We start from the raw sequence: 48242 nt of genomic DNA on the forward strand, positions 1-48242 counted from the left end.
AACAACCAGCTACACTGGAAACCAGGCATCTAGCACAGCTAGAAAACCACGCCTGAAACCCAACCAGGGTCACAACTAACTGGCGGGCAGCGGGAGCAAAAATTACAATGCTCCAATATGTTGGCGATCACGGCATTCAGAACAGCACTCACCAAAGCCGGCGTCGTCTGGTTTGGGATCTTCGTCTTGGGGCTCGGCTTTGGAGTCCTCGCGACCAATCTGGGTTTCCCGTGGTGGGCGGCGTTCTTGATCTCGGCGACGGTCCTGGCGGGGTCGATGGAGTTCATCCTCATCGGCCTTATTTCTGCTCATTCACCGTTAGTAACGATCGCGGTGACGACGTTCCTGGTGAATTTCCGGCACTTGTTTTACGGACTGACCTACCCGCTTGAATTATTCAAGGGCAAGCTCCGGAAGTGGTACATCATGTTTTGCATGGTCGATGAAGCCTTTGCGCTGAACATCACCGAGCGGGATCCGAAGACCATGTGGTGGGTGCATGTCGGCCTCCATGCGAGCTGGGCGGGCGGCAGCTTGGTCGGTGCTCTTGGCGGAGCCCAACTACTAGGCGACGTGCACGGCCTCGACTTCCTGCTCATCGCGCTGTTTGCCGTCTTGGCGTTGGACTCGTGGCAATTGCGGAAAGACAAGGTGGGGGCGCTGTTGGCTGCTGGGGCGGCAGGAATTGGCATGGTGGCGGGCCACCAAAACATGATGCTGGTGGCGATGCTCCTGTTCGCTGGATCGTTGGTGGTGAGGCACAGCCGTGGATAGTTACTTCTTTATGGCCGTCGGCACGGCGGTGGCGGTGACTTTTATGCTCCGGGCGCTGCCGTTCGCGATTAAGGCAAAGCTGTCAGGATCCCCGTTTTTGGAGAATTTCGGGCGGTGGATGCCACAGGGCGCGATGATCATTTTGTTGCTTTATTGCCTGCATGGGGTTGGTTGGGGCCCGACGCACGTAAATGTGGGATATGGCGTCGGCTTGGCGGTGACAGCGGGGGTGCACCTGTGGCGGCGTAACGCGGTGCTGTCCATCGTGGCGGGCACGATCGCTTGCGTCGCGCTCTCGACCGGCCTTGCCTAGACTGGCAGCCATGATCACCATCACTGCTGATGAGTTATTGCAACGTGTACGCGGCTCGAAGAAGACCTCGATCATCGCGTCTGTGTGGGAGCCTGGCGAGGGCGCGAGCCTGTCCAGGTTCCAGGCCGAGCACATTCCGAATTCCATGTTTTGTGATGCTTCCCTGGCCTTGGCTGATATCCCTTCCAGCCAGGAGGGGCGCAACCCGCTCCCGAATACTGACCAGCTGCAACGCTGGTTCGTCAAGATGGGGCTCAATGCGGAAAGCGCCGTCGTGGTTTATGACCACGGCAAAGGGCTTCTCGCGGCGCGAGCGTGGTGGATCCTCACTTGGGCGGGGATTGACAATGTCCGCATTCTGGACGGCGGCATCGACGCGTGGGAGAGAGCCGGCCAGCCCGTTGTTGGCGGCCCAGGTAATTTCCCGGCAACGTCCACGATCCGGCCGAACATTGGGCAGCTTCCCACCGCGACCCTGGAGGAAGTGAAAAACCACAAGGGCATCCTCATCGACTGCCGTGAGCGCTCCCGCTTCTCCGGCCAAAAGGAATCCCTCGACCTCAAAGCCGGCCACATCCCGGGCGCCATCAACCTGCCCAGCGGCGAACTGCTCAACGAGGATTACACCTTCAAAACCCCACAGGAAATTCGCCAGCTTTTCGACGCCGTCGGCGTCACCTCTGGCGAAAACGTCATCGTGTACTCCGGTTCCGGCCTGCACTCCTCCCAAATGATCGCAGCCATGCACCATGCGGACATGCCAGGTGCGGCGTTGTTTGTTGGCGGTTGGTCGCAGTGGGCGGCAGACCAGAGCAATCCAGTGGTGCGCGTGGACTAAACTAACTCGATGTGTGGTTTATTCTTGCAGCTTTAGTCCTATTCGCCGTCTCAGGCGTGCTGTTGTGGATCACCCGTCCGCAGCGGCAAGCCCCTGAGGCGGTGGAGGAACGCCAGCTTGAGGTAGTTGAAGAACTAGAGCCAGTGCTGGAAGGGGATCCCGAGCCGGAATTCTTGCCCGAGCCAGAACCAGAACCGGAGCCGGCACCAAAACCAGAACCCGAGCCAGAACCAGAACCGGAGCCGGCACCAAAACCAGAACCCGAGCCCGAACCGGAACCCGAACCGAAAGAAACTAAGCATGTAGCCATCAAGCTGCCTGGTGGCGGACGTCGCGAGCGTAAAGCGTGGGCCGCTGATCGAGGCTTCGGCTTCTCCAAATCCGACATGTATCTCACGGACGAGTGGTCACGTGGCGCGGCAGCCTCCGGAGTGTCGCCCCGCGAGGTGGTTTCCGGTGTGGTGAACACCCTGGGCGTGGACTACGAGATGTACCTGGTGGACCTCGACACCATCCCGGTCATGGCGATGCGACGCAGCGCCGCCAGCGACGTGGTGGTAGACGCCCGCAGGGTGGGCGTGCTGCTTGACGACGACTCAGACGACCTTCTCCCCGTCACCCAAACATCCGGATTTGAAATTCTCTCCAACGACTATGGTGCGGCGGAACGCGTCATCGACGAGCGAGTGATCGCCTCCCTCGCCGCCATGCCCGAGGCTGTGACCGCGGTGTGGGCGGAATCGGATTGGGTGCTGGCCCAAACCACCAAATCCTCGCATTCAGAGGATTGGGATCAGATGATCGAACCGTTGGCGTTGCTCGCGGATGCATTCCGGGTACTGCCACCCCGGGCTGTCCGTAACTTGGACATCGTTATGAAGACCCGACCGGTGGGGGAGGCTACGGCCGTCGATAAGCCTGCGGAAGCAGACCTGGTGCGGATGCCCCGCTCGGAAGAGCCCGTTGAGATGCCGACCCGCGCGCGCCACGCCGCCCACGGAGTGGTTGAAGCCCGGCCGGTCGGCGCAGACGAAGTAGGGGCAATCGCTGAGGGACCATCCGAGGTGCCCGACAGCGATGGCACCCGCGTGGTACGCCGCGATAACAACCCAACAATCTTCTAAGGAGACACAGCATGGATAAGAAGCAGCAGCTTGCTGAACTGGTGAAAGAACTCGCCGTCGTGCACGGCAAGGTGACCCTCTCGTCTGGCAAAGAAGCCGACTACTACGTTGACCTGCGCCGCGCGACGCTGCACGCACAGGCCTCCCGCCTGATCGGCGAACTGCTACGCGAACTCACTGCCGACTGGGACTACGCGGCAGTAGGCGGACTAACCTTGGGTGCAGACCCAGTCGCGACCTCCGTGATGCACGCCGATGGCCGTGAGATTCACGCCTTCGTGGTGCGCAAGGAAGCCAAGAAGCACGGCATGCAGCGTCGCATCGAAGGCTTCAACGTAGCAGGTCAGAAAGTGTTGGTGGTAGAGGACACCACCACAACCGGTAACTCGCCGTTGACTGCTGTGAAGGCGCTGCGCGAGGCAGGTGCCGAAGTCGTCGGTGTGGCTACCGTGGTGGATCGCAACACCGGCGCCGGCGATGTCATTGCTGCCGAAGGCCTGGAATACCGCTACCTGCTGGGCTTGGATGACCTTGGACTCTAACAACGCCGACTCTAATAAAGGGCCCACCGAGTGGTTTGAGGCGCGCATCGGCGTGGGACCCTGGGAAGGCGACTGGCCGACCGACCCACGTTATGATCCGGAGCTGCTAGAACAGGGCGATAAGCGCAACGTGGTGGACGCCTACCGCTACTGGACGCGGCAGGCGATCGTGGCGGACATCGATACGCGTCGGCACCCGCTGCACATCGCCATCGAAAACTTCGAGCACGACGCCAACATCGGCACCGTGGTGCGCACCGCGAACGCCTTTGCCGTGGACACTGTCCACATTGTGGGCAAAAAGCGGTGGAACCGGCGCGGGGCGATGGTCACGGACCGCTACCAGTACCTGATGCACCACGACACTGTTGATGACCTGATCAGCTGGGCGCGTCTGCAGGGGCTCACGATCGTGGCGATCGACAACACCCCAGGTTCGGTTCCGCTCGAAACAGCCAACCTTCCGCGGGAATGCTTGTTACTCTTTGGTCAGGAAGGTCCAGGGGTGACGCAAGCTGCGCGGGATGGGGCACTGATGACGTGCTCGATCGCGCAGTTTGGTTCCACGCGGTCAATCAATGCTGGTGTCGCTGCCGGCATTGCGATGCACGCGTGGATCCGGCAGCACGCCGACCTGAACAACGCTTGGTAAGGGGCAGAGTAAGGTGCAAGAAAAGTGGTCGCATCGTGCAGATTTGGCTGAGGCAGCCATCACTGATCGGCATGCGCGGAAACTTTGGGGAATCCCCCGCACGAATCTCGGCGTGGTCAGCTGGCCGCCGAGCACCAAAGACGAGTTTTTCGTCCACTGGCACTACTGGTGGCAAGCCCACTACCTGGACTGCCAGATCGATGCGGCGCTGCGCCGACCCACTATTCAACGCAAACGGCGAATCAAGGAAACCATGCGTGGCATCCGCATCCGCAACATTCGCGGTTGGACCGTCAATCGTTATTACGACGATAAGTCGTGGCTGGCACTAGCCGTCGGTAGGTGGCACACTTCTGCGCGGAACAAGGCACTGCGGGCGCTGGAAAACAACATCGTTGCTGGCATCGATACGTTGACCGGAGTGCTGCCGTGGCGCACCAACGAAACCTTCTACAACGTCCCCACCAATGGCCCAGCGGCGATCATGATGGCCCGCTCCGGCAGATTGACACAAGCGTGCACCCTCACCGACTGGGTCTTCGACAACCTCATTGACGAAAACGGCCTGGTCATGGACGGCATGAGGATGCGCATGCACGGCCCAGAGCTCGTACGGGCGATTCACCCGTATTGCCAAGGCGTCATGATGGGCGCCTGCCTGGAGATTGCCGACCGCATGCTCGCCGACCAGGGCGTCACCGACGTCGCCTCGCTTGACGACGCCGAACGCGCACACGACGCATACGCCTACATTGCTCGTATCCGCGAGCTCGTGGTGGCGGTGGAAAATAACTTGGCCACGCCAGACGGCGTCATCAACTGCCTCACCACCGGCGGTGACGGTGGCCTTTTCAAGGGTATTCTCGTGCGCTATCTCGCAGATGTGGCGCTGCGTCTGCCAGGCGACTCGGCCGCGAGCCGGGAGACCAAGAAGAAAGCCACTCGCCTGGTCCTGCAGTCAGCGACATCGCTGTGGAACCACCGGCTAGAGATCGACGGCCTTCCGGTATTTCCCTCCGACTGGACCAAAGACGCACAAGTCCCCACCACCAGCACGTATAGAGGCTCCATTGGTGGGGCAGTGCTCGGTTCGTTTGTCCCGGAGCGGGATCTATCAGTCCAACTGTCCGGCTGGATGTTGTTGGAAGCCGCGGCGAAGGTCGCTGGAGGGAGTTCATAAAAGTGCGGAAGTTGAGTGCCATACTGCTGGCGGCCTTGGTAGGGATGGGCGTTGCTAGCCCGCACGCTAGTGCCACCCCTGCACAGCAGCGCAATGTCATTATTTTGGGCGATTCTATGGTGGCGGACCCGTGGGCGGGGGATGTCGTTGTTAATCGCCTGCGTGGCGGTGGGCAGTGCCCGCGGTCTGCTGAGAGCTACGCCGAACAAGCAGCGCGGCAGGCTGGATTGGAAGCCCGGAATTTCTCTTGCGCCGGTTCACAGGTCAACATTGGTGGGCCGTTCCTGAAAACGGCATTTGCTGACCAGGTTGACGCAGCCCTTCCCGCAATAGATCCCAACACAACCCACGTGTGGATTACCCAAGGATTTAACGACACGTGGAGTGGCTTTGGCCCGGAAGCCTATCTAGACGGCATGAGTTGGCACATCGCCCGCATTCGGGAGCGCGCTCCTCAGGCGACCATCACGATGATTGGCTATCCGAGCATTACGAGTAACGGGCAGCTGTGCCTCGCCCGCGTCATACCGGGAGCTCCCGGGCCTGTTCCCGCAGTCCAGGTTGCCGACATGGAATCGCAAGCCCAGGAGATGCAACGTGAGCTGGCTCGTCGCACGGGCATCGGTTTTGTTGATGTCCGCAGTCAAACTCCTGGAAACGGCATGTGCTCACCCGACGACGTGCGGTACGTGTCGGCACTTATTGATACCACCGGCCCGGTGGCTCACATGCCGTTCCACATTAACGAGCGTGGGCATCGTGAGATGGCGCATATGGTGGTGGATCAACTGGGGCTGTGACACCCTCCAAATTTGTGTGCCACGGCGAAACGCCGCAAACACAGGCATAATTGAGGGCAGGTAAATTTTCCCCAACTTGGAGGTCCTAGACTATGCCTATTGCAACTCCTGAGGTCTACAACGAGATGCTGGATCGCGCAAAGAAGGGTGGCTACGCCTACCCTGCGATCAACTGCACGTCTTCCGAAACTATCAACGCTGCTCTCAAGGGTTTTGCTGAGGCAGAGTCTGACGGCATTATCCAGTTCTCCACCGGTGGCGCTGAGTTCGGCTCCGGTCTGGCTGTGAAGAACAAGGTTGCCGGCGCTGTTGCACTGGCTGCCTTCGCTCACGAGGCTGCTAAGCACTACGGAATCAACGTTGCGCTGCACACTGACCACTGCCAGAAGGAAGTTCTGGACGAGTACGTTCGCCCACTGATGGCAATCTCTCAGGAACGCGTCGACCGCGGTGAGCTGCCTCTGTTCCAGTCCCACATGTGGGACGGCTCCGCTGTGCCAATCGATGAGAACCTCGAGATCGCACAGGAGCTCCTGGCTAAGGCTAAGGCCGCCAACATCATCCTCGAGGTTGAGATCGGTGTTGTCGGTGGCGAAGAAGACGGCGTTGAGGCCAAGGCTGGCGCTAACCTCTACACCTCTTCTGAGGACTTTGAAAAGACCATCGACGCCCTCGGCACCGGCGAAAACGGCCGCTACATGCTGGCCGCTACCTTCGGTAACGTGCACGGCGTGTATAAGCCAGGCAACGTGAAGCTGCGCCCAGAGGTCCTCCTCGAAGGCCAGCAGGTAGCCCGCAAGAAGCTCGGCCTCGGCGACGACGCCCTCCCATTCGACTTCGTCTTCCACGGCGGTTCCGGCTCCGAGAAGGAAAAGATCGAAGAAGCCCTGCGCTACGGCGTGATCAAGATGAACGTCGACACTGACACCCAGTACGCGTTCACCCGCCCAGTCGCAGCACACATGTTCTCCAACTTCGACGGCGTCCTGAAGATCGACGGCGAAGTCGGCAACAAGAAGGTCTACGACCCACGCTCCTACCTGAAGAAGGCAGAGCAGTCCATGGCTGAGCGCATCATCGAAGCTTGCCAGGACCTGCACTCCGTAGGAACCACCGTTTCCAAGTAACAGGTTCTTCGGTATCCCCTTCCCTCATTGTGTGAGGGAGGGGGATTTTAAATTTAGTAACAGAATTTGGCGTACGAATGGGATTTTTCACGGCGAAATCGTCCCATCCGTACGCTCGATTTCGTCGCCCAGCCACACCTGGCTGCTTGATCGCAGGCCCAGGCTGGTCAGGGATAGGGATTTGCCCCGAGCAACAAATCCCTATCATTTTTCCTAAGCCCCCATTACTAGTTGGGCGTCGCGGAGGTGCCGGTAGAAGGTTGCTCGTTCGACGGGGCGTTTGCGGGATATGCCGTCGACAAGCACGCGCACGTTCTGTCCGCCGACCTGCAGCGCCCGTCCTGTTGCCAGCGTGGCCGGGTCGTATTCTTTTTTAAATAGCCGCGGGCGGGGGTTGATGCGTTTGACGGCGGCGATTCCGGGTGCGCCTGATGTGGGGACGAGGCGGGCCCCGAAGTTGTTAATTTGTTGTTCGCTGTGGAGCAGCACGTGGTCGTCAACGATTATTTCGCCCACGAGTTCAGCGTTGTCCCACTCGGTGATGGTGGCGGATCCTGCGACGGCGATGCCGGCGTCGTCGCGGATGAGGGGAGCGGGTTTCGCTGCTGCTTGGGTGGCGAACTCCCACGCGTCCTTAGGCAGCCCCCAGTTCTGGGCGACAACTGAGGGGCTGGTGGGGACGAATCCGACCTGGATCCACATGTCATCTTGGCGCATGAGTCGGGTGAGGACTGCGGAGAGTGCGGCGTCGGAGCCGATGACGACGAGGCGGACGTCGCGAAGTGGTTGCTGTGGTGCTGGCTGCGGGGCGCCGAGGGGTTTCACATCGGGCTGGCGTTGAATGTCATCCAGGGACGGGGTGGGGTCTTCGGGGAGCGCGCTGCGGGCGATCCCTTCCAAGAACTTCAGGTCGCGCTGGGATGGGACGTCCGGGAGGCGAATATCGGAGGGGAAGTTGCTGTTGCCACAGTCGATGGAGAGCAGTTGCATGGTTCTTTAATCTACCGAAGCGGTTAGACTCGCGGTGTGATAAGGCAACAAGCATTCGGTAGGTTACGCGAAGGCGCGCAGCGCGTGGCGGTGTCGTGGCCTTATATTTTGCAGCTCGGAATCACGGCAGGCCTGGCGTATTGGGTAAGTTTGCGTGTGTTTGGACACCCGCAGCCGTTCTTCGCGCCGATGGCCACGATCATTGTGCTTTCGACGCAGGGCGGGGATCGGGTACGTCGTTCCATTGAGCTGGTGCTCGGCGTGGCTGTTGGCGTTGGGCTGGGCGACATCCTCATTTACTACGTGGGCACTGGTGTGTGGCAGATCGCGGTGGGCGTGATCGTGTCGGTGACCGCGGTGATGTTCATTGATAAGGGAGTGCTGGCGGCGAATCAGGCGGCGTTCGCATCGGTGCTGATCGCGACGATTTTTCCGCCGGGCACGGCTGGCGGCCCGGAGCGCATGTTTGACGCCCTAATCGGTGGAGTCATTGGTGTGGTGATGATGGGGCTGATCCCGAAATCGCCTTTGAAGGATGGGCGCCGGGAGATCGCGAAGATTTTGTCGACGATCGCTGCGGTGATGGAAGAGCTGGTGGAGGCCCTTTCTGCCCGGGACGGTCGCCAAGTTTCTGACGTGCTTGAACGGGCGCGCAGCTCGCAGGCGGCGATTAACACGATGATTGCCGCGGCTCACACGGGCAAGGAGGTGGTGAAGACCTCGCCGATTATGTGGAAGCAGCGTCGTGAATTGCGCTCCATTTTGCGGGTGCTGGGGCCCGTCGATAATGCCATGCGCAACACCCGCGTGCTGGTGCGTCGCGCGGGCGTGCTTCTCGACGACCATTCCACCGTCTCCTCGCGCCAACTGGAGATCCTGACCGAGCTTTCCGAGATCATGCATGAGCTGTCAGAGGTGTTTTGGCAAAAATCGGATGCTGCGCTGTCCCCGGAGATCCCGAAGCTTACGGTGCGGCTGCGGAAACTAGCAGCGCAGGCCCACCCCGACATTGCGGATCCTGCGACGCTGTCCGGCATCATGATCGTCGGCCAAACGCGCTCCTTGATCGTGGATCTGCTGCAAGTGTGCGGCCTATCGCGCCAGTCTGCTGTTGCGGCGCTCGTCCCCACTTCGGACAACCCAGGGATGCCCCCGGAAGTTTGGGGAAATGGTTCGTGAAAACCCTTGTGGCATGTAGAATTAGTTAACGTCTTTTGCCCCGCCGTACGCCGGGGCTACTCGAGTTGATCGGAAGTGACGTGACATGGCTGCAATCGTGATTGTCGGCGCCCAGTGGGGCGATGAGGGCAAAGGTAAAGCCACAGATATCCTCGGCGGTGTTGTTGACTACGTAGTCAAGCCCAATGGTGGCAATAATGCCGGCCATACCGTGGTGGTTGGCGGGGAAAAGTATGAGCTCAAGCTCCTGCCTGCTGGTGTGCTTTCGGAGAACGCCACCCCGATCCTCGGCAACGGTGTTGTGATCAACCTTGAGGCCCTGTTCGAGGAAATGGACGGCCTCATCGCGCGTGGCTGCGACGCTTCCCGCCTGCGTATCTCCGCTAACGCGCACGTGGTGGCCCCATACCACCAGGTGCTGGACCGAGTTCAGGAACGCTTCCTGGGCAAGCGCGCCATCGGCACCACCGGTCGTGGCATTGGCCCAACCTACGCTGACAAGGTTGCCCGCGTCGGTATCCGAGTGCAGGACATCTTCGATGAGTCCATCCTGCGCCAAAAGATCGAATCCGCACTGGACGTGAAGAACCAGATGCTGGTGAAGATGTACAACCGCAAGGCCATCCTTGCGGAAGAAACCGTGCAGTACTTCCTGTCCTACGCGGACCGCCTGCGCCCGATGGTCATCGAAACTGAGCTGGAACTGAACAAGGCGCTGGATGAGGGAAAGCACGTCCTCATGGAGGGCGGCCAGGCCACCATGCTCGACGTGGACCACGGCACCTACCCGTTCGTGACCTCCTCCAACCCCACCGCAGGTGGTGCGTGCGTGGGCTCCGGCATTGGCCCGACCCGCATCACCCACTCCCTGGGCATCATCAAGGCCTACACCACCCGCGTTGGCGCCGGCCCATTCCCAACCGAGCTGTTTGACAAGTGGGGCGAATACCTGCAGACCACCGGTGGCGAGATCGGTGTGAACACCGGACGCAAGCGTCGCTGTGGCTGGTACGACTCCGTGATTGCCCGCTACGCATCCCGCGTCAACGGCTTTACCGACCTGTTCCTGACCAAGCTGGACGTGCTCACCGGCATCGGTGAAATTCCGATCTGTGTCGCCTACGACGTGGACGGCAAGCGCTTCGACGAAATGCCGATGACCCAGTCCGATTTCCACCACGCCACCCCGATCTACGAGACCATGCCAGCCTGGGACGAAGACATCACCGGCTGCAAGACTTTCGAAGAGCTCCCGCAGAAGGCGCAAGACTACGTGCTTCGCCTTGAAGAACTCTCCGGCTGCCAGATCTCTTACATCGGCGTTGGGCCTGGTCGTGACCAGACCATCGTGCGCCATGATGTGATGGCTGACTAGGGCCCTGAACTGTGTGCCCTTAATCATATCCACATATTCCTCTAAGGATTTTGTAAATGTGATTAAGGGAGCTATTATTCACCTGTCAACAATTTTCTAGTGGAATGACAAGGGGTGGGAAGGCTCTTTCCCCCTTTGCTAACTAGGTCTAAAGCTGTGTCCTAACTAATGAAAACACGATCCCGCATGTGTTGATCGGATTAGGTAGAGCACGCAATTTGAGAGGTGAGATATGGCCCCAGTCGGTGGGTGGCAAGCGCACAGGAAGCTTGTGGCGCTTTTGACGGCCATTTTGGTTTTGGTCCCTGCAATGTTCGTTTCATTGTCGGGTGCGAATGCGGCAGAGCCCCGTATTGGCGACGGCGTAAAGGTGTCTTCGGGGGAGAAGGGCTACCTGATCGCTTCTGAAGACGGTAAAAGTAGAGATACGCAGCTCTTCAAACTTGTTAGCGAAAGCTTCAATGGTCAGTCCTATTGTGTCGAGGCTGATGTTCCCATCGATATCTCAGCGAGTGTCGATGGCCAATTTACTTCCTGGAGCAATTTTGCTGGCAACAACCAGTTTGTGAAAAATGCGGACAAAGTTAATTGGATTGTAGAAAATAGCTATCCGGCAGTGTCCCTTGAATCTTTGGCTAACACCATCGGTGCCGAATCGGGGGAACTAAACAAGAAGAGCGCTATCGCTCAAACACAAGCTGCTATTTGGCACTTTACCGACGGGTACAGTTACAAAGGAATCAACCAATTTAATGGTGCCTCCCGTAAGGAACTGTCCGCGCTGCAGGAAGGGCAAAAGAAGCTCTATGATTACCTAGTTGGCAAGAACAACATTGGTTCTGAGCGCATTGAAAGCATTGAGCAGATCAACAAGGACAAGGTAACTGAGAAGGACGGCGTTGTCGGCCCATTCGAGTTCGAGACCACTCCTGCAGGAGCAGAGTTCTCAGTGAAACTCGGGGAGGGGCAGTCTCTCGTAAACAAGGAATCCAACAAGTTTTACGTAAAGGTGGATCCGAACGCCACTTCGGTCAAGTTTGATATTGAGGTGCCTAACGCCGGTGTGGGTGGCGCGATCGTTCATGCAGTGAAGGATAACGTTCGTCAGCAAACCACCATCGTGACCTATTCCGAACAAAAGACTCCACTTACCCGGACTGTCGAGTGGACCAAAAAAGAAGAGTCTGTGGCGAATCACGATATTGAAATTTCTAAGGTCGATCTGAATGGCACGGAGCTTCCTGGTGCGCAGATCACTGTGTTGAAGAAGTCTGACGGTTCTAAGGTCGACTCATGGGTATCCACTGATAAGCCACACCGGATTAGCGTCGCTCCAGGCGAGTATGTCTTCAAGGAAACCGCAGCTCCTAAGGGATACAAGGTCGTTTCCGACATTACGTTCACTGTGAATGCTAAGGGTGAGGTGTCCACCTCTGACGTTCAGCAAACGGTCAACAGTGTAAAGGTTGCAGTCGCGGAGAAGAATCAGCTGACCGTGATCAACGAGGCGGAGCAAGCTCCACTGACCAAGGTTTTGCTTTCGAAGGTCGCGTTGGGGCAGAAGGATGAGCTAGCTGGCGCGAAGATGACCTTGTCCAAGGTTGGTATTGCTTGGGATGAGCCAGTAACGGCACTCATCGAGGAATGGACTTCTGGAAACAAGCCGCGTGAGTTCTCTGCGGAGCCAGGCGTATATCAGCTCACCGAGGTCACTGCGCCACAGGGCTACGAAGTTGCGGAAAGCATCATCTTCCATGTTGCTGGTGACGGAAAAGTTCAGGTTGGTGTCAAAGACAGCGATGGTCACTACAAGCTGGAAGATGCGGAAGACAACAAGGTCGTTATGGTGGACAAGCCGTCACCTACCACTACCGTTACCACGAGCGAGCCAACTCCTTCGGAAACCACTGTGACGGTGACGACGGAAGTTCCAGTGACGGTTACGAGCACCACTGAGGTTCCTACTACCGTGACGACGACGGTAGAAACCCCGGTTCCTACCACGGTGACGGAAACGACTGTTGTGCCGACCACTGTTGTGACCACGGAAACGACTACCACTGAGGTGGTTGTTCCAACGACGGTCGAGACGACCACCACTGAGATGGCGGCTCCTACCACTACAACGACAACGGTCCAGGCTTCCTCTGGCTTCGATCTGCGTTACGTGCTTGGTGCGCTCGGGCTGTGGGCACTATTGAAGGAAGGCGGTTCATCGTCTTCCGATATGGGGTCATCTTCCTCATCGACCAAAGCCCCGATAGTGGTTCCGGCACCTTCCGTTCCGAACCGCCAGGATCGAGTGGACTCCATCTCTAATGAGCCTCCAGTTGCTCAGAAGGGTGTCCAACCTCAGCAGACTCCTGCGAAGAAGATGTTGGCATCGACCGGCGCGAACGTTGTAGGCCTTTCAGCAGTTGCTGCGCTCCTGCTAGCTCTCGGCCTGTACTTTGTGGCGAAGCGTCGTAAAGAAAGCTAGTACTTAGCTAGCTGTTGTAAAAGCGGTGTGCTCGGTGATCCGAGGCACCGCTTTTGCGGTAGTAGTGCCTGTCACCACGATGCGACAATGCTCCCGGATTATGATTGCACCATGTACACCCCTGAAAATATCGGTACCCCGTTAACAGACAACGCCACCCGCGTCATGCTCCTCGGCTCGGGAGAGCTCGGCAAAGAAGTAACTATTGCGCTGCAGCGCCTCGGCGTCGAAGTGCATGCTGTTGACCGCTATGAAAACGCCCCGGCGCACCAGGTTGCGCACCGCGCATACGTCATTGACATGACGAATGCGGACGCGGTGAAGGAACTGGCTAATCAGATTAACCCTCAGTTCATCGTCCCAGAGATCGAAGCGATTGCCACTGACGCGCTCGCCGAGCTTGAAGAAGGCGGGACGACGGTCATCCCAACCGCCCGAGCAACCCAACTTACGATGAATCGGGAAGGCATCCGCCGACTTGCCTCCGAAGAACTGGGGCTACCGACCTCGGCTTACGAATTCGCATCCACGAAGGAAGAATTCGCGTCAGCGGTGGAGAATATTGGGTATCCGTGCGTCGTTAAGCCAGTGATGAGCTCTTCCGGCAAGGGCCAATCTGTCCTTCGCTCGGCTGCCGACATCGACACCGCCTGGGACTACGCCATGTCCGGCGGGCGCGTCGACTCCGGCCGCGTTATCATCGAAAGCTTCGTCGACTTTGACTACGAAATCACCCTCCTCACAGTCCGTTCCATCGACCCTGCCACCGGCAACGACGCCACCTGGTTCTGCGAACCCATCGGCCACCGCCAAGTCGACGGCGACTACGTGGAATCCTGGCAACCGATGGCCATGACTGAAACCGCACTCGAAAATGCCCGCTCCGTCGCAGCCCGCATCACCGGAGCCCTCGGTGGCCGCGGCATCTTCGGTGTCGAGCTCTTCATCTCTGGCGACGACGTCTACTTCTCCGAAGTTTCCCCGCGTCCGCACGACACCGGACTCGTCACCCTCGCCTCCCAACGATTCTCCGAATTCGAACTCCACGCCCGCGCCATTCTCGGGCTCCCGATCGATGTCACCCTCGTATCCCCAGGCGCATCATCCGTGATCTACGGGTCCTCCGAAGGGCCAGTGCGGTACGTTGGGGTAGCTAACGCGCTAGCCGTCCCAGAATCCGACATTCGCATCTTCGGCAAACCAACCGCCGGCGAAAAACGACGCATGGGTGTGGCCGTCGCCACCGGCGAAAACGTGGAGACTGCGCGCGAACGGGCAGTCGCTGCTTCGTCAGCCGTCAGCGTGATGGAATAGCGCCGGGTTGGTTGCTTCGCGTTGACCCCGACATTACGCCCCCGAGGTTGCCCCAAAATCGCTGCGGCGAGCCCGAACTTCGGGAGGGTAATGTCGGGGAGAAAGCCGGTCGGCTTGCGAGCTATCGCTGAATGCAGCATGATATTGGCATGAATTCGGGGGATTTCATATCGGGGAAGTTATGTTATTTGCGTGCGCTGAGCTACGCTCGCGCCTTGGAAATGAGGCGCGATTTTCCGGATGCAATAGAGCTGACGCCGGAGGTCATAGTTCACCGAGAGTATTTTGAGAGTCAGCAGTGGTGGAAACAAGAGGAAATCCGCGCGATTGCTGTGGGGATGGCGGCGTATCGGGCAGTGCTCGTCGGTAAGGCTGCTGCGCGTGTAACCGGAATTCCGGTGTTGCGCAACGGCCCAGTGGAGTTGTGTTTGCCGGGTGGGGTGTGCGCGCCGTCGCGAAAGCGCTGGCAAACGGGTGTGGAATATCGGCATTGGCAGCTTCACGACGACGATTGGACCATCCACAAAGGCGTCAGAGTTACTCGTGGCCGGAGAACAGTCATTGATATCGCGCGAACTGGAACTTTAGCTGAGGGCCTAGCGGCTATCGACTACGTGCTTTATACCCAGCAAACGAACATGGAAAGCATCGACGCCCAACTAAGTCGCTTCCGTCGCCTACCTGGGGTGAGCAAAGCTCGGCGGGCAATGGAACTGGCATCCCCAAGAGCGGAAAGCCCACTAGAATCCTGGGCCCGGGCACAACTTATCGAAGCTGGCATACACGATTTCTTCCTGCAGATCGAGATCGAAGGATGTCGCGTTGACTTTCTTATTCAAGAATGGCTTGTCGTGGAAGTCGACGGAAAATCCAAGTACACGGATTTTGGTGAAGAGAAGAAATGGGCGGAAGAGAAAGAACGCAATGACAAGATTCTCGCCGCGGGATATCACATTCTGCACGTAGGGCGAAAAGAACTAAAAACAATGGTCCAAGGCGAATCCGAATTCATCCACAAAGTCCGGAAGCTACTACAACGACGCCCTCGATAAACGCCTAAGCCAAACAACTTGATGATCGGTTAGGGCGTTGACCCCGACATTACGGCCCCGAGATTGGTGGGACAGAGCCTCGAGCCCGACATTACGCCCCCGAGGTTGCCTCAAAAACGCTGCGACGAGCCCGAACTTCGGGAGGGTAATGTCGGGGCCAACGAGGGCAGCCGACCAGCAGCGCCTACGGGCTGCAAATAATGAGGCCAAAGTGGCCGGTGTGAAGCCCCAAACCAAGCCCCAAACCAAGCCCCAAACCAAGCCCCAAACCACACCCCAAACCAAGCCCCAAACCACACCCCAAGAATCCTCAAGCCACCTGATACCGCCCGTTGGCATCCACTCCGCGGGCTTGTTGCACGACAAGGTGATGCCCGTAGCTGGCGACGCGCTGCTGGAGCAATGGCAATTCGGCTTCCAAGACAGAGCCGGGCCACACCGTGGTGCGTACTTGTAAGGGAACGTCGGCGTCGGTGAGCAGCTCGAGGGACTGCCAGCTTCCGGCTGCAGCTCGTGGGGTGAGCCCAACCTCGGAAGATGAGCCGGGCAGGCATTTCACATCGAGCCCCACCCAGTCGGGTCGGGTGTTTTCCGAGGCCAAGAGCGTGGCGATTGCTTTTGGTCGGTATCCGCTGGTGTGCAGGCCCACGGGGTATCCGCGCGAATGCACGGTAGCTATGAAGGAGCCAAGCCCTGGGTGCATGGTGGGTTCGCCGCCGGAGATGACGAGGGCGTCGATAAGTCCGCGTCGTTGTTCCAGCAAGGACCACGGAAACTTAACGCCTGGCCCGACCTGTTGCAGGGCCGGGTTGTGGCAGTAGTAGCAGGTCAGGGGGCAGCCTTGGGTGAAGGCTGTGATGGTGAGGTGTCCTGGCCAGTCGGTGGCGGAGAAGGGAATGACTCCGGCGATGGGGAGGTCAGGAGGCGAAGTAGACGCGCTCATGGAATTCGCCCTTCTTGCCGGTGTTGAAGCTGGCCACCGGGCGGAAGTATCCCATCACGCGGGTCCATACCTCGGTGGGGGAGCCACAGGAACATACCGGGACTTCTCCCGCGAGGTAGCCATGCTGCGGGCAGATGGAGTAGGTCGGGGTGATGGTGACATAGGGGAGCGAGAAGTTTGATAGGGCCCGTTTGACCAGGAGCGCGCATTCCTTGCCGGAGGAAAGGTAGGCGCCCATGTAGAGGTGCAGGACGGTGCCGCCGGTGTATTTGCGTTGCAGCTCGTCTTGGAGCTCTAGCGCCCGGAATGGGTCCGGGGTGTGGGAGACGGGCAGCTGGGTGGAGTTGGTGTAGTAGGGTTCCTCGGCGGTGCCGGCTTGGATGATTCCTGGGTAGCGCGCAGCATCTGCCCTGGCGAAGCGGTAGGTGGCGCCTTCGGCGGGGGTGGCCTCCAGGTTGTAGAGGTGACCGGTGGTTTCTTGTGCTTCGACGAGGAGGGCGCGAATGTGGTCGAGGAGCCGCAGCGCGATGTCGGGGTCGGTGGCGATTGTGCCGCCGGTCAGGTTGCGGATCATCTCATTGACGCCGTTGACGCCGATGGTGGAGAAGTGGTTGTCGAGGCTGGGGAGCCAGCGCGCGGTGTAGGGGTAAAGGCCCTGCTCAAGCAGGCGGGTTACGGTCGCGCGTCGGCGCTCAAGCGTATCGACGCCCAGCCCCACCAACCTCGTCACCTCAGCGAGGATCTCTCCTTCCGTTTCGCACGTGAACCCGAGCCGAGCGCAGTTGAGGGTCACCACGCCGATCGATCCGGTTTGCTCCGCGGAACCAAACAGGCCGTTTCCTCGTTTCAGCAGCTCGCGAAGGTCGAGCTGCAGACGGCAGCACATGGAGCGGATGTCACCGGGGTTCAGCTCCGAATTAATAAAGTTCTGGAAGTAAGGGAGCCCGTACTTCGCGGTCATCGTGAACAGCGCCTGGGCGTTTTCGGAGTCCCAGTCAAAGTCGCGAGTGATGTTGTAGGTCGGGATGGGGAAGGTGAAGGGGCGGCCGTCGGCGTCGCCCTCGGACAGCACATCAATGAAGGCGCGGTTAATCAGGTCCATCTCGGCCTGTAGCTCGCCATAGGTGAAGTCGCATGGCTCGTCGCCCACGATCGGGTAATCCTCCGCGAGGTCCGCGGGGCACACCCAGTCCAACGTGACGTTCGTGAATGGGGTTTGGGTTCCCCAGCGGGACGGCACATTCAGGTTGAAGACGAATTCCTGGATCGCCTGGTGCACCTGCTCGTAGCCCAAGCCGTCGAGCCGCACGTAAGGCGCGAGGTAGGTGTCAAAGGAGGAGAACGCTTGGGCCCCGGCCCATTCGTTCTGCAAGGTGCCCAAGAAGTTCACCATCTGCCCGAGGGCGCTGGACAGGTGGCGGGGCGGCTTCGAGGAGATTGCGCCGGGCACCCCACCGAACCCTTCGGTGAGCAGTGCACGCAGGGACCAGCCGGCACAATATCCACCGAGCATGTCCAGGTCATGGATGTGGATGTCGCCGTCGCGGTGGGCGGCGGCAGCCTCCGGGGTGAAGACGTTGTCGAGCCAGTAATTGGCGATCATTTTGCCGCTGGCGTTGAGGATCAACCCGCCGAGGGAGTAGTCCTGGTTGGCGTTCGCGTTGACCCGCCAGTCTTCGCGGCTGAGATATTCGTTGATAGTGGCGGTGGGGTCAATGACAGTCATAACCCCAACCCTAGAACTGAATTACATCATTGTAACCGTGAGAATTATCGCAGAAACTTTTTGCGCATCGGGGTATGAGGGATGCCGTCCCAGTCGAATTCCTCGCCCGAGACCTCAAAGCCGAACGCCTCGTACCAGGACACCAGTGGGGTTTGAGCGGTGAGCTCGACCGGGCCGTCGCAAAGCTGCAGTGCCCTGTGCATGATCTCCTGTGCCAGCCCCGTGCCGCGCGCCTGCTTACCGACGCAGAGCCGCCCCAGGTGCCACACTCCCTCCTCGGCGTACACGCGGGCATAACCGACCAGCGGGCCGTCGTACGCCAGGATGTGCATCGCGGTGAGGTCAATGCTGTCGATCTCCTGGTAGGGGCAGTGTTGCTCCACCACGAACACATCGACACGCAATTTCAGAAGCTCCCACACCTGGCGAGGTGTGAGGTCATCAAGCTGGGCGACGAGCATACTAGTGCAGTTTCATCATCGGGGTGAGCGTGATGTCCGCGAACGGGTACTCCTCGGCGATCTGGCGGAAGCCGAACTTCTCATACCAGCCCACCAACGGAGTGCGGGCGTCCAGCACCAGGTCCTTATCCGGGTACGTCTCATCAGCGAAGTTGATGGTGAACTCCATCAGCTTCTTCGCCAGTCCCGTGCCACGCTCGGACTCGGCAACGCAGACGCGCCCCAGGCGCATGACATCTTTTCCGTCAACTTCACATTCGTACACGCGAATGTTGCCCAGCAGTTCTTCCTTGTTCTCAGAGGACCACACCAGGATGTGGCGAGTGGTCGGCAAAGCGTCGATCTCGTCCACTTCTTTGTAGGCGGTGTTTTGCTCTTCCACGAAAATGCCCACGCGCAACTTGTACACCTCGTGTACATCGAGAGCGGAGAGGTCCTTGAGCTGCGAAACTTCGAAGTGGTAACTCATAGGGAAAAGTGTAATGAGGTTAGCCACCTTGACGCGAAAAATAACGCAAAAAGTCGGCCAAAACCACAGCGTGAAAAAACTGCATGTGGTTTTGCCGACGTTAGCTGCAGGTGAAAAGGGGGTGGTTAGCTATCCGCAATGTTCTTACGGGAATGCTTCACCATCTCGTCCCATTCCACAATCTTCTTCCGCTTGCGGCCCTCGGCTTCGCCCAGCGCCTTCTCGGCGGCATCGAGCTGGTACCAGCCATCCCAGGTGGTAAATGGGATATTGCGGGAATCCAGGAACGCGGTGACAGCGTCCGGCTCTGGGGATGCAGCCGGGGTCAGCTTGCCGTCCGCGTAGTCCGCGAGCAGCATGTCGGTGGTTTCCTTAGCATCGGACTTGGTGTTGCCAATCAACCCCACCGGGCCGCGCTTAATCCAGCCGGTGGTGTACAGGCCCGGAACGATTTCGCCTTCATGAGTGATGACGTGGCCACCATCGTTACGGATGACATTCTTGGCTGGGTCGAATGGGACCTCGGGCATCTCGTCGGACTTGTAGCCCACGGCGCGGTAGACCGACTGCACTGGCCATTCGGTAAACTTGCCGGTGCCCTTCACTCCGCCGGAGCCGTCGAGCTCCATGCGCTCCGTCTTGAACGCAGTCACGCGGCCGTTTTCTCCAATGATCTCCACTGGGGATTCGAAGAAGTGAATGTATAGCTTGTGGGGTGCACCCTTTGGCTCGCGCATGGCGTACCCTTCCAGGGTCTGGCACACCAGATCCACAGACTTGGAGGCGTGGCGTGCCTCAATGGAGGCTTCGTCGTAGTCGATGTCCTCTGGATCCACGATGACTTCGATGGTTGGGGAGTGGTCCAGTTCCTTCAGTTCCAGCGGGGTGAACTTGGCCTGGGCTGGGCCACGGCGACCGAACACGTGAATTTCGGTAGCCTTGTTTTCCTTCAAGGTTTCGTACACGTTGTCCGGGATTTCGGTGACATGCAGCTCGTCCGCGGTCTTAGCGAGGATACGAGCCACGTCCAGGCCCACGTTGCCCACGCCGATCACGGCGGTGGAGGTGGCGGACAGATCCCAGGTGCGCTTGAAGTTCGGGTTGCCGTCGTAGAAACCAACGAAGTCGGCGGCGCCGTAAGAACCGTCGAGGTCAATACCAGGGATGTCAAGGTCTCGGTCCAAGGTGGCGCCGGTGGAGAAGATAATGGCGTCGTAGAATTCACGCAGCTCATCGACGGTCACATCCTTGCCGATGTTGACGTTACCGAGCAGGCGCAGCTCCTCACGATCCAGCACCCGGTGCAGCGAATTTACGATGCCTTTAATACGTGGGTGGTCCGGGGCGACACCATAACGGATGAGACCGAACGGAGCGGGCATGCGCTCGAAGAGGTCGATGCTCACCTCTTGTCCAGACTTCATCAGAATGTCAGAAGCATAGATTCCGGCTGGGCCGGCGCCGATCACAGCAACACGAAGCGGTCGAGACATAGGTGGCTAGCATCCTTTGTTTAGTTCTGGATTTAATTCGACCTGCTAGCATACCAAATTTTCGGAGTTTGCTAAAGGTTGCTGAACGGTAAAACGAGTGTCGAAACGCCACACTTTCTGTAAGATTCCGTTGTGAATCACACGGCACTTCATGATTGTGCCTTATTCAGTCACTAGAAAGGGATAGCATGACCAACTCAGTCCTGCTCACCTCGGTCGGACGCACTCTCGATGGCTACGATTACGACGCATTGGCCCAGGCCAACGGAATGCGCGTCCGCCCGCTCGCTGACGGTGTCATGGAGCTCTCCGAGATCCTCGCATCACGCCCGCTTGCCGACGGCCCAGTCCTCCTCACCGGCACCGGCTCCATTGACTACGACGCAAAGGCCGCCGCAGCACTCGGCGTGGGGATGCTCATTCTCGCTGATGAGCGCACTCCACGCGCGGATCTATCCGTGCTGCATGCCCAGGAACTCGGGGCGACGGTGCTCGGGGTATTCAGCGCAGATCAGCCAGTACCGAACCTTGATGTTGCAGTAGAACCCGTCATGAGTGCGGAAGTGTTTGCGGATTGGCTGCTGGGGCGTGCCCGCGAAGCAGGCACGCACATCGTGCTCCCGGAAGGCGACGACGATCGCATCCTGGAGGCAGCACACTTTTTGCTGGTAGACGATACGGTGAAGCTTACGATTTTGGGTGAGCCGGGCGTCGTGAAGGCGCGCGCTGACGAGCTGGGCCTTGACCTATCCAAGGCCAACATCGTGGACCACCTGACCTCCCCGTTGGCCGAGGAATTCGCCGCCGATTTCTACGAGATGCGCAAGCACAAGGGCGTCACCGAAGAGCAGGCTCGCGAAACAATGCGAGATATCTCATACTTTGGCACCATGATGGTGCACAAGGGCCTCGCCGATGGCATGGTCTCCGGCGCCAACCACACCACCGCGCACACCATCAAGCCGTCCTTCCAGATCATCAAGACGGCCCCGGATGCGTCCGTGGTGTCCTCCATCTTCCTCATGGTCATGCGTGGCCGCCTGTGGGCATTCGGTGACTGCGCCGTGAACCCGAACCCGACCGCCGACCAGCTCGGCGAGATCGCCGCCGTATCCGCACGCACCGCCTCCCAATTTGGCCTCGACCCGCGCGTGGCGATGCTGTCCTACTCCACCGGCACGTCGGGTAGCGGCCCGGACGTGGATCGCTGCGCTGCCGCCGTCGCGAAGGCACGCGAGCTTAACCCTGCACTGCTTGTCGACGGCCCACTGCAGTTCGATGCCGCCGTCGACCCGGGAGTCGCAGCAAAGAAGATGCCAAACTCTGAGGTCGCAGGTCGCGCCAACATTTTCATCTTCCCAGACCTCGAAGCCGGCAACATCGGCTACAAGACGGCGCAGCGCACCGGACACGCCCTCGCCGTTGGCCCAATCCTGCAGGGTCTGAACAAGCCGGTCAACGACCTTTCCCGAGGTGCAACCGTCCCAGACATCATCAACACCGTGGCCATTACGGCCATCCAAGCGGGAGGTGCTCAGTGACGCTAGCCCTCGTACTGAACTCTGGATCGTCCTCGATCAAGTTCCAGATCATCGACCCAACCGCCGACGCCACCGACGACCCCTTCGCCTCTGGCCTGGTGGAGCAGGTTGGCGAGCCAGTCGGTCGCATCACCATTAAGCATGCTGGCGAGAAGTGGGTCGAGGAGCTGCCGCTTGAAGACCACAGCGTTGGCCTGGGGCGCGTCTTCGAAATGCTGGACGAACACGGCATCGGCCCATCCTCCCTGGACATCACCGCTGTCGGTCACCGTGTGGTGCACGGCGGTTTGCTGTTCTCCCAGCCTGCCGTCATTACCGATGAGATTCTCGGGATGGTCCGCGACCTCATCCCGCTTGCGCCGCTGCACAATCCGGCGAACATCATCGGCATCGAAGTCGCCCGCGAACTACTGCCAGACATTCCGCACGTCGCGGTCTTCGACACCGGCTTCTTCCACTCCCTGCCACCAGCGGCCGCGCTCTACGCGATCAACGCAGAAGTAGCAGGATCCCAAGGCATTCGTCGGTACGGCTTCCACGGCACCAGCCACGAATACGTATCCCAGCAGGTCCCGGACCTCATCGGCCGCGAAGCCGACCACACCCGGCAGATCGTGTGCCACCTCGGCAACGGCGCCTCCATTTCCGCAGTTCACAACGGCCGCGCCGTAGACACCTCTATGGGCATGACGCCACTCGCCGGCATCGTCATGGGCACCCGCTCCGGCGATATCGACCCCGGCATCGTGTTCCACCTGCTGCGAAACGGCATGTCCGTAGATGAAGTAGACACCCTCCTCAACAAAAAATCCGGCGTGAAAGGCATCTCCGGAGTTAACGACTTCCGCGAACTGCGCGCCATGATTGAAGAAGAGGACCAGGACGCCTGGCTCGCCTACAACATCTACATCCACAACCTGCGTAAATACATCGGCGCCTACATGATCGCCCTCGGTCGCGTCGACGCCATCACCTTCACCGCAGGCGTCGGCGAAAACGACTTCCACGTCCGAGCCGATGCGCTCGCCGACATGGAAGAATTCGGCATCATCATCGACCCAGAACTCAACGAGATCCGATCCTCCGAACCACGGATCATCTCCGCACCCGAATCCAAAGTCAAGATCTGCGTCGTGCCGACCAACGAAGAGCTGGCAATCGCGCGGTACGCCGTGGCGTTGGCGTAGTGGTTGCTAGGCGGAATTTAGCGTACGGATGGGACGAAATTCGCAATTTTTGTACCATCCGTACGCTAAATTTTGTGTGCCAGCGCGATCAACTTCCCGACCCGCCACAACAACTGATCCCGGCGTTCCGGAGTGACCATTGATTTGGTGACGCGAAGTACTCGCCACCCGTTTTCTTGCAGGTAGGCATCGATTTCTTTGTCGCGGTTTGCTGTTGACACAATGTTGTGGTGGTGTCCGTCGTAGTAGATGGCGACCTTGAGCATGGGCCAAGCGAAGTCAATGACGGTGACTAGTTTTGAGCCGTTCCGCACTTCGTGTTGGCACACCAGTCCGGGGAAGATCTGCGTTAAAAGCAACCGGAGTGTGGTTTCCTGGGGCGATCCTGAATTGGGGATCGAGTGTTTAAGCAGCCGTGATAACCTGCATCGATCAAAGCGGTGGCGAGCAGCTTTGCGTAGCTGGGTGTTGGTGAGCCCGGCGTAATTGCGGGCAGCATCAATGATGTGGATGCAGCGGACGTCGGGAAGCGACATGCCTGGGATGATAGTGGTCCACCATTGCTCTCGTTCCTTTGCCAGGTCGACCAGGCAATCCACTGTGGCTGTCGCGACATCTGTGCAGGTCAGTTCGGGGTAGGCGGGGTCGAGTCCAGAGAACGGGGAAAACTCCGTGCCGCGGAGCAACCGGAAATGCGGATCGACGCGCGCATGATTCGAAACCACATGGCCGAGCGCTATCGCAGAGTCTCCCCAAAACGGCACACCGTGGAATAAAAGTGCAGCATAACCGCCGATTGTTGCCGTCGGATATCGTAAATGCAATGCCCGGGCCGCACCGATCCGATTGACGGAACAACCCCGAGGCACATAAATCCCCGGGACAAAAGGGACCCATCGTCCCGAACGGATATCAGAACGCTTCAGGTCAGAGAAACGCTGTGGATGAATGTCAAAATTAAAAGTGCTCACACTTAGTTAGACTGTGCAACCCACTCAAAAGGATCCCTCGGGGGAGGAAAACTAGCCCACGCGGAAATCGAGCGTACGGATGGGACGAAAACGGCTCGGAAAATCCCATCGGTACGCTAAATTTCGCGGGGACGCGGTGCCCCACTAAAACCACGTCGTGGGCCGCACCGCGTTTGCCATGTCTACGAGTGCGTAGCGGTGGCGGGCGAAGGGGGCGGAGCGGGCGAGGAGTCGGAGGTTTTCGTCGAGTCCGGTGCGTAGTCCTCGTTGGGTGAAGGGGTGGTCGAAGAGATCGTTGGGGCTGGCGGCTTGGTCGAGGTTGTTGGTGCGGAGCCAGGTAAGGGCTGCGCCGAGGACTGCGATGCGGATCTGGAGCAGGCGGGGTTCGTTGGTGGGGATTTCTTCGAGGCGTCGGGAAGCGCGGCGGATGCGGGATTCGGTGAGGTTGTCGCTGATGAGCAGGAGGATGGTGGTGAGTTTTGCCATGCGGTGGTGGCGGGAGTTTTGGGGGACTCGGTCGAGGGCGCTGACGGCGAGCTCGAGGTGGTTTTCGGCCATGAGCTGCCGGGACATGCCGAAGGCAGAGGAGACGGTGGTGGGGTTGGTGGCCCAGACGAGTCGGTAAAGCCGGAGGGAGTGGAAGCGCAGGGCCATTGGGTCTTGGGTGACGTGTGACCAGGTGTTTTCGAGGCTGTCAAGGAAGGCGATGTCGAGGTCGGCCATGGAGGAGCCGAGCTCTGCTGTTGCCTTTGCGACGTCCGGGGTCAGCAGGGCAGTGGACTGCAGGTCGGCTTGTTGCAGGAGTAGCTCATCGACGGCGGCCAGCGCCAACTTCGGGGCGGCCTCGCCCGGCAGGATGGTGAGCACGTTGTTGAAGTGGATTTGGGCGGTGGCGAAGTCGTCGAGGAGCAGCGCAGTGATCCCCGAATGCCATTGGAAACGCCAGTCAGGTTCCAACATGGCAGCCAGGGAGCTCAGCCAGTTGCGGGCCTCAGCAACAAAACCGAGGTCAAGGAGTGCGCGGACCACCCCGAGCGGGATCTCGGCTGACCCTTCGTACTCCGGGTTTTGCATAGCCCCGCGGAGCGTTTCGAGCGCTTCGGAAGGTTCAGCATAGGAAGAACCAGAAAGTAGGGCGGCACCCGTGTCGGTGCGGTCAATCAGCGGGGTGGGTAGGGCAGCCACGACTTCCGGTGAGGTGATGCGGACTGTGCGCTCAATGCCGTCGATAAGCTGGTCGGTGCGAAACACCAGGTGTTTCGTGCCGAAGGTGGTACGTTGCGGGGAAAACAGGGAGTGCTGCGCGGGGTATTGCTTCCCGTCGCGGACCGCGATGATTTCGCGGAGCACGCCGTACAGCTGGGTGCGGAGCTCGTGGATGTCGCGGAACCGCTGGGTTGGGTCCTCATGGGTGGCGCGCAGCAATAAACGGTACAGCGATAAGTGCCTGCGAAACAGTGGTTCTTCGAATGGAGTTGGTAGCCCTGGGGCGAAGTGGCCGTCTACCACGGGGAGCGAGCACACCAACGACGCAAGGGTCCGGCCCACGGTGTAAATATCAGATGCGACGGACGGGCCCGAGCTGGCCACCTCCGGTGCTTGATACCCCTTGGTGCCGTAAATGTAGCCGAAGGCACCGATACCGGAAACCGCGCCCAGATCAATCAACTTCACCTGGTCTTCCGTGACGATGATGTTGTCCGGCTTCAGGTCGTTGTACACCACGCCGCGCGAGTGCAGGTATTCGAGCGCCGGCAGGATCTCCAGAATGTAGGCGATGGCGATGTCAACCGGGAACACATTGCCGGGTTGTTCACGCCGTCGATCCAGCAGCGACGGCCCGCCCACGTACTCCATGACAATGAACCCACCCGGCACGCGCGGATCGTCGATGAAGTTATAAATCTTCACAATCTCCGGGTGCGTGATATCCGCCAGGAACTCCCGCTCGGCCTCGGCGGTACCGTGATCGCGCGGGTTGCCACCTGAAATCATGCCCTTGAGCACCACCCACCGGCCAGAGACATTGCGGTCATTAGCCAGGTAGATCCAGCCCATGCCGCCGTGCGCGATCACGCCAAGAACCTCGTATTGGCCAGCGACCATATCGCCGGGCTGCAGCGTCGGCGGCTCAACCGACGGGTCCGGTTCGATCACAGCATCCTGGGCGTTGGTCAACGCGACGAAGGGCAGTTGCACCATGCCGTCGGCCACGGTGCGGCCGGCGCGCGTCGTCCCGCGGCGCTGACGGAACGTAGACAGTGCTTCACGACGGCTCCGGCTGCTCACATCCTCCGACTCAGTAGCATCCGGAACGCCCGCAACAGCAAGGACAGCTGCGGTATCTAGCTCAACATCGTCTTCGTCTTCATCATCCGCGAACGGGTCGAAGGGAACCGCGGAGGTGTGGGTGACGGAGTCGCGCAGGTGATCGAGGTCTTCGACCAGCGCGCGGATTTGGCCACTGGTGTCATCGTCGGCGAAGGGATTGTAAGGGACGGCTTCGGTGTGTGCATTCTCCTCAGTCACTGGTGATCCCCTTCTGCGCGATAAATGATGGGTGGTGGGCCCTTAATGAACTGGTAGCTGGCTAGCCAGCGGTTGTAAATGTCCCACCAGGTGCCGTCGGCGACGATGCGCTCAATAGTGGAATTGACCTGACGAATCAGTCCTGTCGTATCATGCCGCGAGCCCGGCTTGGCGATACCGACGCCAAAGTTCTCCAAGCTCAGGGACCTTCCGACGATCCGCAGATATGGGTCCTGGGCGGCCATTCCCGCCAAAATCGTGTCATGGGCGACGATAGCGTCCACATTTCCCTGCTGCAGCAGCACCAAACAGTCTGACCACGAGTTCGTCGCCATGATGTTTGACCGCGGATTGTACTGGCGGATCAGCTGAATCGCCGTGGAGTCTTTCAGCGCACACGCAGTACGCCCGCCCAAATCCTCCACAGATCCGAGCCCGGATGACTCCATCACCAGCATGCGGGTGCCGGTGGACAGATACGGCACCGAAAAGAACATCTGATCCTGGGTGTGGCGAGTGATGGATAGGGACCGCAGCATGATGTCTACCTGCCCGGATTCCAGCAACTTGACGGTGTCCTGGCTATCTACGAACCGGAAATCGACCTTGTCGGGGCTGCCGAAAATATCACGTGCGATCTCGCGAGCTAGTTCGACCTCAAAGCCACGCAGCTCACCGGTAACGGGATCACGGAAACTCAGCAGGTTCTGCGACTGGTCCACCCCCACGATCAACCTGCCCCGGCCGACGATGCCCGGCACCCGGTCCTCTGGTTTCCGGTCATCCGGACGCAAACTACCCAGCAGGTTATCCAACAACGGCGGGTTGGCCGGTACCGAACCCGCCGGCTCAAACGTGGCGCCAGCGGGAAAAACCGGCTGGTAGGTCGCCGGGGTAGGCGCGTACGGAATCACCTCAGGGTTGGTGCAGCTAGCAACTAATACTGCTGGTAGGAGAGCAGTCAGCAATTTTTTCATCATAGGTACTCCTGCAGCCGAGGTCGGATGCCAAGCCACAATGCGGCTACCGAAGCGATCGACAAGATAAGTACCAGCGTGGACACCCAGCGGGTGGCCATCAAACCACTGTCCAAATACGTGCGGAGGGAGAGTCGGGCGTCTTGAATGAGACGCGCGAGCCCGGAGTCCACCGTGTCAAAGTATTCGGCCGTGGTGCCATCATGCTCGGGTGTTTTTCTGTCCGGGGAGTGGAACGCAATGGTGCTGGCTTCGCTGTACTCGCCTTGGTCCACTGCTCGGCGGAGCCGCTCGTGGGAGGCCTGCCAATCCTGCAGTGCTGTTTCCACGGTATTAGCTTCCGCAGCGTTGTCGTCGTGGTTGCTGAGAGAGGAGTCTTGGTAGTGATTCAGCTCGGCCTGTACCTTCATCATGATGACGTCGAAGCCCTCAATGGTCTGGGCGGAGGTTTCGCGACGCACCAGTGCCAAGGTTTCGCCCGTGCGTGCTTGCTGAGACAGCACACGGGCATTCGTCAACGCACTGAGCGGGGCGGCCGCTTCCTGGTAGCCCTTGGAACCGGAATACCAGGTGTATCCGTTAGAAATAGTCACCCATAGCAACGCAATGGCCATGAATGTGGTGGCAGTGAGGAATCCCTTGTTGAGGCGTCGTCTAGTGCGCACTGCCAACCAACGCTGCGCCCAGTACAGCATGATCAGCGCCGCCACCAGGCCGGAGATCGGCACCCACTGCGGCTCGGTGAGGCTGCGCTGCTTCTCATTCAACGTGCGGTTGGAACTATCGAGCAACTCCCTGGCGGCTGGCAGGATCGTAAGACGCATCAGCGAAGAGGCCTGCGCCAGATAAGCAGCGCCAACGGGGTTGCCCATGCGGTTATTCGAACGCGCGGTTTCCACTAACCCGGTGTAAACAGGCAGCTGCGTCTGGATTTGGGTAATCAGCTCCAGCTCCCGGGAGGGCTGAGGTCCAAGTCCCGCGGTGGTTTTAGTCGCAGCCGCGGAGGCGCGTTGGATTGCGCGCTGGTACCGTTCCCGGTTTTCCGGAAGCTCCACTCCCGCCTGGACAAAACCAGTGGTCGCCACGGTTTCTGCGAGGGAAAGCGACGTGTAAAGGTCCTGGGCGGTGGAGGACATCGGCTCGGTGTTGTTAATCAAGGAGGCGAGCGCAGTTTGCCGACTCTCCGTGGACTGCGCCATCGAGACGCCCGCCGCCAAGATCGCGACGGTGAGCACCATGGTAATTAGCGTCATCATGCCGATGGTGGTGGAACCAAAGGTGCGGATGCGCCTGCCCCAGAGCGCCGGCAAGCTCATAGATTCGCGCAAGCGATTGGAGATCTTCCGCGAGGTGATTTCGCTGGTGGGGTAGTTCAACCAGACGTCCGTTGCTGTGGCCACAGCAGGCCGAGCCGGTGCGTCTTCAAGCACGACGGTCACCGGAGCGTTGCTGCGCTGTACCTCGGTCATAGTTGCTTCTATAGTACTTTCTGCCAGCGGCCAGGTTGGAGCAAGTTGAAAATGTCGATACTTCAACTGTCTAACATGGTTTATCGGCATCCCGCTAGCAAACGTTTCAGCGCTACAGTGAGTGGTATGCACGCTGATGGAGATGGCTGGGCTGCGGGCCCTAACGGCACGAGGCGCTGGGGTGTGTGGGGCGCCGCTGGGTTGTTCTTGGTGGCATACGATACCGACTCGGTGCTGATGCAGCACAGGGCGTACTGGACCGCGAACGGTGGCACGTGGGGCGTGCCTGGCGGGGCCCGGGATTCCCACGAAACGGTGGCGCAGAGCGCGCTGCGGGAGGCCGTGGAGGAAACCAACATTGCCACGGACCGCATTGAGACTGTCGCAGATATTGTCACCGCCGGACCATATCCCGCGGATCCAGAGCGCCCCGAGCTGCCGGGCGGGTGGACCTACACCACAGTCATCGCGGTTACCCCAGAGCAATTGCCGGTGGTTGCAGATGAAGAATCACTAGAGCTGCGGTGGGTTCCGATTCCTGAGCTGCCGAAGCTGGACTTGATCCCGCCTTTCGAAGAAGCGCTGCCACTGATCCTGGCCCGCTACCAGGAGTGGAAAAATCACAAAATGACCACTTAGCGATAGCTTAGGAACTAACCTGTGCCACACTGGTGGTCATGATTGACGTAGCGAATCTGAGCAAACACTACGGCAGTGTGCGCGCAGTGGATGACCTCACCTTTACCGTGAAGCCAGGTGTGGTGACGGGCTTCCTTGGACCAAACGGCGCCGGAAAATCCACCACCATGCGGATGATTTTGGGGCTGGACAGCCCCACCAGCGGCAGCGCCTTCATCAACGGCCAGCGATACAAAGATATGAAGAATCCGCTGCGTGAGGTGGGCGCGCTTCTCGACGCCAAAGCCGTCCATCCCAACCGCTCCGCCGCTAATCACTTGCGGTGGATTGCTCAGTCCAACGGCATTCCCTCATCGCGCGTGGATGAAGTGCTCGGCTTAGTAGGCCTTTCGGACGTGGCGGGCAAACGCGCGGGTGGGTTCTCGCTCGGTATGGGCCAGCGCTTGGGGTTAGCCACGGCGCTGCTCGGGGATCCTGGTGTGCTGCTGCTGGATGAGCCGGTCAACGGCTTGGACCCAGAGGGAATCCGCTGGGTCCGTAGCTTCCTCAAAGCGTTGGCTGCGGAAGGGCGGAGCGTGTTTGTCAGTTCTCACATGTTGTCTGAGATGGCGCTCACCGCGGATGACCTAGTGGTCATTGGTCAAGGCAGGCTGATTGCAGAGACCACGGTGTATGACTTTGTGAAGAACTCTTCCCAGTCGGCAGTTCTGGTTCGGACGGAACATCTTCCTGAGTTCAAGATGGTGCTCGACGAAGAGCAGATCGAATTCACGGAAGAACAGGATGAAGAAAACCGCTCGGTGGTGGTCATTCCGGGGCAGAGCACTGACTTTATTGGGGCGCTTGCCTACTCGACGGGCATTTTACTCAAGCAACTTTCGGAGCGTAAAGCGTCTCTGGAGGATGCGTTCATGGAAATGACGGGAGATGCCGTGCAATACCGGACCGATGTACCAGTGGGGGAGCAGGGCTAATGTTTCTCAATGTTTTGAACGCAGAATTTACTAAGCTGCGCACCACCAAAGCCTTCTGGGGCAATGCGATCGTGTACGCGGCGATGACCGTGGGCATCATCGTCCTTGTAGCCACCATTATGCGGTCCACGAGGGGAGACGGTCCGGGGCCGACGTTGGTTCCCCATGACCTGGCGCAGGTGGTGAACCTGGCTGGCGGACTGGTGCTGGCGATCATGTCCATCCTGGTAGTGACAAGTGAATATGGCCAGAAGTTGGTGTCCGTGACTTTTCAGGCGACCCCGAACCGCCTGGTGGTTGCGCTGGCGAAACTGCTGCTCATGATCTTGGTGGCTACGGTGTTCACCGTGGTTACACTGGTCATCGTTATCCCTCTGGCCCGGATGATCGTGGGGTCAGAGCTGGGGCCGGAGTTGCTGCTCAGCAACTCAGAAGCACAAAAATACCTGTGGAAAACACCGGTGTATGCCACCATGTTCATCATTTTGGCGCAGGGATTGGCATGGATCGTGCGGAGCGCAGTGTTCTCCATCATGATAATTTTGCCGTGGTTCATGGTGGTGGAGGTCGTGGTTGTGCCGATGATCCCGAAGTTTGGGGAAAAGGTATTGCCGTACTTGCCGTTTAAGAACCTGAGCGCGTTTTACTATGCCGAAGCGATTGAGGAAGCGCCGTGGGGATACTGGGGGTCGCTGTGGTACTTTGCTGCGATCGCGCTCGTTGTGTACGTGGTCGGTGTTGCTCTGCTGGTCCGAAGGGACGCCTAGAATAGCGCCACCAGGGCGATAACCCCAAAGGGGATGAGGATGTAGGTGGCCAGCACAGCGATAAAAGCTGGCAGCGGGGCGCCTACAGCGCGACGTGCGACAGTGGTGGACAGCGTGATGATGCCACGGCCGAGAGGCCGGATAAGCATCACAGCCACCACGCCGATCAGGTTGAAAAGGACGTGGACGAAGGCCGCTTGCATAGCTAGTTGTCCAAAACCCCCGGAGACCGCGAACGCGGCGATCATCGCGGACATCGTGGTTCCCAGGTTGGCTCCCAAGACGATGCCGAAGGCCTTGCGGAGCGACAGCGTGTTCGTACCCACGAAGGGAACAGTGGAACAGATGGTGGCGGACGAGGATTGCGTCATGAGGGTCAGCCCCAGGCCAGTGAGGACTGACCTGATTTGGACGGCGGTTTCTGGTTGTTCTGCCGAATGAGCAAACACGAAACGGGCGCTGGCGGCGGTCATGTCGCTGAGCAACACCGTGGTGAAACGGATCGTTATCATGATGGCGATCACGCCGAGCCCGATCGATACCGCCGCCGCAATGTTGGGGCTCCCTAGGTAGCCGAGCAGTCCGTTGGTTCCTATTCCTTCCACGACTGGGTGGATGAGGGCGTCGACAAGCCCGCTAACACTAAATGTGATGGTGGTGCAACCGTAAAGCCAGCGTGAGAGCTGGTCAGACAGCGCTCGTAGGGGGTGAAATGCAACTTCGAGGGGGAACAGGAAGGCTACCAAGGAAACATTGAACCACCAGGTGGTCATCGTGGCGCTCAGGGCGCGTTGAAACTTGGGCTTATCGCGGAAGAACCCGAATGCGACGAGTTGCGGGGTGAAACAGGTACCAATGTTGGATCCCATGATCAGCATGACCGCGGTTTCGATGGGCACCACGCCAGAGCCGACCGCCGCGACCACAATGGTGGTGATCACGGTGGAGGATTGCACACCAAAAGTGATCAGGATGCCGACCAGGATCGCGAGCACTGGGTGGGTGGCGTAGTCCATGATGTTGGCGACCACCGCATAGCCCAGGTCACGAACTCCCGTCGTGATTAACTTGACGCCAGTGAGTAGCACGTAGAGGCACAGCAACACCCCGATGCCACGGACGACCTTGCCGAACCCCGAGATCTGCACTTCGTCCTCATCGCGAGGGACGAGGCGCGGGTTGATGTAGTGAATGGTGCCCGGGAAATAGTTGCGTTGAGCAGCAGTTTGTGAACCCACAACACCCCTCGTTTACCTTGGTCAACAACTATTCACTTCTACGTTACCCGACTACACGATATGGTATTTTCTGTGATGCGTAAACAATATTTTGGTGCTGGTTTGCTCTCGGGACTCGCTCTGCTCAGCGCGGGCGGGCCGTTTGGTATCGACGTATACCTCCCCGCATTGCCCGCCATCGCCGAGGACCTGGGCACCACCCCGGCGTTGATGCAGCTCACCCTTACTGGGTTCCTGGCAGGTATGGCGGTGGGCCAGCTTTTCATTGGCCCGCTTTCCGACGCCCACGGCCGCCACCGCCTCATGGTGGGAGGAGCCCTACTCGCAACTCTCAGCGCCGTGGCATGTGCGCTATCGCCGTCGATAGGCGTGCTGGTTTGTGCCCGGTTCTTGCAAGGCGCTGGATTGGGCTCCGGGGTGGTGCTTTCCCGAGCCACGGTATCGGACCTGGCGGAGGGAAGCGCGGTTGCGAAAGCATTTTCCCTGCTCATGATGATTCAAGGTGTAGCTCCGGTGGTCGCACCCGTCCTAGGTGGCTTCCTTTTGGAACCAATCGGGTGGCGAGGCCTGTTCTGGGTGCTCGCCGGCATTAGTGCCGCGCAGCTGGCAGTGGCGGTATTCCTCATCCGGGAATCCCGCCCGCCAGAGGAACGGACCACCGGTGGCTTCAGGTTCGGGGCAGTGCTGCGCAACCGGGAATTTATAGGTTACTTACTCGCTTTTGCTTTCGGGTTCGGCACCATGTTTTCCTACATTGCGGCCTCCCCCTATCTGTTCCAAAATCAGCTGGGGTTCAGTCCTCGGGCGTTCTCTATCATTTTCGGTATCAATGCGGTGGGCATTGCCTTGTCATCGTTTATCAACTCAAAGCTTGTGGAACGCACCGAGCCGTTTAACTTGCTGGTCCGGGGCCTGCTAGTGATGCTCGGATGCGCTGTGATCTTGCTGGTGGATTCGCTTTTTGGCCCGCACCCGTGGCTCGCGGTGCCGGTGCTCTTCCTGGCGATCTCCCAAATCGGCTTCATCATGGGCAACGCCACCGCCCTGGGCACCTCCGCTGTCCGACCACTCGCCGGAACCGGAGCTGCGGTTATGGGCGCGTGCCAATTCGTTGTGGCTGGCACCGTCAGCCCACTGGTCGTACTCGGTAGTAACTTTGGGCTGTCGATGGCAATGGGCATGGCATGCTGCGCCACGATTGGCTTAGTGGGATTGCGTCTGGCGAGCAGGTAGTTTTGTTGTTTTGGGTTCTGGATAGCGATCTGTTTTTGAATGCGAATCGCTTCGCCTATCCCAGTGGTTTACCTGGGTTTTTCCGGGCCAAGGCGTAGGGATTTGTCTCACGAAACAGATCCCTATCAACCACTACTGCAGCGCAGAAGTCAGTCGCATGACGTTGTCTACGTACCGCTTGACCAGGGGGCGCTTGGCCCATTCCTCAGCGGTGAGCAGCGTGGAACGCTGCCGGTACTTAAGCGCGAGATCAGCGAGGTCATCGATGAGGTTGCCGTGTGCGACCAGCAGCGACACTTCGTAGTTAAGCCCGAAGCTGCGTTGGTCCAGATTAGAGGATCCGAGCACCCCGATAGCGTCTGGAGATGAGGGGTCCGCGATCATGAACTTCGAATGCAAAATCGCGGGGGCGGGGTAGCGGTAGATTTTCACTCCGGCCTCCAGCAATGCGGAGTAATAGCTCGATTGGGCGTGCGACACGATGAACTGATCGCCCTTTTCGTTGACGTACAGTTCCACGGACACGCCCCGGTAGCAGGCGGTGATGACGGATTCCAGCAGCGTCTCGTCGGGGATGAAGTACGGGCTGCACAGGACGAGGCGTTCCTTGGCGTGGTGCACGATGGAGTTGAATAGCCTCAGGTTCGGCTCGGTGGTGTAGCCCGGGCCGGAAGGGACAAGCTGCAGCACGTTGATGTCAGTTTTCTCTTCGGGCAGCGAGGGGCCGGATCCGGTTTCGGGTAGGGCAAGCGCCTCGCCGCTTTCCGAGTACCAGTCGACCGAAAACACCATCTCCATGGAGGACACGACGGGTCCGCTGAGTTCCACCATGGTGTCTACCCAGTGCAGGCCCCGGCGTCGGTTGGAGCGCAGGAGGTAGGAGGAATCGATCATGTTTTGGGACCCGATGAAGCCGCGGTAGCCGTCGATAAGCAGCATTTTGCGGTGGTTGCGCAGGTCCGGTCGGCGGAAGCGCCATTTCCACGGTTGCAGTGGCAGGGTGAGGTGCCAGTCGATGCCGATGGCGTCTAGACGACGGCCGAGTTTTCGATACCCGGGATACTTCCAGGAGCCGACGTGGTCGAACAGGAGTCGGACTTTTACGCCGCGCTGCACGGCTCGCTCGAGGGCGCGGAAAAACGGGTCGGTGGTCTCATCCCACGCGACGATGTAAATTTCCGCGTGCACTGTCTCAGTCGCCTCGTCAACCGCTCGGGTCATTTCCGCGATGGAGGCTTCATAATCCGCATACAGGCCATGGTGCGTGCCAGTGACGGCGGGCAAGCGGGTAAGGCTCCGGTTGAGGCGAATGATGGATTCCAGCTCGGGGCTGAGCGTAGCGTGGGGTGGGACGTCCGGAACGTTAGCCTGCACGTCGCGGATCATCGCATCGGATTGCTGCTGGATGCGGTGGCGCCTGCGGTTGATGTACGGGCTACCCATGAGGAGGAACAGCGGCAGTCCCACGATCGGGATCAGCAAGATAGCGAGCAGCCATGCGCTGGACGCCGCGGGTTTACGCCCTTCCGGAACCACGCCGATAGCGAGGATCTTAATGCTGTAGTCCAGCACCATGCCGACAGATTGCCACCAGGTGAAGTGCCCGATATCCCAAAAATGTAGCCCGAACATTTAGCGCACGTCGTCCATTCGGGCCGTCTCGTAATCCACGATGACAGGCGCATGGTCGGAGGCGCCGGTGGTGGAGCGTTCGTCGGCGTCGATAAGGGCGCTGACCGCACGCACGCTTTTCGACGCCAATTGGAAGTCAATCCGCATCCCCTGCCCGCGCTGGAACCGCATCTGCTGGTAGTCCCAGTACGTGAACTGTCCTGTGGTGAAGTCGCGGGTGACTTCGATTAGGCCGGCGTCGAGGAGGTTTTCAAATGCCACACGTTCCGGGTCGGTGACGTGGGTTTTCCCTTCGAAAAAGGCCATGTCCCACACGTCCTCGTCGCGGGGAGCGATGTTGAAATCCCCCACGAGCACCAGCTGGCTCTCCGGGGTGGCGCGCAGCTCATTTTCCACATAGTTGGCGAGGGCGCCCAGCCAGCGCAGCTTGTAGTCATAGTGCGGGTCGGCGATCTCGCGGCCATTAGGAACGTACAGGCTCCAGATGCGTACCCCGTCGCACACGGCACTAATCGCTCGTGCTTCCACATCTTGCGGCTTGGCCGGGTCTTTGTGGAATCCGGGCTGGTCGGGGAACTGGGTGCGCACGTCCTCGAGGCCAACACGGGAGGCGATGGCCACGCCGTTCCACTGGTGCAGGCCGTAGTGGGCGACTTGATATCCCAGGTCGGTGAACGCTTGGTACGGGAAGTTCTTATCCGCGGTTTTTGTTTCTTGCAGGGCAAGCACATCAATGTCATGGCGGGTTAAGAATTCGGTGACGCGGTCGATTCGCGTCCGCACAGAGTTGACGTTCCAGGTGGCAATGCGCATAGCAACAAACCTACCCGGCTCATGGGGAGTGTGGAACTTTTACGGTGGTAGTGGGCGTTAACTCCATAGGGAAGGAGCCAAACCACCATGGAAGCTAAACCAATGCGGCAGCGTCTTGCACGCGAAGTCCGTGATGCGCTACAGCCACCGATTGCGCACGGTGAAATCGAGAAGTACCGCGCGTTTTTGCCGGGACGTAACACCGGACAGCGAGCTATCGACAATGCGCCGGTTACTGCTCGCGTCGGTGCGCTGGCCATTGACGTAGCCCTGTTTAGCAGCATGTTTGTCACGATGTTGTTGGGACTATCGATCGCGTTTGCGCAGGGATGGTTCCTCGCCGGGGTGTTCGTGCTCCCGGTTGCGTTCTACTGTTGGCAGACTCTCCTGGACACCGTCGGCGGGTCCATCGGTAAACGGCTGATGGGGCTGCGGGTAGTGGGGCCCGCGGACACCCCAGTAGACGCCCTGCAAGCGGGACGACGCAACCTGTGGCTGCTCATCCCGATGATCCCCATCGCGGGTCCAGTCGCGGCGCTCGGGGTGGGGCTGTGGTTTGCGGGAGCGGCCAAGGCGGATGCTTTCGGGGTGGCGCCACATGACCGATTCTCCCGCATCAGGGTGGTTAAGAAGCTGGGCTAGCGTACCGGTGCCGGTGGTGCTCCACGAAGCCGAGCTTCTCGTATAGGCCGATTCCGGCGTCGTTGGAGGCCAGGACCTGCAGGTAAGCGTCGGTGGCACCGTGTTCGATGCCCCAGCTCACCATGCGCTGGCCCAGTGCGGTGCCAAGGCCTTGGCGTCGGTAGGCGGGTGCTACTTCTACTGCGGAGTAGCCCAGGAACCGGCGGCCGTCGGGGGTCTCGGTGAGCGTGCCACGGGTGATGGCGATGGTCTCGCCGGTTTCGGAGAGGATGCGCCCGAAGCACATGTGCCCTTCGATCTGGGTGCGCAGCAGCTCCAGGGCGTGGGCAGGTAGGGGCTGGCCACGGAAGTGATAGAGCTTCAGCCAGTCCTCGTCGGGCTGGTCCTGAATATCGAAGCGGATCTTGGTGGGCAGGGGGTCCGGGTCGGAGAGTTCGCGGGTCATCACCACGATGTCCGGGCCGAAGCTCCAGCCGTGCGTGCGGGCGAATTGCAACGCGGAGTTGCCGATGCGGTCGGGGATCAGCAGCTGCACGGGCAGATTGTGGCGATCATAAAACTCCTGGATAGCCGCCATTGGGACTGGGGTGAGTCCCGCGGAGCTGCCGAGCGGGGCGGCGGAGTTGGAGCGTTCGGTGATGCCGTCGCCGGCGCGGAGTAGCCAACCGTCCTGCCAGACGTGTTCGATCCCGGGGAAAGCCATCGCGGTGGCGGTCTCCACAGCGCGAATATCGGAGTTGCGTACCCGGCGCGGCGGCAGCACTTTCACCACCTGGATCAGCTCGGCAGGGATTTCCACGGCGTCAGCGGTGGAGGCGAAACCGCCGACGGATTGCGGGCGCACGATCAGTGGGGTGGTGGAGAGTACGTGGCCAATGACGTCGGTAAGGTGCCCTGGCGTGTCTGGCAGGCGGCGACGGACGATGACGCGGTCGCCTACTTTCGGGTTAGTCGTCGTGCCCAAATGGGTCCTCATCTACGCCAGGGGTCCAGGTTAGGCCCTCGGTGGTCCAGCCGTTGGCCTTAATGGTCTTTTTGGCTAGTCGTTTCCAGCGGCCGATGAGGGTGTCGGTGTAGACGTAGCCGTCGAGGTGGCCGACCTCGTGCTGGAGGCAGCGGGCGAAAAACCCATAGCCTTCGACGGTGACGGGGTTGCCGTGTTCGTCGGTGCCGGTGACGCGTGCCCAATTGGCCCGGCCGGTGGGGAAGGTTTCTCCTGGTACGGAGAGGCAGCCTTCGTCTTCGGAGCCGTCGTCGTTGGGCATGGTTTCTGGGATTTCGGAGGTTTCCAGTACTGGGTTGATCACGCAGCCGCGGCGGAACTCGCCGCCCTGGGCCTTGATTTCTTCCTCAGATTTCAGGGTGCCGTCAGGCCCCTCTACGTCGGGGCAGTTGTAGACGAAGAGGCGTTTGCCGACGCCGATTTGGTTCGCTGCGAGGCCGACGCCGTGCGCGCGATCCATGGTCTCGTACATGTCCGCGATGAGTTCCGCCAGTTCATCAGGGGTTTCCGTGACTGGGGCGGTGGGGTTGTGGAGCACTGGGTCGCCGTGGATGACGATGGGACGAACTGTCATAGTTAAAAGAATATACCCTGGACAACATGGCAGATGAGCTTGGTGAATTCGATCGCGCGATCTTGGAGTTTGAGTCCCGTGCGCCCGCGAACATTGGGGTGAAGGAGGAGGCGATCCGTTCGGAGTTGGGGATCACTCCGGTGCGGTACTACCACCGGTTGAATACGCTCATTGATGTGCCTGCTGCGCTGGCGGAGTATCCGGTGCTCATTCACAGGTTGGGGAATGTGCGGAATCAGCGCGCCAATCTCCGAAAGTAATGTGACTGAAGTGTAGGATGTGACTCGTGTCTACGAATGAAACTTCCTCAAAGTCCGCCGGCTTGCCGATCCGTGGCATTGCCATGATCATCCTCGCGGTAGCCGTCGCCTTGCTGGCATGGGGCGTGTACTCAATGACCAACACTGGCAGCGACGATGTTGTAGTCAGCCAGGAAACCACGCAGCAGCAACCAGCCCCAGCCCCAGCCGCTCCGGCACCCGGAGCGCCTACTCCCGCTGCACCAGTTCCTGCCGCCGAAGCACCAGCGACACCTGCAGCGCCTGCGGCGCCGGAGGCGGGGGAAGCGGAAACCCCAAAGGTTTTCGCCCTCAATAACTCCACCGTGCAGGGCCTGGCGAATCGAGTAGCCGACAACCTGAAGAGCAAGGGCTACCCGGATGTGGAGTCCGGCAACTTCCCTGAGGAGATCCTGCCGGAATCTGTGGCCTATTACACTCCGGGCAACGCGGCAGAGCAGCGAGCTGCGGAGAAGATCGCCCAGGAGCTCCAGATCAAAGCCGCACCGCGCATCGAGGCTCTGAAAGACAAGCCAGCGGGCGTGGTTGTGGTGATTACCGAGGACCTCAACCGCTAAACTCAGTGGCATGGCCATTGAGTTTGCCCAAACACAGAACCACACCTTGGGTGTGGAATGGGAAATCGCGCTGATCGACCCCGACACCCGCGATCTTGTGCCACTGGCGGACGAGGTCATCGCAGAACTCTCCGATAAAGACCTCGACGTCCGCGTCGAACGCGAGTTCCTCTCCAACACCGTCGAGCTGGTCACCGGCGTCTGCGAGACCGTCGGCGACGCCATCACGCAGCTTTCCGACGGCCTGTCCGCCGTCCGCGACGCCGCAGAGCGACACGGCGCCCGGCTGTGGGCCAGCGGCTCGCACCCTTTTGCAAACTCAGAACAGCAGCAAGTCTCGGACAAGTCCCACTACAACGAGATCTTGGAACGCACCCAGTACTGGGGAAAGCAAATGCTCATCTGGGGCGTCCACATCCATGTGGGAATCGCCTCAGCGGACCGGGTTTGGCCGATCATCAACGCCATGATGACCAAATACCCGCACCTACTTGCCCTATCCGCCAGCTCCCCAGGATGGGCCGGACGCGACACCGGGTACGCGTCGAACCGCACGATGCTGTACCAGCAACTACCCACTGCCGGAATCCCATACGACTTTAAGGACTGGGACGAGTGGTCTTCCTTCGTGGCGGATCAGAAGAAATCCGGCGTGATCGACCACGATGGCTCCATGCACCTGGACATTCGCCCTGCGGAAAAGTGGGGAACCATCGAGGTGCGCTTCTCCGATGCCCCCACTAACCTGCGGGAACTCGCAGCCATCGCAGCCCTGACCCACTGCCTGATCGTGTACTACGACGATCTGCTCTCCGCAGGAGACACCCTGCCGAGCCTGCAGCAATGGCACAACAACGAAAATAAGTGGCGCGCCGCCCGCTACGGGATGGACGCCATCATTATCACCACTCGCGATACCGACGAAGTGCTGGTCACCGAGGATCTTGAGTTGCTGCTCAGCGTGCTCGCACCCATCGCGGAGAAGCTGGGCTGCGCCAAGGAACTGGGCTACGTGCGGGAAATCATGGCAGGCGGCGCTGCCTACCAGAGGCAGCGTGCCGAGTTCGAACGCACCGGAAACTGGGGCACCGTTGTGGACTTGGCGTGCACCGAATTGGAGGAGTGGCGCCCCTAGCGTGCGGTGTCGTTGCGCATGAGGTGGTCGGCGTCGTAAAGCTGCTCGCGCCGGGCGATGCGCCCGATACGCTGGCCGACCACTGGGGCGGTGAGCAGCGCAAACAGGATCACCAGGACGAGCGCGCCCATGTCGCCTTTGTTGCCGGGCGTGAGTTCACCCGAACCGAGGAGGCGGAGCAGCGCGCCGAGCACGGTGAGGATCAAGCCCAGCGTTTGTGGTTTGGTCACGGAATGCAGGCGGGAGAGCGTATCGCGGAAGCGGGCCATGCCGACGGCGGTGGCCAACACTAGGATCGTGCCGCCGAAAATGCAGACCAGCGAGGCGATGTCGAACAGGAGGTTCATCATGCGTCCTTCTTCCGGAAACGGGTTACGGCCACCGAAGAGATGAAGCCGAGTAGTGCCACCACCATCATCGCGTTGGAGACCGTGGTGTCCAGGGTCCAGCAGATGTACAGGGCGAGGGCACACTGGATCATCGCTACCGTGGCGTCCAAGCTGAGCAGCCGGTCGAGGGAGTTGGGGCCGGCTAGCAGTCGGTAGCCGTTGATGAAGAAGGCCACCGCAAAACCGCAGGCGGCGATGGTGAGGAACAGATTGTAAAGGGATGAGTCCACGGCGTTAGACCTCCATTTCAAACGTGCGGATCAGGCGGCGTTCCAGCTCCGCGATACCCCGCAAGCTGCGATCTAGCTCGGCGGTGGAACGGGCGTCCAGGATGTGCATGGTGAGGATGCGGGACGCGATGTCTACTTCCATGACCGCGCCGCCTGGGGTGAGGTTGAGCAGCGAGATCGCTAGCGACAGCACGAAGTCTTCCTGCACCCGCATCGGCACTTTCACAATCGCTGCCGGTGGCTGGGGAGCAGGGCGCAGCGCCAGGACACTCACCCGAACCGAGGACATTAGCAGATCCCAGCAGAAGAAAACGATCAGTTCTGCCAGGGAAAGCCAGCGGATGCGCATACCGGAAACCGGGAGCGCAGGCAGCGGAAACAGCAGCACAATGAGGGTACCCACGGCCATACCGCCCAAGATGTTGGCCCAGGAAAATTCCCCGTAGAGCAGGCACCACATGAGGGTGAGCCACAGGATGGTCATGGGACGGAACCGACGCTGAATACCAGAGATCATGGCTGTATCTCCTGGGACAGGGATGCGGTTCTGCCTGGGGCACTATCGTCGGTGCCGAGGACGGCGGTGCGATACTGCGTGACGTCGAGGGAGGCGGTGGCCGAACGTGTGGCCACCCCAGAAAGCGGGCCAGCCAGCACCGTCACCGCCAGTGACGCCGCGACCAGCACTGCGGTGGGGGCCACCATGCCCACTGGCATGCGGCCGACGTCGACACGCTCGTCGATGTGCACCATGTCCTGCACATCGGATAGCGGGGTGGGGCGTGCGGTGGCGAGTTGGCCGTCGGGGGCGTCGGCACGGTCGCGCCAAAATGCCTTCGACCACACCAGCACCATCGTGTACAGGGTGAGCAGGGACGTCACGACCGCGCCGCCGACCAACACCCAGGCCATGGTGCCGCCATGTTCGGCGGCCGCTTCCACCAAAATCACCTTGCCCAGGAACCCCGAGAACGGTGGGATGCCTCCCAAGTTGAGGGCCGGGATCAGGTACAACATCGCGAGCACCGGAGACGCATACGCCAGCGACCCCAGCGAGCGGAGCGAGGACGATCCGGCTTGGCGCTCGATGAGGCCAACGACCAGGAACAGCGCGGTTTGCACCAAAATGTGGTGGACGGCGTAGAACATGGCACCGGCCAGCCCGTGAGCGGAAGCGAAAGAAATGCCCATGATCATGTAGCCGATGTGGCTGACCAGCGTGAACGACAGCAGACGTTTGATGTCATTTTGTGCCATCGCACCGAGGATGCCCACGATCATGGTGAGCAGCCCCGCCCACATCAGCACGGTGTCGAGGCGACCATCGATGAACAGGACGTAGCGGGCGCGGATGATAGAGTACACGCCCACCTTGGTCAGCAGACCGGCGAACACGGCGGTGACCAGTGCCGGAGCGGTGGGGTAGGAGTCTGGTAGCCAGGAATACAGCGGGAACACCGCGGCTTTGATGCCGAAAGCGACGAGCAAAACGGCGAAGATGGCGGTGCGCGTTCCAGAGGGGACATCTGCCATACGCTGCGAAATCTGCGCCATATTCATCGTTCCTACGGCCGCGTACACCAGGCCCAGCGCGAAGAGGAACACGATCGAGCTGAGCATCGAGACCATCACGTAGGACACACCAGCACGCACGCGGCTCGGCGAGGCCCCCAGCGTGAGCAGCACGTACGAGGACACCAGCAGCACCTCGAACCCGACGTAGAGGTTGAACAGGTCGCCCGCCAGGAACGCCAGGTTCACCCCCATCGTGAGCAGCAGGTATGCGGGGAGGAACACAGCGACGGGTTCGTCGTCGGTACCGTCGCGGAGGCCCTGGCCGATCGCGTACCACATCACGCAGAACAGCACGAGGGAGGACACCGCCAGCATGATCGTGGCGAGTCGGTCAGCCACGAGGGTGATGCCAACCGGGGTGTCCCACCCGCCGATTTGCAGGGTATGAATCCCGGAGAAATCGACCAGCACCACGAGCAGCGTACAGAGCACGATCAGCGCGAACAGCGCCCCGAGGGCGATCACGCGTTGCAGGTTGTGGAACCGGCCGAAGACGAGCACCAAGGCCGCCGCCGTGGCGGGCACGATGATCGGCAGCGCAATCAGGTAGGGCAGCGCGGGAAGCAGCCATAGGATGAGGGAATCAATCATCGGTGTCTCCCTGCAAAGGTTGTTCGAAGGACGCGGGCCCGAACGCGTCGCCGGTGTGCGTCGGGTGGCCGGTGGTTGGGTCGTCGGAAAGGTCGTGGTCAGGTGCGGCGGAGGCAGTAGCAGGCCGCTTTGCGACGACCGTATCCTCCGTATCGTCCTGCAGAATATCGGCCGTGCGGTATTGATACTGGCGATAAGCCAGGGCCAGGATGAACGCGGTCATCGCCATCGAAATCACAATGGCAGTGAGGATCATCGCTTGGGCCAGTGGGTCCGCGTCGACGGCATTCACCGCAGATTCGCGCCCCTTGATCGGCGGCGCCCCGGCGCCACCGCCTGCCGTGAGGATGAGCAGATTGGCGCCGTTGCCCATGAGCAGCAACCCCATAAGCATCCTGGTGATGGCTCGTTCAAGGACCAGGTAGACGCCACAGGCGACCAGGACCGCCGCGGCGGTGAGTAGGGCGAAATTAGCAACCATTGTTCTTACACGTCCTTACTCTGTAGTCGATTGCGACGCTCCCGGGCGCGCTGTTTACGCACTTCCTCGTCTTTATCCAAGCGGGCGCCGAGGCTACCCAGTATGTGGAGGATCAGTCCGATGACGATGAGGTACACACCGGCGTCGAAAAGCAGCGGCGTGACCACGGCCATGTGGCCGATCAGCGGTAGCTGGAGCTCCCAGTAGTGGCTGGTCAGTGGCGGCATCCCGAAGAACAGGGGCGCGATGGTGGCGGTCGCTGCCAGCAACAGGCCTACGCCCAGCAGCTTCGATGGATCGATCGGTAGCGCTACTTCCAGCTCGCGTCGGCCACCTGCCAGATAACGCAGTGTGAACGCGAGGGCAGCGACGAGGCCACCGGCGAAACCGCCGCCCGGCCCATTGTGACCTGCGAAGAAGAAGTAGGCGCTGAGCGCGAGCATCGACGGGAACAGCAGCCGGGTGGCCACATCGATCATGAGGGACCGATTCCGGGTGCGATCATCCACGGAGGTGGCGAGCCACCGGCCGCCCTCGGCTTGTAGCGTGGGGCGTCGCGACGAACGCGAGAAATCCCTCGTGCGATACACCAGAGAGGCCACGCCCGTGGCCACAACGACCAGCACCGAAATCTCGCCGAAGGTGTCCCAGGCGCGGATATCCACCAACAGCACGTTCACCGCGTTCGCTCCGTGACCGATGTTCTTGGCCAAATCCGGGATGAAGATAGACACCGGGAGGGTGGTGCGGGCATTCATCGCGAACACCGCCAACACCATCACGGACACACCCACCGCTACGGAGAGCCACGCCCGGGCACGCACGAAGTTGCTTTTGGGCAGCATTTTAGGGCTCGCGGGAAACTTACGGAGCACCAGCATGAACACCACCACGGACACGGTTTCCACGAGTAGCTGCGTCAGCGCCAAATCCGGGGCGCCATGCAGCGCGAAAATCATGGAAATGCCGTAACCCGTCATCCCCACCATGATCAGCGCCGAGATGCGGTTATCCAGTACCGTCACCGCGATGGCCGCGATGATTACAATAACGGCAATCACGCCTTGCAACGGGGTGTCCCACAGCTCCATGCGCACATTCGTCCGTTGCCCAGTAATCAATGCCACCAGCGGCAACAGCACTAAAGTCAGCAAAATGATGGCCTCGTTGATCGGCAGCGAACCACGCTGGGTATTCGCCGTGATCTTCAGCGACACTGTCCGCAGCGCCTCAAGCACCCTGTCATAGGCAGCGTTCGCACTGCCCAGCGCCGGCTGGGAAAAGTGCAGTCCGGCTAGCACGCGCCGCTGCCAATGCATCACAACACCAGCGGTGATAATCACGGCCGTGATGGCCAGCGGAACCGTGAAACCATGCCACAAGGCGAGGTGGGAGGCGGGCTCATCAGGGTAGATGGTGGACAAGTGATGGGTGATTGGGGCGTCGATAAGCTGCGGCGCGAGCCCTGCCACCACGCTACCTCCCGTGAGCAGCGCAGGTGGCGACCACAACCACCAACCCACCGAGTGCATCCCCCGCACCGCCTCCGAGCAGCCGGAGTCCGGTTTGGTGGCGAAGGCGGACCACAGGAAGTACAGCGAATACGCCATGGTCAGGACAGAACCGAGGACGATGCCCGTCAGCGTCATCCGGCCCGGCATCCCCACCAGCAACTCCTCATGCAGCACCGCAGTGATCGCCGCTTCCTTCGCTACAAACCCCACCAGGGGCGGCAGGCCCGCCATCGACGCCGCCGAAACCGTGGCGATCACCGCCAAACCAGGCTGCTTGCGACCGAGCCCCGACAGCTTGCGGACATCACGCGTCCCCGTCGCATGATCAATCGCGCCCACCACCATGAACAGCGCTGCCTTAAACAGCGCGTGGCCCACCGTCAGCGCCAGCCCAGCCATCAGCGCTTCCCGGGAACCGATGCCCACCAACGTCATGATGAACCCCAGCTGGGAGAGCGTGCCGTACGCCAAAATCAGCTTGAGATCCTTCTGGCGCAGCGCCATCCAACCCGCCATCAGCATGGTGAACAGCCCAAACGGGATCACCACCAGGTGCCACGTGGGAAGGTGCGCCAGCTCGGGAGCCAGGCGCGCCACCAGATAAATGCCGGCCTTCACCATTGCTGCGGAGTGCAGGTAGGCACTCACCGGGGTCGGCGCGGCCATCGCGCCGGGCAGCCAAAAGTGCATCGGGGCGATTGCGGACTTGGATAGCGCACCTACCAGGATCAACACCGCCGCTGTGGTCAGGTACGGGGTGCTCGCGACCGCCGGGCCTTCGGCGAGCGCAGACAGCGTCCAAGTCCCCGCCCCGTAGCCGAGCATGATGATGCCCACCAGCATCGCCAGGCCACCCAACGTGGTGACCATCAGCGCCTGCCCGGCACTGCGCCTTGACGACGCCCGTTCCGAGTAATACCCGACCAGCAGGAAAGACAGCACAGAGGTGATTTCCCAAAAGACGAACATGAGCAGCAGGTTGTCGGAAATCACCAGACCAAACATCGCCATGGTGAACGCTGCCATCTCAGCTGCGAAGGCGCCGAGGCGCCGTGGCGCCTGGCTGAAATAGCCCCAACAATAAAGCAGGACTAGGGCGCCGACGCCGAGAATGATCAAGCTGAACAGGCTGGCCAGCGGATCCAGTCGCAACTCAATATTGAGGTGAGTACTGGGCATCCATTCGTAGCTTGATTGGTGGGTTTCGCCAAGGTGGCGGGCTACCCAGACGAAACCAGCTGCGGGAGTGAGCGCGAGCGCACCAAAGGCGGCGCGCCCGAACTTCTGCACCAGCAGCGGGGCAATGAGAGCGTTGATGAGGAGGGCTAGAAAAAGGACAATCACCTGGGTTAGTTTCCGGTTGGTTGGACACGGGCGTGCCACTCGTCGACGCCTAACCGCGATTCCCCGAAAAAGAAAAAGGTTGCACTGCCGGCGTCTCTGAGAGCGCGACAATGCAACCGAGTTTACAGAAAATTAGCTGACCTTGTTTTAAGTGAACTTGTCTTAGACGAACTTGTCTTAGACGAACTTGTGGCCGTGGAGTCGGTGCGCTGCGGAGCTCATAGCGGCAGCACCCGAGTTGTCACGATCCGGGCCAAAGCCCATAGCCCAGACAGTGGTCCCGCGGAACGTTGCTTTAACAAAGGTGACGGTTGCCTCGAAAATATCCATCTGGTGGAAGCTGACGATCTCGATCGGGCAGTTCATCTCAGCGAGAATGTTGGTGCAGGCGGAAATAGGTCCGGTCGCTTCAATATCGCGACCGAGGGTGATGCGACGTTGACCGCGCATGGTGGTGATGTTCGTGAAGAAGTTGTAGCGGTGGCCAGGAAGTGGCTCGGAAAACATGTTGTGAATTCGAATTGCACTGGTTGGTGCGTAAGTTTCGGTGAACGTCCGCCAGGACATCCCCCGAGCTTCTTCACGAAGATCGCTAGGCAGGTTGTGGCCGAATCGTGCTTGGAAAGGGTCCGCTGCTAGCTCGTTGGTATGACGTTGAAAACCTGTGCGCGGGGAGGTGGTCGTTTGGGTGAACATTGTTACGTGGTCCTTCGGTAGTTGGGTACTTTTGTGGACCGACCCAGGTTGCTGGAGTTCTAACGACTACTTCCCCATGCGAAGGGGGTCAGTCTCTCAGTCCTTCGCTGGGGTACGTAGCCTTAGCCACTCGGAGAATTAGGTTTGCAATAGTCATGTGGATCACAGTAATCCCCGTCACATATGTTGGCAAATGTGGGGTGAACAATGGGGGTAGTGGGATTGGCTGTCCTGGTGGGTGGGATTTTGGGATTTTTGGGTCCAGCGGAAAAACGCGAGACGTGGAATTCGAGACTCGGAGCTTCAAACCTGCTATTTGGGTGTGCGGACTTTTTGTTGGAGTCCTACGCGGCGGTGTGGGTTGGTAGTGATTCGAGTCCCCGGCTGTGGGCCAGGGTTTGGTATCCCAGG

46 protein-coding genes are annotated in these 48242 nt (G+C 60.0%); 24 read left to right on the top strand and 22 right to left on the bottom strand.

Annotated elements, in window-relative coordinates; genetic code table 11:
• Positions 1–117: 117 nt before the first annotated feature.
• From ACZ6ZO_RS10845 to fbaA, 9 genes are all read left to right on the top strand, one after another.
• On the top strand, positions 118–774 hold the full coding sequence (locus ACZ6ZO_RS10845; protein ID WP_182385326.1) for an AzlC family ABC transporter permease: 657 nt from the start codon (positions 118–120) through the stop codon (positions 772–774).
• Positions 767–1087, top strand: coding sequence for a branched-chain amino acid transporter permease (locus ACZ6ZO_RS10850; protein ID WP_232843229.1), 321 nt, complete (start codon positions 767–769; stop codon positions 1085–1087). The genes ACZ6ZO_RS10845 and ACZ6ZO_RS10850 overlap by 8 nt, the downstream gene beginning before the upstream one ends.
• 10 nt (positions 1088–1097) lie before the next feature.
• Positions 1098–1925 (top strand): sulfurtransferase, encoded by an 828-nt coding sequence (locus tag ACZ6ZO_RS10855; protein WP_465292592.1) that lies wholly within the window; start codon positions 1098–1100, stop codon positions 1923–1925.
• A gap of 11 nt (positions 1926–1936) precedes the next feature.
• Positions 1937–3049: a hypothetical protein gene (locus ACZ6ZO_RS10860; RefSeq protein WP_465292594.1), complete on the top strand. Its 1113-nt coding sequence runs from the start codon at positions 1937–1939 to the stop codon at positions 3047–3049.
• An 11-nt stretch (positions 3050–3060) separates the two neighbouring features.
• Complete coding sequence (gene pyrE, locus ACZ6ZO_RS10865; protein WP_182385329.1) at positions 3061–3591, top strand: orotate phosphoribosyltransferase; 531 nt, start codon at positions 3061–3063, stop codon at positions 3589–3591.
• Positions 3575–4243 carry a TrmH family RNA methyltransferase gene (locus ACZ6ZO_RS10870; protein WP_182385330.1) on the top strand — a complete coding sequence of 223 codons (669 nt, stop codon included), beginning with the start codon at positions 3575–3577 and terminating at the stop codon, positions 4241–4243. Before pyrE ends, ACZ6ZO_RS10870 begins: the two co-directional genes overlap by 17 nt.
• A 13-nt stretch (positions 4244–4256) precedes the next feature.
• Positions 4257–5423, top strand: a complete 1167-nt coding sequence (locus ACZ6ZO_RS10875) for a glycoside hydrolase family 76 protein (RefSeq protein ID WP_465292597.1) — start codon at positions 4257–4259, stop codon at positions 5421–5423.
• 2 nt (positions 5424–5425) lie between these two features.
• Positions 5426–6223 (top strand): SGNH/GDSL hydrolase family protein, encoded by a 798-nt coding sequence (locus tag ACZ6ZO_RS10880; RefSeq protein ID WP_407926230.1) that lies wholly within the window; start codon positions 5426–5428, stop codon positions 6221–6223.
• A gap of 92 nt (positions 6224–6315) precedes the next feature.
• Positions 6316–7350: a class II fructose-bisphosphate aldolase gene (gene fbaA / locus ACZ6ZO_RS10885; protein WP_465292599.1), complete on the top strand. Its 1035-nt coding sequence runs from the start codon at positions 6316–6318 to the stop codon at positions 7348–7350.
• A gap of 213 nt (positions 7351–7563) precedes the next feature.
• On the opposite strand, the gene ACZ6ZO_RS10890 is transcribed toward fbaA, so the two are convergent.
• Positions 7564–8340, bottom strand: coding sequence for a hypothetical protein (locus ACZ6ZO_RS10890; RefSeq protein ID WP_182385333.1), 777 nt, complete (start codon positions 8338–8340; stop codon positions 7564–7566).
• 36 nt (positions 8341–8376) lie between these two features.
• Between ACZ6ZO_RS10890 and ACZ6ZO_RS10895 the strand changes: the two genes are divergently transcribed.
• From ACZ6ZO_RS10895 to ACZ6ZO_RS10915, 5 genes are all read left to right on the top strand, one after another.
• Positions 8377–9519 carry an FUSC family protein gene (locus ACZ6ZO_RS10895; RefSeq protein WP_465292602.1) on the top strand — a complete coding sequence of 381 codons (1143 nt, stop codon included), beginning with the start codon at positions 8377–8379 and terminating at the stop codon, positions 9517–9519.
• 85 nt (positions 9520–9604) lie between these two features.
• Positions 9605–10894 carry an adenylosuccinate synthase gene (locus ACZ6ZO_RS10900; RefSeq protein WP_208768131.1) on the top strand — a complete coding sequence of 430 codons (1290 nt, stop codon included), beginning with the start codon at positions 9605–9607 and terminating at the stop codon, positions 10892–10894.
• A 310-nt stretch (positions 10895–11204) separates the two neighbouring features.
• Positions 11205–13373 carry a SpaA isopeptide-forming pilin-related protein gene (locus ACZ6ZO_RS10905; protein ID WP_465292604.1) on the top strand — a complete coding sequence of 723 codons (2169 nt, stop codon included), beginning with the start codon at positions 11205–11207 and terminating at the stop codon, positions 13371–13373.
• A 111-nt stretch (positions 13374–13484) separates the two neighbouring features.
• Positions 13485–14687 carry a formate-dependent phosphoribosylglycinamide formyltransferase gene (gene purT, locus ACZ6ZO_RS10910; protein ID WP_465292606.1) on the top strand — a complete coding sequence of 401 codons (1203 nt, stop codon included), beginning with the start codon at positions 13485–13487 and terminating at the stop codon, positions 14685–14687.
• 221 nt (positions 14688–14908) lie between these two features.
• Complete coding sequence (locus tag ACZ6ZO_RS10915) at positions 14909–15739, top strand: hypothetical protein (protein WP_182385338.1); 831 nt, start codon at positions 14909–14911, stop codon at positions 15737–15739.
• Between the two features lie 310 nt (positions 15740–16049).
• Here the strand turns inward: ACZ6ZO_RS10915 and ACZ6ZO_RS10920 are convergent, their stop codons facing one another.
• The 5 genes from ACZ6ZO_RS10920 to ACZ6ZO_RS10940 form a co-directional block, all read right to left on the bottom strand.
• A complete protein-coding gene (locus tag ACZ6ZO_RS10920; RefSeq protein WP_182385339.1) occupies positions 16050–16682 on the bottom strand; it encodes an anaerobic ribonucleoside-triphosphate reductase activating protein in 633 nt (210 codons plus the stop codon).
• Positions 16657–18408, bottom strand: a complete 1752-nt coding sequence (locus ACZ6ZO_RS10925; protein ID WP_465292609.1) for a ribonucleoside triphosphate reductase — start codon at positions 18406–18408, stop codon at positions 16657–16659. Before ACZ6ZO_RS10925 ends, ACZ6ZO_RS10920 begins: the two co-directional genes overlap by 26 nt.
• Before the next feature lie 44 nt (positions 18409–18452).
• On the bottom strand, positions 18453–18869 hold the full coding sequence (locus tag ACZ6ZO_RS10930) for a GNAT family N-acetyltransferase (protein WP_465292611.1): 417 nt from the start codon (positions 18867–18869) through the stop codon (positions 18453–18455).
• 1 nt (position 18870) lies between these two features.
• Positions 18871–19338 (bottom strand): GNAT family N-acetyltransferase, encoded by a 468-nt coding sequence (locus ACZ6ZO_RS10935; protein WP_182385342.1) that lies wholly within the window; start codon positions 19336–19338, stop codon positions 18871–18873.
• A gap of 125 nt (positions 19339–19463) precedes the next feature.
• The gene (locus ACZ6ZO_RS10940; RefSeq protein ID WP_465292613.1) at positions 19464–20831 is read right to left on the bottom strand and encodes an FAD-dependent oxidoreductase; all 1368 of its coding nucleotides are present in this window, start codon (positions 20829–20831) and stop codon (positions 19464–19466) included.
• A 188-nt stretch (positions 20832–21019) separates the two neighbouring features.
• On the opposite strand from ACZ6ZO_RS10940, the gene pta reads away from it, so the two are divergent.
• On the top strand, positions 21020–22372 hold the full coding sequence (gene pta, locus ACZ6ZO_RS10945; RefSeq protein WP_465292615.1) for a phosphate acetyltransferase: 1353 nt from the start codon (positions 21020–21022) through the stop codon (positions 22370–22372).
• A complete protein-coding gene (locus ACZ6ZO_RS10950) occupies positions 22369–23559 on the top strand; it encodes an acetate kinase (RefSeq protein WP_465292617.1) in 1191 nt (396 codons plus the stop codon). The genes pta and ACZ6ZO_RS10950 overlap by 4 nt, the downstream gene beginning before the upstream one ends.
• Before the next feature lie 65 nt (positions 23560–23624).
• Here ACZ6ZO_RS10950 and ACZ6ZO_RS10955 read toward each other — a convergent pair whose 3' ends face one another.
• The 4 genes from ACZ6ZO_RS10955 to ACZ6ZO_RS10970 all read right to left on the bottom strand — a co-directional run bounded on the left by ACZ6ZO_RS10955 (position 23625) and on the right by ACZ6ZO_RS10970 (position 29505).
• Positions 23625–24530, bottom strand: a complete 906-nt coding sequence (locus ACZ6ZO_RS10955) for an endonuclease domain-containing protein (RefSeq protein ID WP_182385346.1) — start codon at positions 24528–24530, stop codon at positions 23625–23627.
• 144 nt (positions 24531–24674) lie between these two features.
• Positions 24675–27059: a serine/threonine protein kinase gene (locus ACZ6ZO_RS10960; RefSeq protein ID WP_465292620.1), complete on the bottom strand. Its 2385-nt coding sequence runs from the start codon at positions 27057–27059 to the stop codon at positions 24675–24677.
• Complete coding sequence (locus tag ACZ6ZO_RS10965) at positions 27056–28039, bottom strand: glutamate ABC transporter substrate-binding protein (protein WP_465292622.1); 984 nt, start codon at positions 28037–28039, stop codon at positions 27056–27058. The genes ACZ6ZO_RS10960 and ACZ6ZO_RS10965 overlap by 4 nt, the downstream gene beginning before the upstream one ends.
• Positions 28036–29505, bottom strand: coding sequence for a hypothetical protein (locus ACZ6ZO_RS10970; protein ID WP_182385349.1), 1470 nt, complete (start codon positions 29503–29505; stop codon positions 28036–28038). The genes ACZ6ZO_RS10965 and ACZ6ZO_RS10970 overlap by 4 nt, the downstream gene beginning before the upstream one ends.
• Before the next feature lie 126 nt (positions 29506–29631).
• On the opposite strand from ACZ6ZO_RS10970, the gene ACZ6ZO_RS10975 reads away from it, so the two are divergent.
• Genes ACZ6ZO_RS10975 through ACZ6ZO_RS10985 form a run of 3 tightly spaced genes read left to right on the top strand, consistent with a single transcriptional unit; the run spans position 29632 to position 31885 of the window.
• Complete coding sequence (locus ACZ6ZO_RS10975; RefSeq protein WP_182385350.1) at positions 29632–30144, top strand: NUDIX domain-containing protein; 513 nt, start codon at positions 29632–29634, stop codon at positions 30142–30144.
• Positions 30145–30182: 38 nt separating this feature from the next.
• The gene (locus ACZ6ZO_RS10980; protein WP_182385351.1) at positions 30183–31118 is read left to right on the top strand and encodes an ABC transporter ATP-binding protein; all 936 of its coding nucleotides are present in this window, start codon (positions 30183–30185) and stop codon (positions 31116–31118) included.
• Positions 31118–31885: a hypothetical protein gene (locus tag ACZ6ZO_RS10985; RefSeq protein WP_417925892.1), complete on the top strand. Its 768-nt coding sequence runs from the start codon at positions 31118–31120 to the stop codon at positions 31883–31885. The genes ACZ6ZO_RS10980 and ACZ6ZO_RS10985 overlap by 1 nt, the downstream gene beginning before the upstream one ends.
• On the opposite strand, the gene ACZ6ZO_RS10990 is transcribed toward ACZ6ZO_RS10985, so the two are convergent.
• Complete coding sequence (locus ACZ6ZO_RS10990) at positions 31882–33123, bottom strand: Na/Pi symporter (RefSeq protein WP_465292625.1); 1242 nt, start codon at positions 33121–33123, stop codon at positions 31882–31884. The genes ACZ6ZO_RS10985 and ACZ6ZO_RS10990 overlap by 4 nt on opposite strands.
• A gap of 75 nt (positions 33124–33198) precedes the next feature.
• On the opposite strand from ACZ6ZO_RS10990, the gene ACZ6ZO_RS10995 reads away from it, so the two are divergent.
• On the top strand, positions 33199–34356 hold the full coding sequence (locus tag ACZ6ZO_RS10995) for a multidrug effflux MFS transporter (RefSeq protein ID WP_465292627.1): 1158 nt from the start codon (positions 33199–33201) through the stop codon (positions 34354–34356).
• A gap of 132 nt (positions 34357–34488) precedes the next feature.
• Here the strand turns inward: ACZ6ZO_RS10995 and cls are convergent, their stop codons facing one another.
• Entirely contained in the window at positions 34489–35988 is a 1500-nt protein-coding gene (gene cls / locus ACZ6ZO_RS11000; RefSeq protein WP_465292629.1) for a cardiolipin synthase, read from the bottom strand.
• Positions 35989–36801, bottom strand: coding sequence for an exodeoxyribonuclease III (locus ACZ6ZO_RS11005; RefSeq protein ID WP_182385355.1), 813 nt, complete (start codon positions 36799–36801; stop codon positions 35989–35991). It lies immediately after the preceding gene.
• Between the two features lie 87 nt (positions 36802–36888).
• On the opposite strand from ACZ6ZO_RS11005, the gene ACZ6ZO_RS11010 reads away from it, so the two are divergent.
• Positions 36889–37443 carry an RDD family protein gene (locus ACZ6ZO_RS11010; RefSeq protein WP_182385356.1) on the top strand — a complete coding sequence of 185 codons (555 nt, stop codon included), beginning with the start codon at positions 36889–36891 and terminating at the stop codon, positions 37441–37443.
• Here ACZ6ZO_RS11010 and ACZ6ZO_RS11015 read toward each other — a convergent pair.
• Both ACZ6ZO_RS11015 and ACZ6ZO_RS11020 read right to left on the bottom strand, forming a co-directional pair.
• The gene (locus ACZ6ZO_RS11015; RefSeq protein WP_465292632.1) at positions 37427–38419 is read right to left on the bottom strand and encodes an N-acetylglutamate synthase, CG3035 family; all 993 of its coding nucleotides are present in this window, start codon (positions 38417–38419) and stop codon (positions 37427–37429) included. The genes ACZ6ZO_RS11010 and ACZ6ZO_RS11015 overlap by 17 nt on opposite strands.
• On the bottom strand, positions 38391–39020 hold the full coding sequence (locus ACZ6ZO_RS11020; RefSeq protein ID WP_182385358.1) for a peptide deformylase: 630 nt from the start codon (positions 39018–39020) through the stop codon (positions 38391–38393). The genes ACZ6ZO_RS11015 and ACZ6ZO_RS11020 overlap by 29 nt, the downstream gene beginning before the upstream one ends.
• Positions 39021–39046: 26 nt before the next feature.
• Here ACZ6ZO_RS11020 and ACZ6ZO_RS11025 point away from each other — a divergent pair, with 26 nt between their 5' ends.
• Genes ACZ6ZO_RS11025 through ACZ6ZO_RS11035 form a run of 3 tightly spaced genes read left to right on the top strand, consistent with a single transcriptional unit; the run spans position 39047 to position 41011 of the window.
• Positions 39047–39280, top strand: coding sequence for a DUF3263 domain-containing protein (locus ACZ6ZO_RS11025; protein ID WP_208768109.1), 234 nt, complete (start codon positions 39047–39049; stop codon positions 39278–39280).
• A 26-nt stretch (positions 39281–39306) separates the two neighbouring features.
• On the top strand, positions 39307–39876 hold the full coding sequence (locus tag ACZ6ZO_RS11030; protein WP_232843231.1) for a LytR C-terminal domain-containing protein: 570 nt from the start codon (positions 39307–39309) through the stop codon (positions 39874–39876).
• A 10-nt stretch (positions 39877–39886) separates the two neighbouring features.
• A complete protein-coding gene (locus ACZ6ZO_RS11035) occupies positions 39887–41011 on the top strand; it encodes a glutamate--cysteine ligase (RefSeq protein WP_465292635.1) in 1125 nt (374 codons plus the stop codon).
• On the opposite strand, the gene ACZ6ZO_RS11040 is transcribed toward ACZ6ZO_RS11035, so the two are convergent.
• The 7 genes from ACZ6ZO_RS11040 to ACZ6ZO_RS11070 form a co-directional block, all read right to left on the bottom strand.
• Complete coding sequence (locus tag ACZ6ZO_RS11040) at positions 41008–41361, bottom strand: monovalent cation/H(+) antiporter subunit G (RefSeq protein ID WP_465292637.1); 354 nt, start codon at positions 41359–41361, stop codon at positions 41008–41010. The two genes, ACZ6ZO_RS11035 and ACZ6ZO_RS11040, sit on opposite strands and share 4 nt — an antisense overlap.
• A complete protein-coding gene (locus tag ACZ6ZO_RS11045) occupies positions 41358–41630 on the bottom strand; it encodes a monovalent cation/H+ antiporter complex subunit F (protein WP_465292639.1) in 273 nt (90 codons plus the stop codon). Before ACZ6ZO_RS11045 ends, ACZ6ZO_RS11040 begins: the two co-directional genes overlap by 4 nt.
• 4 nt (positions 41631–41634) lie before the next feature.
• Positions 41635–42147 (bottom strand): Na+/H+ antiporter subunit E, encoded by a 513-nt coding sequence (locus ACZ6ZO_RS11050; RefSeq protein ID WP_465292641.1) that lies wholly within the window; start codon positions 42145–42147, stop codon positions 41635–41637.
• A complete protein-coding gene (locus ACZ6ZO_RS11055; RefSeq protein ID WP_465292643.1) occupies positions 42144–43796 on the bottom strand; it encodes a Na+/H+ antiporter subunit D in 1653 nt (550 codons plus the stop codon). Before ACZ6ZO_RS11055 ends, ACZ6ZO_RS11050 begins: the two co-directional genes overlap by 4 nt.
• Positions 43789–44277, bottom strand: coding sequence for a Na(+)/H(+) antiporter subunit C (locus ACZ6ZO_RS11060; protein ID WP_465292645.1), 489 nt, complete (start codon positions 44275–44277; stop codon positions 43789–43791). The genes ACZ6ZO_RS11055 and ACZ6ZO_RS11060 overlap by 8 nt, the downstream gene beginning before the upstream one ends.
• Positions 44278–44282: 5 nt before the next feature.
• Positions 44283–47135 (bottom strand): Na+/H+ antiporter subunit A, encoded by a 2853-nt coding sequence (locus tag ACZ6ZO_RS11065; RefSeq protein ID WP_465292647.1) that lies wholly within the window; start codon positions 47133–47135, stop codon positions 44283–44285.
• A 177-nt stretch (positions 47136–47312) separates the two neighbouring features.
• Positions 47313–47831 (bottom strand): acetyl-CoA acetyltransferase, encoded by a 519-nt coding sequence (locus ACZ6ZO_RS11070; protein ID WP_208768103.1) that lies wholly within the window; start codon positions 47829–47831, stop codon positions 47313–47315.
• Positions 47832–48242: the final 411 nt, after the last annotated feature.

Source organism: Corynebacterium sp. NPDC104732 (genome assembly GCF_055583565.1).

Excerpts from the sequence above, each read along its gene's own strand:
- cls (WP_465292629.1), bottom strand. The coding sequence starts at position 35,988 with ATGTTCGGGCTACATTTTTGGGATATCGGGCACTTCACCTGGTGGCAA.
- ACZ6ZO_RS11070 (WP_208768103.1), bottom strand. The coding sequence starts at position 47,831 with ATGTTCACCCAAACGACCACCTCCCCGCGCACAGGTTTTCAACGTCAT.
- ACZ6ZO_RS11060 (WP_465292645.1), bottom strand. The coding sequence starts at position 44,277 with ATGGTTGCTAATTTCGCCCTACTCACCGCCGCGGCGGTCCTGGTCGCC.
- ACZ6ZO_RS11035 (WP_465292635.1), top strand. The coding sequence starts at position 39,887 with ATGGCCATTGAGTTTGCCCAAACACAGAACCACACCTTGGGTGTGGAA.
- ACZ6ZO_RS10975 (WP_182385350.1), top strand. The coding sequence starts at position 29,632 with ATGCACGCTGATGGAGATGGCTGGGCTGCGGGCCCTAACGGCACGAGG.
- ACZ6ZO_RS11055 (WP_465292643.1), bottom strand. The coding sequence starts at position 43,796 with ATGATTGATTCCCTCATCCTATGGCTGCTTCCCGCGCTGCCCTACCTG.
- fbaA (WP_465292599.1), top strand. The coding sequence starts at position 6,316 with ATGCCTATTGCAACTCCTGAGGTCTACAACGAGATGCTGGATCGCGCA.
- ACZ6ZO_RS10995 (WP_465292627.1), top strand. The coding sequence starts at position 33,199 with ATGCGTAAACAATATTTTGGTGCTGGTTTGCTCTCGGGACTCGCTCTG.
- ACZ6ZO_RS10935 (WP_182385342.1), bottom strand. The coding sequence starts at position 19,338 with ATGAGTTACCACTTCGAAGTTTCGCAGCTCAAGGACCTCTCCGCTCTC.
- pyrE (WP_182385329.1), top strand. The coding sequence starts at position 3,061 with ATGGATAAGAAGCAGCAGCTTGCTGAACTGGTGAAAGAACTCGCCGTC.
- ACZ6ZO_RS10925 (WP_465292609.1), bottom strand. The coding sequence starts at position 18,408 with ATGACTGTCATTGACCCCACCGCCACTATCAACGAATATCTCAGCCGC.
- ACZ6ZO_RS10900 (WP_208768131.1), top strand. The coding sequence starts at position 9,605 with ATGGCTGCAATCGTGATTGTCGGCGCCCAGTGGGGCGATGAGGGCAAA.
- ACZ6ZO_RS11005 (WP_182385355.1), bottom strand. The coding sequence starts at position 36,801 with ATGCGCATTGCCACCTGGAACGTCAACTCTGTGCGGACGCGAATCGAC.
- ACZ6ZO_RS10905 (WP_465292604.1), top strand. The coding sequence starts at position 11,205 with ATGTTCGTTTCATTGTCGGGTGCGAATGCGGCAGAGCCCCGTATTGGC.
- ACZ6ZO_RS10930 (WP_465292611.1), bottom strand. The coding sequence starts at position 18,869 with ATGCTCGTCGCCCAGCTTGATGACCTCACACCTCGCCAGGTGTGGGAG.
- ACZ6ZO_RS10940 (WP_465292613.1), bottom strand. The coding sequence starts at position 20,831 with ATGTCTCGACCGCTTCGTGTTGCTGTGATCGGCGCCGGCCCAGCCGGA.
- ACZ6ZO_RS11010 (WP_182385356.1), top strand. The coding sequence starts at position 36,889 with ATGGAAGCTAAACCAATGCGGCAGCGTCTTGCACGCGAAGTCCGTGAT.
- ACZ6ZO_RS10970 (WP_182385349.1), bottom strand. The coding sequence starts at position 29,505 with ATGACCGAGGTACAGCGCAGCAACGCTCCGGTGACCGTCGTGCTTGAA.
- ACZ6ZO_RS11050 (WP_465292641.1), bottom strand. The coding sequence starts at position 42,147 with ATGATCTCTGGTATTCAGCGTCGGTTCCGTCCCATGACCATCCTGTGG.
- ACZ6ZO_RS11020 (WP_182385358.1), bottom strand. The coding sequence starts at position 39,020 with ATGACAGTTCGTCCCATCGTCATCCACGGCGACCCAGTGCTCCACAAC.
- purT (WP_465292606.1), top strand. The coding sequence starts at position 13,485 with ATGTACACCCCTGAAAATATCGGTACCCCGTTAACAGACAACGCCACC.
- pta (WP_465292615.1), top strand. The coding sequence starts at position 21,020 with ATGACCAACTCAGTCCTGCTCACCTCGGTCGGACGCACTCTCGATGGC.
- ACZ6ZO_RS10890 (WP_182385333.1), bottom strand. The coding sequence starts at position 8,340 with ATGCAACTGCTCTCCATCGACTGTGGCAACAGCAACTTCCCCTCCGAT.
- ACZ6ZO_RS10915 (WP_182385338.1), top strand. The coding sequence starts at position 14,909 with ATGAGGCGCGATTTTCCGGATGCAATAGAGCTGACGCCGGAGGTCATA.
- ACZ6ZO_RS11040 (WP_465292637.1), bottom strand. The coding sequence starts at position 41,361 with ATGATGAACCTCCTGTTCGACATCGCCTCGCTGGTCTGCATTTTCGGC.
- ACZ6ZO_RS11025 (WP_208768109.1), top strand. The coding sequence starts at position 39,047 with ATGGCAGATGAGCTTGGTGAATTCGATCGCGCGATCTTGGAGTTTGAG.
- ACZ6ZO_RS11015 (WP_465292632.1), bottom strand. The coding sequence starts at position 38,419 with ATGAGGACCCATTTGGGCACGACGACTAACCCGAAAGTAGGCGACCGC.
- ACZ6ZO_RS10965 (WP_465292622.1), bottom strand. The coding sequence starts at position 28,039 with ATGATGAAAAAATTGCTGACTGCTCTCCTACCAGCAGTATTAGTTGCT.
- ACZ6ZO_RS10980 (WP_182385351.1), top strand. The coding sequence starts at position 30,183 with ATGATTGACGTAGCGAATCTGAGCAAACACTACGGCAGTGTGCGCGCA.
- ACZ6ZO_RS10855 (WP_465292592.1), top strand. The coding sequence starts at position 1,098 with ATGATCACCATCACTGCTGATGAGTTATTGCAACGTGTACGCGGCTCG.
- ACZ6ZO_RS10920 (WP_182385339.1), bottom strand. The coding sequence starts at position 16,682 with ATGAGCGCGTCTACTTCGCCTCCTGACCTCCCCATCGCCGGAGTCATT.
- ACZ6ZO_RS10845 (WP_182385326.1), top strand. The coding sequence starts at position 118 with ATGTTGGCGATCACGGCATTCAGAACAGCACTCACCAAAGCCGGCGTC.
- ACZ6ZO_RS10985 (WP_417925892.1), top strand. The coding sequence starts at position 31,118 with ATGTTTCTCAATGTTTTGAACGCAGAATTTACTAAGCTGCGCACCACC.
- ACZ6ZO_RS10870 (WP_182385330.1), top strand. The coding sequence starts at position 3,575 with ATGACCTTGGACTCTAACAACGCCGACTCTAATAAAGGGCCCACCGAG.